Consider the following 56180-nt stretch of genomic DNA (forward strand, 5'->3'; position numbering starts at 1 on the left):
GCACGGCCAGACGCAAGTGATCGACGTGGTCGAACTCACGCGCTAGGTGCTCTGCCGTGCGGCGTCGAAATTTACGATGCCCCCATCAAACCGGTACACACGTGCCACCGTGAACGGCGCTTGCGGCGCAGGCTGCGAGAACAGCGCGATGTGGTCGATGGGCATGGCCGCTGGCAGCACCACACGTGTGGCCTCCAGCGCGCGATAGCACGCAAGCTGCTCGGCACGGCCGAGCCGCCCGGTGAGCGTGATGTGGAACGTGAACGTGCCAAACACGTACGGATAGCCCCAACGCTGCAGATGACGCTCCTGCGCATCCGACAGGCCTGCACGGCGGCGGTGTGCGAGTTCTGCGGGCGGTGGCGGCGCGCGGAAGGCATCGAACTCGCCGACACACGCATCGGCCAACTGGTGGAGCGTGTCGCGGGCCGGATCACCATGACGCAGGCGCCACGCCAGAAAGCCGCGCAGCGTCTGCAAAGCCGGCTCGATCATGAAGGCTTGCTGCTGCGGCGCGAACTGGCGCAGGGCGGCGTCCAGCTCGTCGACGGTGCGATCGCTCGCGAGGCGAAACGGCGGCTTGAACGTCGCGTGCAGGCCGTACTGGCGAGGCGCTTCGGTCCAGCGGTCGAGCGTGGCGAGGTCGATGCGGGCTTCGCGCACGAACGACTCGCGCTGATCAGCAGGGATGGTTGCGTTGTGCCGCGCGCAGCGGCCAAGCCAGCGTGTGCCGAGCCCGTACCACGGCTCGGGCGGCAACAGGTAGAGCGCGTACCGCCACGCTGCGGGCAGGGGTGGGAGCGGGGGCAGAGGCATGTCCATGCTGGCGCTCAGCCGATCAGCGGCAGATGCCCGCTGGCATGGCGCAGTCGGCCGCCCACGACGGCAGCCACCACGCGCGGCAGGCCGGGGCGGCGGTCGTCCACCACGATGGCATCTGCGCGCAGGCCAGGCGCAAGCGCGCCACGATCCGTCAGGCCAGCGGCTTGCGCCGGATTGGCGGCCACCAGCCCCCACGCGTCGGCCAGCGGCACCACTCCGCGCTCGGCCAGCTTGAACGGCGCGGCCAGCAGAGCGGGGTAGTAGTAGTCGGATGCCAGCACGGTGCCCAGCCCCGCCGCCACCATGGCCCCCGCATCGGGCGCGCCGTGGTGGCTGCCGCCGCGTACCACGTTGGGTGCGCCAAAGACGATGTGTCCGCCGTGCGCGCGCGCCGCCTGCGCAACGTCTTCGGTCAACGGAAATTCTGTGACGGTGCAGCCGTGCGCGTGGAAAGTGTTGCGCGTGGCAATGTCGGGCTCGTCGTGCGAAGCCATGCAGATGCCGTGTTGCTGTGCCGCCCGCGCGAGCGTGCCGGTCACCTCGTCAAGCCTCGTGGCGTTGCCTGCGGCGGCGTTCAGACGCGCAAGGAATGTGTTGATGTCGCATTCGGCGCGATCGGCGTATTGTGCGAGCTTGCGCGCGTCGCCCAGCTTGTTGCGCATCATGGGCAGGTGATCGTTGAACGACAGAAAGTGCACGCGGCCGGCGTGTATCCACGCTAGCGCATCGGCAACGCCGTCGGCGTGGTGCAGCTCGAAGCGCAGGTGCATCAGGTGCTGGGCCCCCAAGTGCGGGCGCATGGCGTCGAGTGTGTCGAGCATGTGCAGAGCATAGGCGCGGCCCCGCAAGCCGCCCTCCCAGGAGTACGTCACGCCGTGGAATTCGGTCGTGATGCCGTTGGCGAGCAATTGGCCGTCAACGTCGGCCAGCGCGGTTTCGTAAGGGAAGGCCACGCCGGGGCGTGGCATGACGGCGCGCTCGAACGCATCGCCGTGCAGATCAATAATGCCGGGCAGGACGAGCAGGTCGCCGCAGTCGATCATGCCGCGCGTCGGGTTGGCATCACACGCGGCGATATGCCCATCGCGGAACTGCACGGCAGCTACCGCCAGACCTTCGGCCAACAGAGTACGTCGCGAAATCAGGCCAGCCACGTGGCCGACGGAAGACGAAAACGATTGCATAAGGCCAACTTGCGAACAGTTGCGCTGGGACGTCGTGCGGGCATTGTGCCGCAACTGGTGTGCCGCTTATCCGCACATTGGCCATTTGCCCCACTCTGAAGTGGGGAGAGGCAGCCGAACGCCTTAACTTTCCCGACACGATGGTCGATATCGTTGAAAAGAGCCCTGATATGGACGCCACCTCTGCAGAGCGACCGGACCGTCCCGAACCGGACGTGATTGACCAGGACAGCCCCAGGCCGCTGCCGCTCGCTGACGACCGCTACGAAGCGCTTGTCCGGCAAATGCCGGATACGCTCTACATCGTGGCGGACGACATCATCGTTTTCATCAACGAGGCGGGCGTTCGGCTGTTTGGCGCGCAGTCGGCGCGCGATATCGTCGGCCATGATCTGAACGAGTTTGTGCACGACAACTCGACGCACCTCGCCCGCCAGCGCCGCGAGTGGATGGTCGCGCACGGCGCGGGCCTGCCGCCCGTAGAGCAGACTTTGCTGCGCTGCGATGGCACGCCGGTGGAGGTGGAAGTGCTCTCCGCGCCGGTGCAGCTTGGCTGGCGCACCGCCATCCAGGTTGTGGCGCGCGACATCACCCAGCGCAAGCAGGCCGAGCAGGCCCTGCGCGAATCCGAAGCCAATTACCGGGCACTGGCCGCTGAGACCGCACGCGCCAAGGAATTGCTGCGCTGCGAAAAGACAGTGCTCGAACTGAGCTCGCGCAATGTGCCGATGCTCGATCTGCTGGCCGAGGTGTGCCGCCTGGTTGAGACGTTGCTCGATGACGGCGCGATGTGCTCGGTGCTGCTGTCCGGTGATGGCGAACACATCACGCAGGCTGTGGCGCCGTCGCTGCCGTACATGCTGTCGGAGGTGCTGCTGGGTATGAGGATCGGCCCGGCGCATGGCTCGTGCGGGACGGCCATGTTCCTCAACAAGCGCGTGATCGTCGAAGACATCAGCGCCGACCCGCTGTGGGACGACTACCGCGACATCTTTGCGCCGCTGGGCCTGCGCGCATGCTGGTCCACACCCATTCGCGGCGACAACGCCCAGATGATTGGTGCGATGGGCATCTACTACGACACCCCGCGCGCGCCCACGCCCGACGCCATGGGGCTGCTCGATGGCATTACCGATATCGTGGGTGTGGCGGTGCAGAAGGCGCGCATTGCGCGCGACCTGCAAGAGAGCGAAGAGCGTTACCGCCTGGCCGTCGACAACCTGACCGAAGGCATCGTCGTGCAATCGGCGGACGGCGTTATCCTCGCGTGCAACCCGAGCGCGCGGCGCATTCTGCGGGCGGGCAACCTGTCGCCGGTGGGCACCAGCCATCTGGCGCTGATGCGCCGGTCCTTGCGGGAAGACGGCAGCGAGATCCCGCTCAACGAACGGCCCACACGCGTGGTGCTGGCCACCGGCCGGCCGCTGCTGGGCCTGACCGTTGGGCTGGAACTGGTAGACGGCGACATCGTATGGGTGCACGAAAACGTGCTGCCCATCGTGCGCCCTGGCGACGACGCACCGTCAGCCGTGCTCATCTCGTTCAACGACATCGGCCCGGCGCGCGCGGCACAGCAGCAACTCACCTTCCTCGCGCAGCGCGACGCGCTAACCGGTTTGTATAACCGTGCGTTTTTCTCGCAGCGCATGCAGGCGGTGATGGAGCAGGCCGCCAGCCAGGCGCGCCAGGTTGCCGTGCTGTTCCTGGACCTGGACGGCTTCAAGAAGGTGAACGACACCGCCGGCCACGAAGCGGGCGACCATCTGCTGCGCATCGTCGCGCAGCGCCTGTCTGCCTGCGTGCGACAGAGCGATACGCTGGCGCGTCTGGGCGGTGATGAATTTGTGGTGCTGCTCGACAACGTGCGCTCGTTGAGTGAAGCGGAGCGGTTGGCCAAGCGCATCGTCCATTCGATCGCGCAGCCGTTTTCAACAAGTGGCACGGAGTACTACCTCGGCGCGTCGATCGGCATTGCGCTGTACCCCGAGCACGGCAACGATGCCGCCACGCTGCTGCGCTGCGCCGATGCGGCCATGTACAACGCCAAGCAGAACGGTCGCAACCAGCATCGCGTGTACACCGCGCGCCTGTCGCAGCGTGCGCAGCGCCGCTTCCAGTTGGAATACCACCTGCGCCGCGCGCTGACTGCGGGCGAGCTGTCGCTGCGCTTCCAGCCCATCGTCGATGCCACGTCGATGGACATCGTGGGTGCAGAAGTGCTGCTGCGTTGGCATAGCGCCGAGTTGGGCGATGTGTCCCCCGCCGAGTTCATTCCCGTGGCCGAAGACGCCGGGTTGATCGGCGACATTGGCGAATGGGTGCTGGCGCAGGCGTGCCATCAGGCCGCGCACTGGCGTGCCACCTGCATGCCGGATTTCTTCATCGCCGTGAACCTGTCGCCGCGCCAGTTTGGCGACGGGCTGGTGCCGACCATCTCGCGTTGCCTGACCGAGGCCGGCCTGCCTGCGCGCGCGCTGGAGATGGAGATCACCGAAGGGCTGCTGATGCGCGATACCGCCGCAGTGATGCCGATGCTCGATGCGCTGACGGCATTGGGCATTCGCATCTCGGTCGACGATTTCGGCACGGGGTATTCGTCGCTGTCGTATCTGCAGCGCTTCCCGATCGACAACCTGAAAGTGGACCGCTCGTTCGTCTCCGGAATTCCGCGCCATCGTGATTCGGTGGTGATTTCGCGCGCCATCGTGGCGATGGCCGCGTCGCTGGACATGACCGTGACGGCCGAGGGCGTTGAGACGCTGGAGCAGGCCGAGTTTCTGCAAGCTGCCGGCTGCGACAAGTTGCAAGGCTTCCTGTTTGGCCCACCCATGACGGCCGCTGCCTACGAGGCCAGGCTGCGCCGCGACCAGCCTGCGCAGGCATAGTGCTGCGCAAGGCCCGTGTAATGCCCCCGTAAGTCAGGGCGGGTAGCGTCACTCAAGCCTGCATGCGTTTGCGCCGATACACCCTGTAGAGGGTCGCTCGCGCCTTGCGCGAGCGCGCACAAAACAACAACGACAACTGGAGACCACCGCACGTGAAGCCATTCGCCTGGGGCCGCGGCCCGAAAGCCTCTTCCGAACTCGTCGCCCGCATTGCCGAAGAGGCCGGCCGCGTGGGCATGGGCATTTGTGAGGTATCCGGCAACGTGGAAGACGTGGCCGTGCGCCTGCGCCGCCAGGCCGATGTGTTTGACCAATTGCGCAACGCTGCCGATGTCACCATGCGCGGCAATCACGATATCGCCGTGGCAGCGCGCCATGCGCGTGAAGTGGCATCGCATGCCAGCGGGGAGGTGAGCGATTCACGCGCCACAGTGGACGCATCGCTGCGCGATATTCGCGAGCTGGCCGTTGGCGTGGCCAGCATGGAGCAGCAGATCGCGGCGCTGCGTGAAGCGTTGATCCACGTGGCACAGGCATCCGAGCAGATTTCGCAGATCGCCAGGCAGACCAACCTGCTGGCCATCAACGCTGCCATTGAAGCGGCGCGCGCGGGGGAATCGGGCCGCAGTTTTGCGGTTGTTGCCGGTGCGGTCAAACAGCTTGCCGGCCAGACCGCAGAGGCCACGCAGCGCATTGAAACCACCCTGGCCGACTTGTCTGGCCAGACCGACAAGCTGATCGGCGACAGCAGCGCGAACGTGGCACGCGCCCAGCGTGTGGATGCAGGCACGCAGGCGATTGGCGCGGTGATTGGCGTGGCGGGCGAGGCCATTGCGCGCTTCGACGCCGAGGCCACCAGCATTGCCGAATCCACCGCTGCCATCGAAGGCGAATGCGTGTCGCTTGCGCGTGAGGTGGATGCGATGGCCGAGGGCGTCAGGCAATCGAGCCACAACATCGACAACGCGCAGCAGCAGCTCTCGGGTTTGCTGGGCGCGTCAGAAACGTTGATTCGGTTGACGGCCTCAACGGGTGTGCGCAGTGCGGATACGCCGTTTATCGAAGCGGTGCAGGCTGCGGCGGGCAAGATCAGCGCGCTGTTTGAATCCGCGTTGGCGCGTGGCGATATCAGCGAGGGCGACTTGTTCGACCGCGCGTATGCGCCGGTGCCCAATACCGATCCGCCGCAGCATCTGACGCGGTTTACGACGTTCACGGATCGCGTGCTGCCTGCGGTGCAGGAGCCTTTGTTGACGCTTGATCCCCGCGTGGTGTTTTGTGCGGCGGTGGATACCAATGGCTATCTGCCGACGCATAACTTGAAGTTCTCGCAGCCGCAGGGCAGTGATGCGGCCTGGAATGCGGCCAACAGCCGGAACCGGCGGTTGTTTGCTGACCGCACTGGCCTGGGCGCTGCACGCAATACCGAGGCGTTTTTGTTGCAGACCTATCGCCGCGATATGGGAAATGGCACGTTTGCGATGATGAAGGACGTTTCTGCGCCGATCTATGTGAAGGGACGGCACTGGGGTGGGGTGCGGATGGGCTACAAGGTGGCGGGCTGAGCGCCAGGGTGCATTGAGGGGTTCTGGACATCGCCTTTGATGTTCAGAACGGCAGTGGTTGCGTTCGGAACTCCATCGGTGCGGTTTGGAACCTTGTTGGTGGGGTTCTGGCGTTGGTGGTGTCCTTCTGTCGTGCCAAAGAAAGTCAGCAAAGACAGGCGCGCCCAAAAATCCACGGCGCCATCTGCGGCAGGAACGTCAACGGCCAAACCGCCGTGGCGCTTGGGTTGGCGCCACGGCGGTTTCTTTGAGGGGTGGGTGCGGGTGCTCGGTGCTTAATGCTTGCGCGTGCCGAGGATGACCAGCACCGCTGCACCCAACTCCAGCACGGCGACAAAGTACAGGCCGGCCGACAGGTGGCCGGTGCTCGTCTTCAGCCAGCCGATCATGTACGGCGCGACGAAGCCTGCCAGGTTGCCGATGGAGTTGATGAGTGCGATGCCGCCTGCGGCCGCGGTGCCCGCCAGGAATACGGCCGGGATCGACCAGAACACCGGGAACGCGGCCAGAATGCCGATCGCTGCCACCGTCAATGAGATCAGTGCCAGCAACGGCGAGCCCAGCGTTGCGCCTGTCGCCACCAAGCCGGCGCTGGCGATGAGGGCGGCCATGGCGCAGTGCATGCGGCGTTCGCCGGTGCGGTCAGAATGTGCTCCGTTCCACACCATCGCAATCGTGCCGGCGATGAACGGGATGGCCGAGATCAGGCCGATGTGGAAATTGCCCTGCACGCCCAGTTCCTTGATGATCGACGGCGTCCAGAACGCGATGGTGGCGTTGCCGCTGACCACGCAGAAGTAGATCGCGGCGCAGATCCACACGCGGGCATTGGCCAGTGCGGCGCCAAACGAGGCGTGCTTGGCAGGGTCGCGGTTTTCCGCTTCAACGGTGCGGATGACGGCGTCTTGTTCGGCGGCGGAAAGCCACTTGGCCTGGCGCGGCGTCTCTGGCAGCCAGGCCAGCACGGCAAAGCCTGCCAGCACAGAAGGAATGCCTTCGAGCAGGAAGAGCCATTGCCAGTTGGCCAGGTGCCCCACGCCTTCCATGCGGCTCATGATGAAGCCCGCTACCGGGCCCCCCACCACGCCCGCAATCGCAAACGACGTCATAAACAGGCTGTTGATGCGCGCGCGATGTGCGCTGGGAAACCAGTACGTCAGGTACAGCACCACGCCCGGGAAAAAGCCCGCTTCGAAGATGCCCAGCAGGAAGCGCATCACGTAGAACGACGTTGGTGTCTTCACATAGATCATCGCCATCGAGGCCAGGCCCCACAGTATGGTGATGCGCGCCAGCGTTTTGCGTGCACCGATCTTTTCGAGCAGCAGGTTGCTCGGCACTTCAAACAGGAAGTAGCCGATGAAGAAGATGCCTGCGCCCAGGCCGTACACCGCTTCGCTGAACTGCAGGTCTTGCAGCATCGACAGCTTGGCGAACCCGACGTTGACGCGGTCGATCCACGCGAGGATGAACAGCACCACCAGGAACGGCACCAGCCGATACGCAATGCGGCGATAGGTGACATCCAGCTCGGTGCTGTGGAGCGGTTTGCCTGCGGGTTCTGCCGGATCGGCTTGCAGGGCTTGGGTTTGCGACATGGTTTCCTCCAATGGCGTGAGAGCTTGCCTGCGCTTCGTTGTGCCGCTTGGGTGTGCGAAACGCAGGCACGAGTTGGGCCCGGCGCGTCTGTGCGCGCGCCTTTGATGTGGCTTACGGAAACCGCCTGCGTGGCCCGGACGCCGGCGGGGGTGTTCTGGCTAGCCGGTCAACGCAGGGCAGCCTCCACCGCCCGGCCGACGCGCAGGATGCGCGCGTCGTCGCCCGCCAGACCGCAGATCGACAAGCCGACCGGCAGTTCGCTGGCGGCCTCGTTGGCGATATGCACGGGCAGCGTCAGCGCGCAGCCATCCAGGAAATTGATCACGCTCGGGTTGCGCAGCGTGAGTGCGTTGGTGCGGAAGAACTGCGCGTCATCGGTTTCGAGCGGCGCGACTTCGGGCGGCACGATGGCCACCGTCGGCATCAGCCATGCATCGAAGTTGCTTAGGCGCTTGCGCGCGGCGGCAATCATGCGTACGCGTGCGTCCATCACGTCGATGTAGGCAGCGGCGCCCATCTGTTCGCCGCGGCGGATGCGTGCCGCAACGCGCGGGTCGTATTGCGCTTCGGCGCGCGCCAGCAGCGGGCGGTGCCATGCGTATGCCTCGGCTGCCGTGAGTCCGCCGCCGCTGTTGATCTCGGGCAGTTGCAGCAGCTCGGGGAAACCGAAACGCACGATGTGCGCGCCGGCGCGTTCAAGCCGTTCCAGGGCGCGGTGGAATGCGGTGGCGACCGTGTCGTCGAGGTCCGCGCCCACGTAGTCCTGCGTGACGCCAAGGCGCAGGCCGGCCAGCGGCACGGCGTCGGTATCGAGCGTCTCTGCGCTGAGGATGGCATCGACGATGGCGCAGCAGTCGACCGAGTTGGCCAGCGGCCCACCCGAGTCGAGCGAGGTGGACAGCGGAATGCCGCCCATCATCGGCACGCGGCGCGCGGTGGGTTTGAAACCGGTCAGCGCGCAGAAGGCCGATGGGATGCGGATCGAGCCGCCCGTGTCGGTGCCGAGCGCCGCCACGGCCATGCCGCCCGCAACCGTAACCGCACCGCCCGAGGTGGAGCCGCCGGCGGCGCGCGTGCCGTCGGCCGGCGTGCGCGGCGTACCGTAGTGCGGGTTCAGGCCCAGGCCCGAGAACGCGAACTCGCTCATGTTGGTGCGGCCGAGCAGCACCGCACCGGCCGCGCGCAGGCGCGCGACCGCGGTGGCATCGGCGGTGGCGGGGGGCTGATGCGCCAGTGCGCGCGAGCCGGCCGCCGTCACCTGGCCCGCCACGTCAAACAGATCCTTGATCGACACCGGCAAGCCTGCCAGCAACGACGGCACATTGCCCGCCGCGCGCGCGGCATCGGCGGCACGCGCCATGGCACGCGCCGCTTGCACATCGAGACTCACATAGGCAGCGCCATCGGCAGCCCGATGCGCCTTGGCGCGCTCCAGCGCGGCTTCTGTCAACGCGACACTGGTGATGCGGCCGGCAGCCAGTTCAGCGGCCAGCGCGCGGATCATGTTCGGGCGGGGCGTCATCATGCGGTGGTCTCCGATGTTTCCGATTGGGTGGGGTGCTTCAGCCCTCGACGGGCAGAGAGTCCACAGCATACTGGTGACGCAGTTCGCGCCCCGACACCGGATCGATCAGCGCCATGTTGAAGGCTTCGCCAAAGCCGAGTTCACCGATGATGGGCTGCGTGCCGCCGAACATGGCGGTGCCCACCGGCAGGGTGTCGGCGCCGGTGTAGCGGCGGATCAGGTCACGCGGGTCGAGCATGCGCGTGACGCCGCCCTCCTGGTACAGCGCGGTCTGGCCGTCGCGGGTGCGCCAGGTCTTCATCTGCAGGCTGTCCCAGTGATCAGCCAGCGCGTCGAAGTGCCACACGTCACGGCTCACGGGCTTGGCGCACATCTGCTTGGAGACCGTTACGCCATAGGCTTCGACCTTGCGGTCGGTGTGATCCGAACCGATGCCGACCAGCAGGCCCATCGGCGTGGAATACAGCACGAATTCCGCTTCGCCCGACGAATCGGCGCCGGGAATTTCCACGCGGGCATCGGTGGTCAGCAGCGAGGCCGACACGCGATAGAAGCACGGCACGCGCGCCGGGCGCGCTACGCCAATCGCTTCCAGTTCAGCAATGTGGTGTTCGACGGCTTGGGCATCGCGGCCGGTCCAGCCGGCAATGACGAGGTGGTCCACGGTCACGTCGATGGGGCCGTGGCCGATCAGGTTCAGGTGCAGCGTGGTCATGCGGGAATCCAGTAATGCGTTGAGGCGGAAAACGACGATCAGAGCGTGCGGATGATCGTGCGGCGGAACTCGTCGATGTGCTCTCGGATGGCCTCGCGCGCCGCGGGCACGTCGCGGCGTTCCAGCGCATCGAGCACGGCGAGGTGCTCGTCGTACACGTTCTGCAGGTGTTGCGGCTCCGACAGCGAGAGGAACCAGAACCGCGCCTGCTTTTCGTGCAGCCCGCGCAGCAGTTCGGCCAGCACGCGGTTGCGCGAGGCGGCAGAAATGGCGAGGTGGAACTTGAGGTCCAGCGCCGCGAGCGCGGCAATGTCGCGGTGCTCGATCAGCGCGGGTGATGCATCGACGATGGCCCGCATGGCTTCGAAATCCGCCGGGTGGGCGCGCTCGGCAGCGAGCGTCACGCAAAGAATCTCGTTGGTGGCGCGCACCTCGATCATGTCGAGCACGTCATTGAGCGATAGCGGTGTGACCAGCACGCCCTTGCGCGGCAGGATTTGCACCAGCCCCTCGACCTCCAGACGATGCAGCGCCTGGTGGATCGGTGTGCGGCCCAGGCCGAGCAGCGCGCCGAGCTGTGCTTCGTTGAGCGGCTCGCCGGGGCGGAATTCGCACGCCATGATGCGGCGCTTGATTTCGGCATAGGCGAGTTCGCGCATGGCGGCGCCTTTGGGAGCGTGCGCGGCGGGTTCAACGGCAAACGGTGCAGATGCGGGCGCGGGTTTGGCGGAGCCGGAAACCAGTTTGATCGGACGCGACATTGGGGCGGCCTCGAATCTCGTAAAAGTCGAGTGATGGTATTGTGATATCTCACAGAGCGTCAAGAGACCAACGCACCGCATTCAGCGCCATTCGTCTAGGGATTTGCCCTGAGATACCGCCGGCGGGATACCGTTGAAATTCGTTATAGACTGCAACAAATTTCACGGAGACAGCCATGAAGATCGCCATCATCGGGGCGGGTATCGGCGGCCTTACGCTCGCGTTGATGGCGCAGCGCCAGGGCTTTGAGGTCGAGATATGGGAGGCGGTGCAGACGTTGCGGCCGCTGGGCGTGGGCATCAACCTGCTGCCGCATGCCGCGCGCCAGTTGTGCGAGCTGGGGCTGGAAGACACGCTGGGTGCGCTGGCGATCCGCACCTCGGCGCTGGCCTACTACAACCGTCTGGGCCAGCCGATCTGGCACGAGCCGCGCGGGCTGGCGGCGGGCTACGACTGGCCGCAGTTCTCCATCCACCGTGGTGAATTCCAGATGGCGCTGGCCGATGCCGTGGCGCAGCGGCTTGGGCCGGACTGCATTCGCCTGGGCCATAGCTTTGAAGCCGTTCAATCGACCGGCGAGAAGGGCGGGCCCGTCAGCTTTACGCTCCGTGATCGAGCCAACGACGCCATCGTCGAATCCTCGGCCGACGTGTTGATCGGCGCAGATGGCATCCACTCAGCCGTGCGCAGGCACTTCTACCCGGCGGGCGATGCACCGCGCTTTGCCGGCCGCATGCTGTGGCGCGCCGTCACTGAAGCCGAGCCTTATCTCGACGGCCGCACCATGTTCATGGCGGGCCACCAAGATCAAAAGTTCGTCGCTTATCCAATTTCCGAACCGCTGCGTCAGCAGGGACGCTCACGCATCAACTGGATTGCCGAGCTGCGCGTGCCTGACGAAGCCCCGCCGCGCAGCGACTGGAACCGCGAGGTCGACCGCGCCATCTTCCGCAGTGCCTTTGCCGACTGGAAATGGGATTGGATCGACATCCCGGCGTTGATTGACGGCGCGCAGGCCGTGTACGAATTCCCACTGGTCGACAAAGACCCGCTGCCGCGCTGGACTTTCGGCCGCGTCACGCTGCTGGGCGACGCGGCGCACCCGATGTACCCCATCGGCTCAAACGGCAGTGCGCAGGCCATTCTCGATGCGCGCGCGCTGATCGATTGCCTGCTCGCCACGCGTGACACGGGCGTTGCGTTGCGCGAGTACGAAGCCGACCGCTTGCCGCGCACGGCCGGCATCGTGCTGCGCAACCGCCTGAATGGGCCGGAGCAGGTCATGCAGCTCGCGCATGAACGCGCGCCGCAAGGCTTTGCGCGCATCGACGACGTGATCCCGCGCGCCGAGCTGGAAGGGATCGCAATGCGCTATAAAAAACTGGCCGGCTTCGATCCGCAATCACTGCGCGATCAACCGCCCATGCCCGGCCGCGCCTGAACAACCGCAAGACATCCACACGCCAGAAGAGAAGAGGAGCCTATGACCATCCGCCGCACCCTCTGCGCCGCAGCCGCGCTGTTGCTCGCCACGGCTGCCCATGCCGAAATCGTCGTCGGCGTGAGCTTGTCGACCACGGGGCCATCGGCGTCGCTCGGCATCACACAGAAGAACTCGCTGGCGTTTTATCCGGACGCCATCGGCGGTGAAAAGCTGCGCCTCGTGGTGGTGGACGACGCCTCAGACCCAAGCACCGGCACACGTCTGGCGCGCAAGCTGGTGACGGAGGATCACGTTGACATCATCGTCGGCTCATCGGCTGTGGCGCCGTCGATTGCGATTGCCGAAGTCGCCACAGAATCCCACACGCCACAGTTGGCGCTGGCGCCAGTTGAACTGAAGCCGGGCAAGGGCGATTGGACGTACCGTCTGGCGCAACCCATCTCGTTGATGGCCGAGGCGATTGCCACACACATGGCCGCGTCCGGGATCAAGAACGTCGGCTTCATCGGCTTTGCCGATGCCTATGGCGAGAGCTGGCTGAAGGACTTCACCGCTGCCGCCACGCCGCGCGGCATCAAGATTGCCGATGTGGAGCGCTATGCCCGCGCTGATACCAGCGTGACGGGGCAGGTGGCAAAGCTGGTCAGCGTGAAGCCCGATGCAATTCTGGTGGCTGGCGCGGGTACCGGCGCGGCGCTGCCGCACACGGCGTTGCGCGATCGTGGCTATGCGGGGCCGATCTATCAGACGCACGGCGCGGCCACGAAAGACCTGATCCGCATCGGCGGCAAGTCGGTCGATGGGGCTATCCTGCCGGCGGGGCCGGTCATTGTGGCCGAGCAGTTGCCCGACAGCCATCCGAGCAAGAAGACTGCGCTCGAATATGTCATGCGCTATGAGAAGGCCAACGGCCCCGACACGCGCACGCAGTTCGGCGCCCACACGTGGGACGCGCTGCAGGTGCTCCAGCGCATCGTGCCGGTGGCGCTCAAGAAGGCCAGGCCGGGCACGCCGGAGTTCCGCCAGGCGCTGAAGAACGCGCTGGAATCTGAGCACGACATCGTCGTCTCGCACGGCGTGCTCAATTACACTGCCGCAGACCATTTTGGCTTCGACGCGCGCGGCCGCGTGCTGCTGACCATCGACCATGGCAAATGGAAACTATTGAACTGAAACGCACGTGCGTGCATGGCCGACGGCCGCCTCGCCGACGATAATCGAGGGGTCTTCCACCATCGACACCGCCATGCCGCGCACGCCCAAAGCTGACGACCTGTATCCCGCCGTGGCCCCTTCCGGCCACTTCAACCCGCACCTGGCGGACGTGGAGTATGGCGCGCTCGACGGGCTGGTCGGCTATGCGGTGCGGCGCGCGCAGTTGCACATCTACGAAGATTTCGTGCGCTCGCTGCAAGCGTGGAACATCACGCCGCCGCGCTTCTCGGCCATGACCGTGATTGCGCACAACCCCAACCTCAAGCTGACCGAGCTGGCCAACATCCTGGGCGTGGCGCGCTCCGGCGCGGTGCTACTGGTCGATACGCTGGAAGACATGGGCATGGTCGAGCGCCAGCCTTCGCCCAAGGACAAACGCGCCTTCCGGCTCGTGTTGACAGCCAAGGGTGCGACCACCCTGGACGACATCACCCGGGCCGTGATCGCCCATGATGCCCGCGTGACGGCGCATCTTTCGGCCAATGAACGGCAGACCCTGCTGGCGCTGCTGAACAAGCTGGCATCAGGGCCGGATGGCGCTTCCTGATCGGCCAGCCGGTGCGCCCAAATGGCAAGCGGCCCGAATGTGGGCCGCTTTGCTTTGGTGCCAATGCATTAGCGTTTGTTCGCGTCGATGGCCTTCTGCCAGAGGTCCTTGTCTGGCGGATAGAGCGAATCGAAGTACTCGCGCAGCGTGCAGATCTCCTGGACGATCTCGAACGGAAAGCCCTGGCGGCCGCCGCGGTCGTCCATCTGCAAGCTGTTCAGATAGCGCCGGCAGCCGATGAAATCCGCCCACTTGGCAGCGATCGTGTTGATGATGCGCGGGAACTTGCGACCGAGTTCGATCGGCCGCACCTGGTCGGGCAAGGACGCGAGCCACCGGATGGCGTCGCGGTTGAGCGCGAAGTCATCGGTGTTCTGCTGCTTGCGGTGAGACATGGGATCTTGAGTCATATCGGATGCGCATCCTTAAGATCTAGTGTACCCCTGTCGCGCCGGGCCGCCAGCCCGACAGGCGAGGGTCTTGATGCATCCGCTGTTTGATTCGACCGCAGCCACCGCCAGTGTTCCACCGCTTGCTTGCCATGGCGGCGGTATGCCACGCGCCGCCCAATCCACATTCGCCTCAAGTTTTGTGCAGACTTGCCGATAAGCCAAGCGCGGTTTGGCGCGCTGATGGACCAGAGCATCCACCAGCGTAAAACGCCTAGACTTGCGAAACACGAGCCAGTGTCGGCTGGCACGCCGCTCCCCTAATTCAATCAAAAAACCGGACTTCGAGCCGAGGTAGGCAGGGTATGAAGCGAATCGATGCGAGCCAATTGCGTGTCGGCATGTTTGTAATGAAGCTGGGCGGGTCCTGGCTCAAGCACCCGTTCTGGCGTGCGCAATTTCAGTTGTCGCACCAGGGCCAGATCGATGACATCCGCAAGGCGGGTATCACCGAAGTCTGGATCGACCCCGAGCGCGGCGAAGACGTCGTGTCCGAGACGCTGATGCCCGCTCCGGTGGCGGCACCCGCGCCTGAGCCCGAGCCGCTCACGCGTGAAGCCGTGGCCGCCCGGCCACCGCTCATGCCCACGTCGCTCAAGGAGGAGTGGAAGCACGCCCAGCAGTTGATGCAGAGGGGCAAGGCGACGCTCGGCCACATGTTTGCCGAAGCCCGCATGGGCCGCGCGCTGGAAACCGAAAAGGCGCTGCTGCTGGTGGACGACGTGTCCAACTCGCTGGCGCGCAACTCTTACGCACTGATTGCACTGGCGCGCCTGAAGAACAAGGACGACTACACCTACCTGCATTCGTTTGCCGTCTGCGCGCTGATGGTGGCACTGGCCAAGACGCTGGGCTTGCCTGAAGACGAGATCCGCGAATGCGGCCTGGGCGGGCTGGTGCACGATATCGGCAAATCGGCCATGCCGCGTACGCTGCTCGACAAGAGCACCGCGCTCACCAAGGAAGAGCTGGCGCTGCTGCAGACCCACGCTGTGGGCGGCCACCACTTGCTGCAGGGCAGTGGCCAGTTTAGCGAGATCGCACGCCAGATTTGCCTGCACCACCACGAACGCATTGATGGCAGCGGTTACCCAGACGCTCAGAAGGCCGACGGCATCAGCCTGTGGGCCAAGATGGGGGCCATCTGCGACGTGTATGACACGCTCACCTCGAGCAGCCCGTACCACCATGCGTGGTCGCCAGCGCAGGCGCTGAAATACATGATGGCGCGCACCGATACGCAGTTCGATCGCACCGTGTTCCAGGCCTTCACACGCAGCGTAGGCATCTACCCGGTGGGCACGCTGGTCAAGCTGCGTACCAACCGGCTGGGCGTGGTGGTTCACCAGAACGAGGCCTCGGCGCTCAAGCCAGACGTGGTCGTCTTCTATTCGGGCAACACCAAGACGCGCGTGCGCCCTGAGCGCATCAGCCTGGGCAAGTCAGACGATTCCATCGTTACCGTGGAAGACGCCACGACGTGGGGTTTGTCGGACGAGGAAGTCTCCGACATGTGCCTGGTCTGAGCGGCTGGCTCAGAGATTTTCCACGGGCGGCTCTTTCTGCTCGGGTTTTCCCGGGCGCGTGTCGCGTGGCACCAGCGGATCGCCGGGCCCGCGTTTGTGCGGCCTTGGCTGGGCTTTCGGACGAGCGGGTGGGTGCGTCGTATCGGTTTCGGAACGGCCGGGCTTGGTGGGCATTTCAGTCTCCTGATCGGCGGATGCCCCGTCTTGCAGCATATCGCGCGCCTGACAAGCCCCTACGCGGTATGTGTATTTTTCTTAACACGGACTTCAACAAACTTCATGGCATACCCCTCTAAAGTGGGGTACTTTTGAGTCGTTGGTTTTTACATTGCTGACCAATCGCCACACATTTTGGAGCGACGTCGGCAATCCGCACACAAGCGATTCAGTCTTCCGGGGGGTGACATGAACGTTTCCAATCTGTTGCATGCGGCGTCGAGCTGGGTCGTCCAGTCGCGCGCTTTCAATGTCACACAATCGGTTGCGCACCATCGCACGGAAAGCGATGCGCTGTCGCACTGGAAACTCGATATCTGGCACAAGAGCGTGCCGTTTCTATTCGAAGTTGGCGTGGTGGAGCCCGCACATCAGCTGTTTCCCAAGCATCTGGCGCATGCCGATTGGGTGGACGAGTTGCACCACCACCTGAGCCAGCTTGTGGGCGTGCGCCGCGAGCAGTGCAAGATCGACATCCGCGCGGTGACGGGGCTGGCGCAGTCGCCGTGTTCGGTGCATTCGTTCCCGAGCATGCTGGTGTTTGCGCACCAGCATTGCCGCCGCATTCCGCATAGCACCGATGCGGACTTCGCCGCCAACCAGCGCCACGTGTTCCGCTACGCAGATCAGGCCAATGTGTTCCGCGCCTACGACTTTGCCGGCGGCGAGCTCTTCTACATGAACGAGTGGGGCGCACACCATTTTGCCGCGCTGGCGTTGCAGGCCCGCACGCAAAATCGTGAATTGCTGGTCGACGCCGAGGTGCGTCACGCGCGTTCTGCGCTGGGGTTACGCCGGCTGCTGGATGGCTTCTACGTGATCGGCGCGCGCCGCCAGGGTCAACAGCGTTACGGCACGCGCCTGTCGGAAGCGCTGGCCAACCATCAGGTGCCGCATCGCTGGATGCATGGCCGCCGTGAAAGCGAAGGCTTTGAGCTGTGCTTCTTGCCCAAATCCGATCGCTTTGCCAATTGTGTGGGCGAGCAACTCGTGCGTGACGGCTGGTTTGACTACGGCGCGTGGCTGGCCAGCCTGCACGATGCCACTGAAGTGGGCGCGCCCGCACAACGCACAGAGCCCGCCCGCAAGACACGACCGAACTGGAAGCGCGTACCGGTGCCGAGCCTGGGCGTGCCGACGGGCTTCATGCCGGGCTTCGCGCACACGCGCTTGTAATACAGGGGCGCTACGGTTGCGGGTGATGGCCCTCCACCTGATGGATTGCTGAATCGGGCGGCCGGTGTCAGAATTCGCAACTTAGTTGCATTGAGCGCACAATGTCGGGTGACATTGTGCGCTGGCATCTGCGCCCCGACCTTGCGTTCCTTCCGCTCCTCCTTCCTCCATCTGCGTTGGCTGGCCTGCCTGCTGACGGTGTTCCTGCTGTTTGGTCAGCAGGGCGCGCTGCGGCATGCGCTCTCGCATTGGAGTGAGCTGAGCGAAGGGACCGCGGTTGAGCTGGGCGCTGCTGCCGTCAGTGCCGTCAGTGCCGTCGCGGCCAAGCCCACCGGCGCCGAACGCAGCCAGCCCGTGCAGGAACACGCAGCGTGCTTGCAGTGCGCTGCCTTTGCCGCGCTCGCGGCGGCCTTGCCGATGCTCGTGGTGCTGCGGCTGCGCAGTACGCAGCGCTGGCGCTTTCCGCGCATCGGTTTTCATGCGGGTGCGCCGGTCTTTCCGGTGGCCGTGTGTTCGCGCGATCCTCCGTTCTGCCTTTGATTCCTGCCTTGCCTGTTGGCTCGCTTGCTGTGCTGATGCACGCGCGGGCCGCTGTTTGACGCATCCGCTCGATTCAAAGGTCTTTCATGATTCCGTTCCAGCCCCGCAAGCTGGTGATGGCACTTGCCGCTGTGCTGCCATCCGTCGCTGCTGTCTCCGCCTTCGCCCAAGAGGCGACCGCGCCGGTGGTAGCGTCTTCCGCCCCCGCCACGACCGCCCCTGCCACACCCGGCACACCCGCCGAATCTGCCGCATCTGCCGAATCCACCAAAGCGGCGGCCGCCACCAACGTGCGCAATCTCAGCGAAACCCGGGTGACTGCCAAGCGCCTCGATGCCGCTCGCAACGGGTTGTCACCGGACACCGGCAGCTCCGTCTACAAATTCGACACCGACGACATCGCCCGCTTGCCGATGGGGGATGCCACCCCGCTGAACCAGGTGCTGCTGCAGGCGCCGGGCGTGGTGCAGGATTCGTACGGCCAACTGCATGTGCGCGGCGACCACTCCAACCTGCAGTACCGCATCAATGGCGTGATCGTCCCCGAGCCGATCAGCGGCTTCGGGCAGATGCTCGACACGCGCTTCGCCAATCAGATCAACGTGCTGACCGGCGCGCTGCCGGCGCAGTACGGCTATCGCACCGCAGGCATTGTTGACATCACCACCAAGGGCGCATCCACCGACGAGGATGGCGAGCCCAAGGCCTTTGGCGGCGAGATCGGTACCGTGCTCGGCAGCAACGCCACGCACGAGGTCAACGCGCAGATCCAGGGCACGAAAGACCGCTTCAGCTATTACCTGTCGGGCGTGTTCACCGAGAACAACCTCGGCATTGAAAACCCCACGGGCAATCGCAACGCGACGCACGACCACACCACGCAGAACAAGTCGTTCGGCATGCTGTCGTACCTGCTCGACAACGACAGCCGCGTGAGCTTCATGTTCGGCACGTCCAACAGCCGCTTCCAGATTCCGACGCGCACCGGGCTCGCGCCGAAGTTCACGCTGGGCGGTGTGGTGCCGCCCGCGTCAGAGGCGCTCAACGCCAACCAGCGCGAGAAGACCGACTTCCAGATCCTGACGTATCAGCAGAAGGTGTCGCCCAAGCTGGACTACCAGGTGTCGCTGTTCCGCCGCGCGAGCCGCATCGACTACATGCCTGACCCGATTGGCGACCTGGTCTACAACGGCGTGGCTGCTGACATCACGCGCCGCAACGAGGCCTACGGCGCGCAGGGCGACGCCAGCTATAAGCTCAACGACAAGCACACGCTGCGCGCCGGCGTGTTCGTGCAGCGCGAGCGCTACGTGGCCGACAACACTGCCAGCGTGTTTGCCGCCGACAGCACCGGCGCGCAGACCAGCACCACGCCGTTCACCATCGTCGACAACCACAGCGGCAGCGGCACGACCATGGGCGTGTACCTGCAGGATGAGTGGAAGCCCACCGACAAGCTGACCGTCAACTACGGCGCGCGCTACGACCGCGTCAACACCATCGTCAGCGAGCAGCAGTTGAGCCCGCGCCTGGGCCTGACGTATGACCTGACGCCGCGCACCCGCGTGCACGCCGGCTACGCGCGCTACTTCACGCCGCCGCCCACCGAGAAATTTGACACCACGTCGGTGCAGGCTTTTGCCGGCACGACCAACGCGCTGCCGTCGGACGCCAACACGGCCGTCAAATCCGAACGCTCGAACTACTTTGACGTGGGGGTTTCGCACCAACTCACGCCGCACCTGACGCTGGGTCTGGATGCGTACTACCGCGACGTGCGCCATCTGCAGGACGAAGGGCAGTTCGGCAATGCGCTGCTGTACTCGGCGTTCAACTACGAGCGTGGCCGTATATACGGGCTGGAGGGCAGTGCGAACTATCGCAACGGCAACTTCGGCGCGTACCTGAACCTGGCCGTGTCGCGCGCACAGGGCAAGGGTATTGAGACCGGCCAGTTCAACTTCGACGCCGACAGACTGGCCTACATCAACAACCACTGGGTCAATCTTGACCACGACCAGCGCCTGACTGCGTCGGCCGGCGTGTCGTACCGGTATTCCGGCACGACCTATACGAGCGATGTGCTGTTCGGTACGGGCCTGCGCAACGGCTTTGCCAATACCGACCACCTGCCGGCCTACTGGCAGATGAACGTGGGCGCCGCGCGCGACTTCAACCTGCCGACGCTGGGCAAGTTCAAGACGCGCCTGACTGTGCTGAACATCTTCGACCGTAGCTACCAGTTGCGCGATGGCACGGGCATCGGCGTGGGCGCACCGCAGTTTGCGCCGCGCCGTACGTTCCTGCTCTCAGTCAGCAAGCCGTTCTGAGCGGCTTGGGCGCCGCGGTGCCCGAGGTCTACGGCCCGGCGTTGCGTGTTTGGGGTCTGGCGATGCAGGTCAAACGCCTGACGCCGGGAGTGAGGCGGCGGCCGATGTGCCACCCACCCTCACATCGGTGGGACCATCCCGTCTTTGCCGACCAGCACGCGCTGTGCAACCAGCGTGCCTTGCGCATCGGCGCGCACGAACATGACGACGTGTGCGCCGGCTCTCAGGTCATCGCGGCGGCCGGGCGCGAAGGTGACGATCGGCACTTGCGGCGGCACCACGATGCGCTGCTCCCCATCCTTGTACTTGACCGACAGCGTGCGGCCCTGCGCGCCGGTGACAGCACCTGCCTGTTCGACCGTGCCGTTGGTCATGCTGCTGTTCGGGCCCATGTCGTAGGGGCGGTGACCGTCGCCGGTGCCGCGCATGGCTTCGGGAAACACGTGCACCTCCAGCGCACGCAGCGTGCCGTCAGGCTGTTTGACGGCCGCCGTGCCGATATAGCTGCCAGCCTTGATGGCCGATGGCTCGATGGGCGCGACCTGGGCGACACTGATGTCCACTGGCAGCGTGACCGTGGCCTTGTTGCCAGAGGTGTCGGTCACGTCAATGGTGGTGCTGTGTACGGCGTTGATGGTGGCGCGCACGCGCGTGGGCGCGGCGGCGCTCTGCGCAGAGGCGGCAAGCGGCAAGGCGGCTGCCACCAAGGTGACAAGCGCTGCAGTACAAACAGGAAAATGTAGACGGGTCATGGGGCGGGGTATGAAGTTCGCTCAAACGTGGGCGCGGCGGGCCAGCGTGGGCGCATATGCGCACGTGCTGGTCCGCCGCCAGTCTAGACCCGGCTGCGTTAGCGTGCAGGCCGGGTCCCTATTCATCCGATTCGCCTAGCCGCGATGCTGGCCCGGCACGCGCTTGCCCTTGTACGTGGGGCGGCTGCGGCGCATGTTGTCGGACCAATCCGTGCCGCCGCCCGCCGGCGAATGCACGGGCACATCGCGGGCACCGGGCTTGGGGTTGATCGGCGTTTCGTCCAGGTCAACCGCGTCGGGGGCATCGGCGTCATCGTTTTCGCCCGCCAGGCCTGTGGCGTGCTCAAAGTCTTCGTCGTCGATGGGCGTGTCGACTTCGGGGTGATGCATGTCATGTATGGCATCGGGCATCAGGTCGCCGCCTTCGCGTATGACGGGTTCGTGCCCGGCGGCGCGGCGCTCGCCCGTGCCGGTGGAATCGGTGTCGCTGTCGAGGTTGACGTCACCCAGGTCTGCGCCGGCCGTGCGGTTGGCTGCGTTGCCGTGCGGGTGGACGGCGGGGTCTTCGTCAAAGCGGTCTTCAATGTCGCTGCCCAAGCCTGGGCCGCCGACCACATCGCTGCCCGTGTCCGAACTGTCGGAGGGGCCGAGTGCATCGGTGCCGTGACCCTTGCCGGTCTGTGCAGGCGCTTCGCCTGTGCGATACAGGTTGCTGGTTGCCATCTGGATTCTCCATGCGTACTTGCGCGCCGGGGCGCGACACTGCAGGTGCAGCAAGGCGGATACCTGCGCGGGGCATATGGGCTGTACTGACTGCGCTGTTCCGGCGGCACACTCGTTGCGTCGCAATCGGTTACGGGCGAGTTGTCCGTAACTGACAAGGAGTCGGAAGATGAAGCAACACGCACAGCAACAGCACAAGCCTGCTGCCGGATCGGGAGAACAGAAGGGGAAACAAAAGGGCGAGCAAAAGGGCGAACAAAAGGGCGAACGCAAGCAGGAGCGGACGGTGGGTGGTGCTGCAAACGAGCGCGCTGAGTCCGACCGCGCTGAGCGCACCTCGATGCAGCGTGGCACCGGCCAGTCCGCCAAGCGCCCAATGCAAGTACCGGCAGAGGACGGCCGCGCCGCCGCGCACGAAGGCCAGTTGCCGCAAAACCAGCAGCGCCTGGGGCAGCATCAGAACAGTCGCAAGCAACCATGAACGGCCTGCAGAAGCCTGCCCGCGATGACAAGACCAAGGCGCCTTCGGGTGACGGGACGGCGCGGCCTGTCGTGCCAGCCGTCCCCAGCGAAAGCGGAGTCGGAGAAGAAGACCCTGGCGACTTCGAGAGCGCGTCGATCCACTCGGACGACGGGAAGCGCCCGCACACGCCGCAACCCAAACCGGGCGAGCGGTGCTAACGGGTAGCTGCCATCACTTCAGCCGCGCGATGTCTGGCGCGGCTGAACCCAGTTGGCCAGCCAACCCCACATTGCCGGCCATGTTGGGCGTGCTGCGCCAGAGGCCGGCGCGACAACGCGCAGGTGCGCACCGCTGCGCGTATCGGCATGCAAGCGCCACCAGCCGGAGGCGTCCAGCACATGCGCATGGCCCGCGCCCAGCGTGTAGTGCAGCGCTGTGACCCCGCGCGAGGGCGGTTCGAGGCGCAAGCCGCCTTCCAATGCCACTAGCGTGGTTCCGGCGGGCAGCCAGTGCAGGCCGGTCTGTCCGGCGCCAAGCGCCAGCCATTCGGGTTCGGATGCGGGTGTCGTTGCCGTCATGTCGATCTCCTGAACATGGCTTCAACGTAAGCAGGCGGCGCCCGCACCAACAGACACAGAACCGGTAATGTGCAGCGCAACAGCCGCGCCCGCGTGACGATCTGTTGCGGTACAGTTTTCCGCTGTCTGTATCTGTTGCGGTTGCGGACTTGCCGGCATGATGGGTCGGACAGCGCTCCCCCGCTGCCTGTTGTTGTCTGTCGCTGTCGCCTCCCGCCGCCTCTGTCTGCCATGTCCGTCACCGAGTTGACTTCCCCGCCCGCGCAGCCGCTGTATCGGACGCTTGCCGACCATTACCGCGGCGCGATCCGCAGTGGTGTGCTGGCGCCGGGCGAGCGCATGCCATCGGTGCGCATGCTGATGCGCACGCACGCGGTAAGCCTCTCGACCGCGCTGCAGGTCTGCCGGCATCTGGAGACGGAGGGCTGGCTCGAAGCGCGTGAGCGCTCCGGCTATTTCGTGCGCCAGCCGCGCCGCGCTTTGCTGGCGCCCGTGAAGGAGCCCGAGCTTTCGACACCCGATCCGGCGGCTTACGTGGGCGTGCATGCGCGCGTGTCGGCCATCGTGGCGCGTGGGCAGCAGGCTGCCGTGCACGTTGACCTGTCGGGGGCGAGTGGGGCGGCGACGTTGTATCCGTCGGCGGCACTTAACCGGATTGCGTCGCAACTGCTGCGCCGGTATCCGTTGCTGCTCACGCAGTCGGTCATCCCGACCGGCCATCCCGAGTTGCAGACCGCCGTGGCGCGTCGCGCGCTCGATATGGGCATGCAGATTGCACCCGATGACGTGATCGCTACCCACGGTTGTATCGAGGCGGTCAACCTGGCTTTGCGCGCGGTCGCGCAGCCGGGCGATACGGTGGCGGTGGAGTCCCCCACGTACTACGGGCTGCTTCAGGTGCTGGAAAGCCTGGGGCTGCGCGCCGTGGAAATTCCTACCAGCCCGCGGACCGGCATGTCGCTCGAAGCGCTGGAGATGGCAGTGCAGGCGTACGGCAACATCCGCGCCGTGGTGGTGGTGCCCAACCTGCAGAATCCGCTCGGCAGCATCATGCCTGACGCGGCCAAGCGGCGGATGGCTGCCTTTTGCGATGCCAACCGCATCGCCCTCATTGAAGACGACACGTACAGCCCGCTGGCCGACAGCGCCACGCCGCTCAAGGCGCTCAAGGCGTGGGACCGCACCGGCAACGTCATCTATTGCGCGTCATTGAGCAAGGTGTTGGCACCCGGCTTGCGCTTGGGCTGGATGGCTGCCGGCCGCTGGCAGGAGCGTGTGCAGATGCTGAAGTTTGCGCAGTCGCGGCCGAACGATTCCTGGTCGCAGGTGCTGGCGGGGCGCTTTATCGCGTCGGGGGCGTATGACCGGCACCTGCGCACGTTGCGTCAGACGTTGCGCGAGCAGCGTGAGCGCATGGCCGAATCGATTGCGGGATGCTTTCCCGCGGGCACGCGGTTGTCGGTGCCGGCAGGAGGTTTGGCGATGTGGGTGGAATTGCCGGCCAACGTCTCGTCGGTAGCGTTGTTCGATGCGGCGCTGGCGCGGGGCATTCGCATTGCGCCGGGGACGATGTTCTCGAACCTGAACCGCTTCGACCACTACTTCCGGATCTGTTTCGGGTTGCCGCCTTCGGCCAACCTGGAAGCCGCACTGGCCACGCTCGGCCAGCTCACGCAGCAACTGGCCGAGCGCTGATCGATCGGCTTACCGGCACCACGCCGGCACGGCGGCAGGCGATTCCAGCCCCTGCACGCTCTGCGCAATCTGTTGCGACCACAGTTGCACGAGACGCTGCGTGGACGACACCACCGCACTCACCCCTGTGTTTGCATCCGCACCTGCAGGTTGCGCACTTACCGGGAGCCCGAGCGTCGTCTGGCAGGTGAGGGCCGCAGGCGTTACAGGTGTCACGGGCGTTGCACCTTGCGTGGCCGGATCGCGCGATACGCGCCACGTCACCAGCGCTGTCACGCCCCGGCCGGGCCGCGCATCGTAGCTGCGCATTTCAGCGCCGATGCGGTAGAGCGGCACGCCCCCCGGGGCGGCGGCATTTCCCACGTCTACGGCAGACAGCGTTGTCGCCAGATTTGCGGATAGCGCATCGCGCAGTTCCGCACCGAACGGCGCGGCCCAGCGTTGATGCTCAAGTGCCACCACTTCGCTGTCAGACGTGCGCAGCACGATCTGTGGCTTATCCAGGCGGTCGGGCACACGCACACCCGAGAGGCGGAAGGCACGCTGGAAGCGGCCGGTGTCCGTTGCCTCGGGGCGTACCGACAGCGTATGCAGCGTCGGCTCCGGCGAGGCGCACGCTGCAACCAGAGCAGCCACAGCAGCGGCGCCCGCCAGGCGAAGAGAAGAAGACAGCATCGTCGTTTGCATCGGCATCATTGCGCGTCCTTTGCCTTGCCGCGGATCAGCGCTTCCGGGTGGCGGTCCAGATAGTCGGTCAGCACGCGCACAGATGCGGCGGCCTTGGCCACTTGTTCCAGCGTGTCGCGCGCGTTGCGCTGCAGCGGCGCGTCGTCTGAAAAGGCCTGGCGCGCAGAATCGAGCGTGCGGCGCGCTTCGGCCAGCGTTTCCTTCATCTGCGGCGCGAGATCGGTGTTGACGGTCTTGGCCAGTTGCTCGGTCTGCTTGAGCGTGGCATCGAGCGTGGTCAGCGTGCGGTGGACGTCCTGCCCGATCTGCTCGAACGGCACCTTGTTGAGCTTCTTGGCGATGCCGGCAATCTGCGCTTCGATGTCGTCGGTCGGGTTGTCGGCGGTCGGGAAGACGTATGTGCCGTCGTGATCGCGCAGACCGAAGCGCGGTGGTGTTTTCTCGCGGTCGGCCGGGTCGATGAAGTCGAGCTGCACGAACTGCTGGCCCGTCAGCAGGCTCGCGCTCTTCAACTGCGCGCGCATGCCGTTCTTGACCAGCACATCGAACTGGGCGCGGACGTCTTCCACCGCGTGCTGCGGGTTGTCTTCGCGGATGTCCATGCCGAAGCGCGTCGGGTACAGCGTGGCCGTTACCGGCAGCACGAACTCGTGGCGCTTCTTGCTGTAGTGGATGCTGATGGACTTGATCTCGCCCACGTTGATGCCCTTGAACTCCACCGGCGCGCCGACCGTGAGCCCACGCAGCGAGCGGTGGAAGTACATCACCACCGTTTGCGAGATGTGCTCGGGGTCCTTCAGCGCCATGGCTTCGTTGCGTACCAGCGGGAATTCGGCGTCGGAGGCCGCCGGATCATGATCGGCCTCTTCTGGCGTCTGGAAGGCGATGCCGCCCAGTACAACCGTCAGCAGCGATTGCGTGTCAACCTTCAGCCCGTTGGCATCGAGTTTCAAGTCAATGCCGCTGGCGTTCCAGAAGCGGGTGCCGCGCGCGATGAACTTGTCGAACGGCGCGTTCACGAAGATGTGCAGCGTCACGCCCTTGCCGTCGGCGTCGATGTCGTACGCGGTGACCTGGCCCACGCGCACGCGGCGGAAGTACACCGGCGAGCCGATGTCGAGCGAGCCGATATCGGGCGCGTGCAGCTTGTACTGCTTGCCCGGCGCATCGGAGGAAATGGCTGGCGGCGTATCCAGGCCCTTGAAGGTGGATTTCTTCTCTTGCGAGCGGCCGCCGTCCACGCCAATGTAGGCCCCCGAGAGCAGCGTGCCCAGCCCCGAGATGCTGCCTGCCGCCACGCGGGGGCGCACCACCCAGAAGCGCGTATCGGACGCCGCGAAGGCCTTGCCATCGTGCGTGAGTTCGATCAGCACCACGGCGCCCGAGCGGTCTTCCGTGAGGCCCACGGCCTTGACTACGCCAATATCGACACTCTTGTACTTCACGCGTGTCTTGTCCGCTTCGATCCCCTCGGCCGAGCTGAAGGTGACGCTCACCTGCGCGCCGCGCGCCAGGATCACGCGCGCCATGAGCGTGGCACCCACCGCGAGCGCCACGATCGGCACGAGCCAGATCAGCGAGGGCAGCCAGCGTTTGCGCTTCGTGCGGCGCGGCGCTGGGACGTTTTCTTTATCAACGGGGTCGGTCATGCGTCAGTCTCTTCGGGGTCGGGCTCGTCGATGACGTCCCAGATCAGGCGGGGATCAAAACAGCGGGCGGCGAACATGGTCAGCACCACCACGGCGGCAAACGGGCCGACACCGGGGCCAGGTTTGATGACGGCCAGCGTTGAAAGATGCACAAGACCTGCCAGCAGCGTCACCACAAATACATCGAGCATTGACCATCGGCCGATGATCTCGACCAGCACATACATGCGCGTGCGCAGGCGCGGTTTCCAGCGCCAGCGCTGCTGCACCGACAGGCACAGCACCGCCAGGATGCCGAGCTTGGCCAGTGGCACCAGAAAGCTGGCAATGAACACGATGATGGCCAGGTGCCACGAGCCCGACGTCCACAGGTAGACAATGCCGCTCATGATGGTGTCTTGTTGCGTGCCGAGCAGCGTGTCGGTAATCATCACGGGCAGCAGGTTGGCGGGCAGGTACATGGCCGCCGCCGCAATCAGCAGTGCCCAGCAGCGCGCCAGGCTGTCGGGTTTGCGTACGTGCACGGGCGACATGCAGCGCGGGCAGACCGGCGCAGCGGTGGTGTCGTCGGGCGCATCTTCGTGCGCGAGCACCGCTTGCGTGGCGGCTTTGGCCTGGGGCATGCGCGCCAGCAGGCCGCAGCGCTCGCAGGTCACCAGGCCGCGTGCGGCGGCCCGCAGCGGGCGGGCCTGTTGATCCGGTTCGGCAGGTGCGGAGGTGGCGGCGCTGTTCATGAGCGGTCCTCGCCGGGGCGGGCGGCGGTGTCCATGCCGGTGGGCGCGTCGACTTGTGAGCCCGGCGGCAGCGTCAATCCGATCTCGCGCCAGAACGGGCGCAGGTCGATCGACAGTGCCACCGTCAGGAACACCGTGAGCGCGGCAAATGCCCACAGGCCCGCATCGGCCTCGAGCGATACCATGCGCGCCACCTTGATCAGCGCCACCACCACGCCCAGCATGAAAATTTCGACCATGGCCCACGGGCGGATCAACGCCGCCGCGCGCAGCACGAGTGCAGCGGCCGGATGCTGTCGCCCGCGCAACCGCGCGATCAGCAGCGGCGCCAGCACCGACATGTACATCAGCGGGAAGAGCACCGTGGTGAGCGCCACCAGCACAGCGGCGAAAAGCATGCCGTAGTCGTACAGCGCCACGATGGCGCCCCACAGCGTGGTGGCGTGGCGGTTGCCGCCGCCGTCCATCTCGGCAATCGGAAAGATGTTGGCGACGATGTAGACGATGATGCCCGTCACCACCAGCGGCAGCAGCACCGAGAGCCGCTCGCTCTGGTTGCGGTACAGCTTGACGCCGCAGCGCGTGCAATGCGCCTCTTCATCGAGCGCGATGACCTCGTGCCGATGCAGGGTGTCGCAGTGCTCGCACGCAATCCAGGCATCGGGATCGCCTGGCAGGGGCTGCGCGACCGGGGCGGCCTGGGTGGCCTGGGTGGCGGGGGTGTCGCCCGCTGCGCGCCATGACCGCGGCAGCAGGAAGGGAAATTTCACGTTGAACAGCTCCATCGTCGGGCTGGCGGCATGGTCGCGGTGCAGGATACGCACACGACAGAGCACCGACAACCGGGCTGGCGATTATACATACACAGTTGAATGTATAGCTGAGTGCGGACACCCGCATTTTGACGCACGGGCTCAAGCAAATATCCCGCCATATACCCCCCCATATACCCTTCTTGACGCAGGGAACGAATCACGTGACGTCGGAACGGGCCTTGCTGCCTTGAGAGGGTACGTTTCAACTCTTAAGGAGTCATTGATGAAGTTTTTCCGCGCATCTTCTCTTGTGATCGCGCTGGCGCTGGCAGGCGGCGCTGGTGTGGCGCACGCCCAGTCGGGCGCCGCCAGATCAAATAGCACGGCCGATGGCGGCGCCATGCCGCCAGCCGGTGGAACCGCTGCCGGGGCCGCCGCCACGGGGTCGACTGCCACCGACGCCAGCGCCAACGGCGGCCGCGACGCCTCGCGCAATCGCAACGCTGCCGGCACGCAGCCGCGTTCACGGAGCACGTCGCCTTCGAACAGCGGGTCGGGCGGCAACGCGAATGATTCGACCGGAACGGTCATGCCCTCGTCGCCCAGCGGAAACGCCATGGGGCCGGGATCGGGCAGTCCTGGTGTGGGTGCGCCGGGCACGGGCACGCCGGGCGCACCGGGCGCAGGCGGTATGGTTGGCGCACCGGGTGGCGGCGGTAACGGAGCCGGCGCCGCAGGTGTGGGCGGCGCCGGTAGTGCTGGGGGCGCGGCCGGTGGCAGCGCAGGCGCAGGCAGCCGCTAGCGCAGTTGTGCTGCGTGGTGCAGCAGGTGGTCTTCGATGAAGGCCTGGATAAAGTAGTAGCCGTGGTCGTAGCCCGGGTGGCGGCGCAGTCGCAACGGCTGCCCGGCTGCGGCGCACGCGGCGGCAAAGTCGTCCGGATACAGCTGCTCGGCCAGGAATTTGTCGGCCTCGCCCTGATCGATGAGAATGCCGTCCGGGAACGGGCACTGCGCCTGCCGCATCAGTTGCGTGGCGTCGTGCGCGGCCCACGCGGAGCGATCGTCACCGAGATACCCCGTGAACGCCTTGATGCCCCACGGGCAGACAGACGGATGCGCGATGGGCGCAAACGCTGAGACTGAAGCGAAGCGCTCCCGGTGGCGCAGCGCCAGCGTCAACGCGCCGTGGCCGCCCATCGAGTGCCCGAAGATGCCGATGCGCCCGGCGGCCACTGGAAAGGCCACCCGCGCGATGTGATGCAGCTCATCGGCGATATAGCTCTCCATACGGTAGTGCTCGCGCCATGGCGCCTGCGTGGCGTCCAGGTAGAAACCGGCAGCGATGCCGAAATCCCAGTTGTCGGTTTCGCCGGGGATGTTGGCGTCGCGCGGGCTGGTGTCGGGCGCAATCAGGATCAGGCCCTCGCGCGCTGCCACGCGTTGCGCGCCGGCCTTGATGGCGAAGGTCTCTTCCGTGCAGGTCAATCCGGCCAGATAAAAGAGCGCAGGGCAGCGTGTGCCCGCCAACGCCTGCGGCGGCAGGAAGACCGAGAAGCGCATCGGCAGCCCGATCGCTGTCGAGGCATGCCGATAAAAGCGCTGCACGCCGCCAAAGCAGGCGTGTTCAGAAGTCAGTTCAAGTGCCGGTACCGGGATCGTCATTGCGTGGCTCCATCTTCCAGGATCAGTACAGCACGACCGAGCGGATCGACTCGCCGCGCTTCATCAGGTCGAAGCCCTCGTTGATACGCTCCAGCGGCAGCGTGTGCGTGATGAGGTCGTCGATGTTGAGCTTGCCCTCCATGTACCAGTCGACGATCTTCGGCACATCGGTGCGGCCGCGTGCGCCACCGAAAGCCGAACCCTTCCACTCGCGCCCGGTGACGAGCTGGAACGGGCGCGTGCTGATCTCCGCGCCGGCTTCGGCCACGCCGATGATGATCGACTGGCCCCAGCCCTTGTGGGTGCACTCCAGCGCCTGACGCATGACTTTCGTGTTGCCGATGCATTCGAACGAGTAGTCCGCGCCGCCATCGGTGAGCTGCACGATGTGGTCGACCACATTGTCGACATCGTTCGGGTTGATGAAGTGCGTCATGCCGAATTTGCGCGCCATGGCTTCGCGCGCAGGGTTCAGATCGACGCCGATGATCTTGTCGGCGCCGACCATCTTGGCACCCTGGATCACGTTCAGGCCGATGCCGCCCAAGCCGAACACCACCACGTTGGCGCCGGGTTCCACCTTGGCCGTGTAGACCACCGCGCCCACGCCGGTCGTGACGCCGCAGCCGATGTAGCAGACCTTGTCGAACGGTGCATCCGGGCGGATCTTGGCCAGCGCAATTTCCGGCACCACGATGTGGTTGGCAAACGTGGATGTGCCCATGTAGTGGAACAGCGGTTTGCCGTCGAGCGAGAAGCGCGAGGTGCCGTCCGGCATCAGCCCCTTGCCTTGCGTGGCGCGGATTGCCTGGCACAGGTTGGTCTTGCGCGACAGGCAGAACTTGCACTGGCGGCATTCGGGCGTGTACAGCGGGATCACGTGGTCGCCAGCCTTGAGCGACGTTACACCCGCGCCCACTTCCAGCACCACGCCCGCACCCTCATGGCCGAGGATCGCCGGGAAGATGCCCTCCGGGTCCGCACCCGAGAGCGTGTAGTAATCGGTATGGCAGATGCCGGTGGCTTTGATCTCGACCAGCACCTCGCCGGCGCGCGGGCCTTGCAAGTCGACTTCTTCCACGGTGAGAGGCGCACCGGCTTTCCAGGCGATGGCGGCTTTGGTTTTCATGCGCATTCCTTTTTTTCAAGTGGAGCCTGCCCGACATGAGCAGCGTAGCGACCGGCGATTGTAGAGGTTACCTGCCACGGCAACCCGACATCGCCGTGAAGCGAAAACGATATCAGCCTTAAGAATTTCTTATGACGGCCGTTTCTTGTGCCACGGCAGGCCGACAGGGCCGAGTGCCGCATGCCTTACATGGCGGAACCGCCGCCGTGGGCTTTAGGAAACGATACTGTGCTTGCATCCATCCGTACTCGCATTTTGCTAACCTGCGTTGCCATCGTGGTCGGCGCATTGACCTTCGCTGGTGGCCTGAACTATCTCGTCACCCGTTCGTATAACGAGGAGTCGACCCGCCAGAGCATGCAAGCCATTGTGCGTGGCCGGGTTTCGACCATTGACGAATGGGTGGCCGCCAAGACACAGATGGTCGTGTCGCTGCAGGACGTAGCGCTTTCTGCGGATCCCGTGCCCGTGTTCAAGGCCGTGCATCAGGCCGGCGGTTTCATCAACATCTATGTCGGCTTTCCCGATAAGTCGTACAAATTCTCGAACCCGGACGGCATTCCCAGCACCTATGACCCGACGGCACGCCCCTGGTACAAGCAGGCCGTGGACGCCGGCAAGCCGGTCGTGACGCCGCCGTACGTGAGCGCCAGCACCGGCAAACTGGTGGTGACGTTTGCGGTGCCCATCCTGCAGGATGGCAGCCTCAAGGGCGTGATCGGCGGCGATGTGGCGATGGACAGCGTGATCGCCAACGTCAAGGCCATCCATCCGACGCCGGCCAGCTTCGGTTTCCTCGTTAACGCGGCCGGCAAGATCGTCGCGCATTCAAATGACAAGCTCACGCTCAAGCCTGCAACTGACCTGTCTGCCGGGCTGAATGAAAGCACGCTGGTTGCGGTGGGTCAGGCTGACAAGCTGACGGAAGTGACCATCGACGGCGCCCCCAAGCTGCTCTGGCGTCAGAGCGTGACGGGCACCGACTGGGGCCTTATCGTGGCGCTGGACAAGACTGACGCCACCGCGGGCATGCGTTCACTGGTGATGACCTCTGCCGGTGCGCTGGTGGGCGTGGCCATCGTGGCTGCGCTGATCGTGGGTGCAATGACCTCGCGCGCATTCCGCCGCCTGTCGACGATCCGCGATGCGATGGACGACATCGGTTCGGGCAGCGGTGACCTCACCAAGCGTCTGCCGTCGGACGGCGAAGACGAAGTCGCGCAGATCGCCCGCTCGTTCAACACCTTTGCCGACAAGCTCACAACAGTGATGCAGCAGATCCGACTGGGTAGCGACTCGGTGCGCTCGGCCGCGCAGGAGATTGCTGCAGGCAATGCTGACCTCTCGCAACGCACGGAAGAGCAGGCCAGCTCGCTGGAAGAAACCGCGTCGAGCATGGAAGAACTCACAAGCATCGTGAAGCAGAACGCCGACAACGCGCGTCAGGCCAGCACGCTGGCGGTGACGGCATCGGACGTGGCCACGCGCGGCGGCAACGTGGTCGGCCAGGTCGTACAGACCATGGGCGGCATCAACGAAAGCAGCAAGAAGATTGCAGACATCATCGGCGTGATCGAAAGCATCGCGTTTCAGACCAACATCCTGGCGCTGAACGCTGCGGTGGAAGCCGCACGCGCCGGTGAACAAGGCCGCGGCTTTGCCGTGGTGGCCAGCGAAGTACGCAGCCTGGCGCAGCGCTCAGCCGGTGCCGCGAAGGAAATCAAGGCGCTGATCAGCGACTCGGTGGATCGCGTGAGCAACGGCACGGCGCTGGTTGATCAGGCCGGTGTGACGATGGCCGAAATCGTGGATGCGGTAAAGCGCGTGACCGACATCATGGGCGAGATTTCGTCTGCGTCGGAAGAGCAGAGCAGCGGCATCGAGCAGGTTAACCAGGCCGTCAACCAGATGGATCAGGTCACGCAGCAGAACGCCGCGCTGGTGGAGCAGGCGGCTGCCGCCGCGGAATCGCTTGAGGAACAGGCCCACAACCTCAACGAGGCGGTGGGGCAGTTCCGCCTGTCGCATTAAGCAACAAGCGTTACTGGGCCGGGGCACTTGCTGCCTTGGCCTTGTCCTGTTCTTGCGCAAGCGCGAGGTCGGCCGCTTGGGCGCGTTGCATGGCCGGGCGCGCCGTTACGCGGTCAATGTACCCACGCACCAGCGGCGTTTCAGGGATGAGCTTGAACGTCGTCGTCCAGCCCAGCGCCGCACCCCACAGCACATCGGCCGCTGTAAAGCGTTCGCCCAGCAGGTAAGGGCCTTTCTCCAGTTGCGCCGTCAGCGCGCCCAGCATGGTGTCAAAGTTGCCATACGGCGAGAGCGAATACGCGGCCGGTTCGCGCTTCATTGAGCGATCCACAATGGCTGGCTCGAAGCACGCGCCGTAAAACGCCATCCAGCGTAGATACGCGCCACGCAGCGGATCGCCCACTGCCGGTGACAGCCCGGCTTCCGGATACAGCTCTGCCGCATACAGATACACCGCCACTTGCTCGGTGATGACTTCATCGCCATGGCGCAGTGCCGGTACCTTGCCCAGTGGGTTGATGGCGAGAAACTCTGGCGTCTTGTGCTGCCCCGCGCTCAGGTCAAAGGCGTGCAGCGCATAGTCGGCGCCGAGTTCTTCGAGCAGCATGCGCACCCCCCGCGAGCGGCTGCGTGGCGAGTGGTAGAGGGTCAGGTGGCGGTCTTGCGGCATCGTCGGCTCCCGCGTGTGATGGAGTGGGTGGATGAGAGCTTGCCACGCTAGGCTTGCGAGCAGCCCGTGTCGCAGAAAAAACGCTGCGGCGGTGCAGCATCGCGGCATGGTTGCTGCCCATTTCCCGTGCGGCACGCTTCAGCCGGCCACAGCCGACCGATCCGACGATGCCGACGGCGGATCCGTCATCACGCAGTTGCGCCCCGCGAGCTTGGCGGCATAGAGCAGATGGTCAGCCCGCCGCAATAGCGATTCCAGCTCGGGGCCATCCGCTGCGCGCGCTATCGCCACCCCAAAGCTGGCCGTCATGCGGCAGGACAGGTCGGTGCCGGTTGGTACCGTGACCTCGGCAATGCGATGGCGCAAATGCTCGGCTAGCGCACGCGCCTGCGCCAGGCTGTCTGCCCACACCATCACCGCAAATTCCTCCCCGCCGATGCGCGCCACCATGTCGGCGGATGGGCCTTCAGCGCGGCACAGGCCGGCAACGGTGCGCAGCGCCTCATCCCCCGCGGCATGGCCGTACGTATCGTTGATGCGCTTGAAGTGGTCGATGTCGAACATGACGAGCGCGATGAGCGGCGCCTTGGGCTGCGGCGACTTGCACATCGCCTCGGCGCGGTCTTCAAAGGCACGGCGGTTGAGCAGTTGGGTGAGCGGGTCGGTTTCGGCCATGCGCGCGAGCTCCCGCATCAGGTGCGCGCGCTCAAGCTCCAGCCTGCGGCGCTCGATGCTGTTGATGCGCAGCACGCGGATCGCCTCAAACATCGCGCGGATCTCGCGCCGCGCAAAGCCGGTCGGGATGTGCATGCTCAGGTTGCCACGCGCAATTCCGTCGATCAGCCGCGTGGCTTTGGCGAACGGCCCCACCACGTTGCGGCGGAACGAAATCGTCATCCATGCCAGCGCACCCAGCACCGACAGCACCGCTGCGGCCGAACCGATGAGGACGAGCAGCATGGCGCGCCGGTGCTCGCGGATGTCGTCATCTGCCAGGCGCAGCACGTTGTCACGGAAATCCGTGATGGCGCGCATGGTCGGCACGTAGCGTTCGGCGAATGCGGCGGGGCTGATATCGACGCCGCCGGGCTGGCTGGCGCTGGCGCGCACGGCAGCCACGTAGCGCAGCCCATCGCTGAAATACAACGTGCCGAGCGCGGCCAAGGCCTGCCGGTTCAGGGCCGAATGCGCGCCCACGCGAGCCTCGATCATGCTGCGCAATTGGTCGATGCGACCGTGCGTGCGTTCGATGGTGAGCTGCTCTTCAAACGTGAGCGTGCGGTGCATGGCCAACGCACCGGTAAAGCGAGAGCCGAGCTGGCCGGCGTATTCACGCAGATCGGCTGCCAGCCGCGCCAGCGTGAGGTAATTGAGCACGTCGGAGTCGCCACGCGTGATGTTGGCGGTGCGCGCATTGACGATGGGCAGGAATTCGGGGATGACCGCGATCATGCGGTTCACGCCATCGGCCAGATCGTCGCTGCTGCGTGAGCGCAGGGGCAGGGCGGTCAGCCGGTCAATGTTGGCGCGAGCCGCGGCGAGGTGGGTCTGGGCGCGCCGCGCCGCGTCAAGGTCGGCTTCGCAGCCAGGGCAGGGCTCTGGGCCCAGGGCATTGAGTAACTGGGCGACGTGTTCGTCGCTGGTGGCACGCATGCGCTGGAGGGCGGCGTGGCGTTCGGCCGGCACCGGCAGGTCTTCACCCAGCAGGCCGTTGGTCGGACCGCGTTCGGCCGAGACCTTCTCCATGGCCAGCAGCGTTATGCGCAGCGCCCGCACGCTGCGAGCGGCGTCGTCGGCGCGGCCGTAGGCCAGCCATGCGTAGCCCAGCAGCCAGCACGACAACGACAACACCGGAACGAGGACGATAGCGACGCTGATGCCGAAGCGCCTGTCCATCGACGTTTCAGAAGACATGAACGGAGTGGTGGGGCGTCTGGCGGGCGGTTGGGCTGGAGCCGTGGGGGCGGTTGCGAACGAGTTGCGAACGGATTGCAAAGGCGCCCGCGCCAGTTGCCGCGTGCTGCCGATATTCCCAGCTAACGGCAGCATCGGGGGCATCTTTACCGTGCCATTGGACCCGGCCCTCAAGGGCGGACTGCAAACAAATGCAAAAGAAGTCTGATGGGGTGCTCAGGCCGCAGGGCCGAGCCGGCAGATGAGGCGGCCGCCGTGGCATGGCACGAGATGTGGATACGCCGATCGTGCATTGCAGCGTGCATCTCGTGCCTGTGAGGGCGCGAACGCGTCGGGCGGGCCGATTACTTTACGGCCACCTCCGAGTGCACCACTTCCGGCGCCTTGGCGAAGAACGGCCCCACCAGCTTGCGCCATTCCTGGAAATCGTCGGACTCCCGAAAGCTGACCATATGGTCTTGCACGGTGTTCCAGCGCACGAGCAGCACGTAGCTGGTGTCGCGCTCGACGATGTGATGCAGTTCGGCGCCGTGGCAGCCTTTGGCGCGCGCAAACAGCGGCAGGGCTTGCTGGACAGCGGCTTCAAACTCGCCCTGCTTGCCGGCAAGAATTTCGATGTGGGCCATTTCAAATACCACGTTGTGCTCCGTTTGGTTGGATGGGGTGACAAGACTATAGTCGGCAATCATCGCCGCCATGACCCGGCCGCCATCGGGGTTGTTTGCCAGCGCGGGCGCCAACTTCTGGTTGGCTTGGGAAGCCCTGCCTGCCGCCCCTATGACAACGCCAGCCGCGCGGGCATACTCAGATTCCATTGCCTGGCCCGGATCCTGCTCAGGCTCTTCAGACGTCACCTTCAAGCGAAAGCAACCCATGGATCGCGGAAACGACCACCAGAAATTCTTCTACCTCCTGCTGTTCGTCGTTACGCTCGGGCTCTGCTGGATCCTCTCGCCGTTTTTTGGCGCGGTGTTCTGGGGCGTCATCCTGGCGATCCTGTTTCAGCCCGTGCAGCGCGTGCTGGTCGCCCGAATGGGCAAGCGGCACAATCTTGCCGCGCTCGCCACGCTCGCCTTGATCATTCTGATCGTGATCCTGCCGGTCATCTTTGTAGCGGCGACCATCGTGCAGGAAATCGGTGTTGCCTATCAGGAAATCCAGAACGCGCAGCCGAACTACTCCCGGTACCTTTCAGAAGCCGTTCACGCACTGCCGACGTGGGTGCAGCAACTGCTTGCCAAAGCGGGTCTGACCAACATTGCCGGCATTCAGAAGAGGCTGGCCGATGGCGCGGCACAGATCAGCCAGTTTGCCGCGGCGCAGGCGCTGAGCATCGGGCAGAACACGTTCCAGTTTGTCGTCGGCTTTGGCGTGATGCTTTACATGGTGTTCTTCCTGCTGCGCGATGGCGCCGAGATCGGCCGCCGTGTGCGCCGCGCGCTGCCGATGGACGAAGAGCACAAGCGCTTGCTGCTGAGCAAGTTCACGACAGTCGTGCGCGCCACCGTGAAGGGCAATATTGCGGTGGCGCTCGTGCAGGGTGCGCTCGGCGGGCTGATCTTCTGGTTCCTGGGCATTGACGGCGTGGTGCTGTGGGGCGCGCTCATGGCGTTTCTGTCGCTGTTGCCCGCGATTGGCGCGAGCCTCGTGTGGATTCCGGTCGCGCTCTACTTTCTGATGGTGGGCGCGATCTGGAAATGCGTGATCCTCGTTGCATTCTGCGGCGGCGTAATCGGCCTGGTCGACAACCTGTTGCGCCCGCTGCTCGTCGGTAAGGACACCAAGATGCCCGACTGGGTCGTGCTGATCTCCACGCTCGGCGGCATGGAGCTGTTCGGTATCACCGGCTTTGTGATCGGGCCGCTGGTCGCCGCGCTGTTCATGGCGAGTTGGGACATCTTTGCGCGCGGGCAGGGCGAATGAGGTGCCGCTTATAGCCGCTCGAAGCGCAAGCCAGCGTGGCGGGCGTGCAGCCACCTGGGCGCCCAGTCCGGGCTTCTTCCTTCATGCTGTCCGGCGTGGTCATAGGCAAACGGGCCGTGACATCCGCGGCGCTTCTTAAAACTCCTGCATGAGATCTGCGTGCTGCTGCCGCGCTACGAGCAGGACGACCTGTTTGCCCCTTCCAAAAAAAAGCTCAAGCGTCGGTTTCCCGAATCCGAGGTAACGCCCTATCGGGCAGGACAAGGCGCCTGCACACGCCGCCTCGAACACTGAAAGCGCGTTCCACATTACGAAATTCGTGCCGGATTTCTCTGGCATCGCCTTTCCGTTTCCTGAAAACACGTTCCGCATCGCAAAATTTGTTGGCTATCTCATTGATAAATAACAAAAAACTAACTCTTATGTCTTATATAAGACCTTGCTGCGACGCGTCAAAGGCGCCCTACAATGAATCCATGCTGCTCGCTTCGATATCCGTAGCTGCACACGCAACCGATTCTCCTCAAACGCGCTTTATTTCCAGGAAATTGACATGGCCCAGTATCAAGACGACATCAAGGCAGTTGCCGGTTTGAAAGAAACCCACGGCAGCGCATGGAACGCGATCAACCCCGAGTACGCTGCTCGCATGCGTGCGCAGAACAAGTTCAAGACGGGTCTGGACATCGCCAAGTACACCGCCAAGATCATGCGCGCAGACATGGCCGCCTACGATGCGGATCCGGCCAAGTACACGCAGTCGCTGGGTTGCTGGCACGGCTTCATCGGCCAGCAGAAGATGATCTCCATCAAGAAGCACTTCAACAGCACCGAGCGGCGCTATCTGTACCTGTCGGGCTGGATGGTCGCTGCGCTGCGCTCTGAGTTCGGCCCGCTGCCCGACCAGTCGATGCACGAAAAAACCTCCGTCAGCGCGCTGATCCGCGAGCTGTACACCTTCCTGCGCCAGGCCGATGCCCGTGAACTGGGCGGCCTGTTCCGCGAACTGGACGCTGCCAAAGACGCCGCTGCCAAGGCCGCCATCCAGCAAAAGATCGACAACCACGTCACACACGTTGTGCCCATCATTGCCGACATCGACGCGGGTTTCGGCAACGCTGAAGCCACGTACCTGCTGGCCAAGCAGTTCATCGAAGCCGGCGCGTGCTGCATCCAGATTGAAAACCAGGTGTCGGACGAGAAGCAGTGCGGCCACCAGGACGGCAAGGTCACCGTGCCGCACGAAGACTTCCTGGCGAAGATTCGCGCCATCCGCTACGCGTTTCTGGAACTGGGCGTGGACGACGGCATCATCGTGGCCCGTACCGACTCGCTGGGCGCCGGCCTGACCAAGCAGATCGCCGTGACCAACGCGCCGGGCGACCTGGGCGACCAATACAACGCATTCCTCGATTGCGAAGAACTGTCGGCCGACCAACTGGGCAACGGTGACCTCATCATCAAGCGCGATGGCAAGCTGCTGCGTCCGAAGCGCCTGCCGAGCAACCTGTTCCAGTTCCGCGCCGGCACGGGCGAAGCACGCTGCGTGCTGGATTGCATCACCTCGCTGCAGAACGGCGCCGACCTGCTGTGGATCGAAACCGAAAAGCCGCATATCGCTCAGATTGGCGGCATGGTGAGCGAGATCCGCAAGGTCATTCCGAACGCCAAGCTGGTGTACAACAACAGCCCGTCGTTCAACTGGACGCTGAACTTCCGCCAGCAGGTGTACGACGCGATGAAGGAAGCTGGCAAGGATGTGTCGGCCTATGAGCGCGGCCAACTGATGAGCACGGAGTACGACGACTCCGAACTGGCAAAGCTCGCCGACGAGAAGATTCGCACCTTCCAGGCCGACGCATCGCGCGAAGCCGGTATCTTCCATCACCTGATCACGCTGCCGACGTACCACACCGCCGCACTGTCGACCGACAATCTGGCCAAGGAATACTTCGGTGACCAAGGCATGCTGGGTTACGTGGCTGGCGTGCAGCGCAAGGAAATCCGTCAGGGCATCGCTTGCGTCAAGCACCAGAACATGTCGGGCTCGGACATCGGCGACGACCACAAGGAATACTTCAGCGGCGAGGCAGCGTTGAAGGCAGCGGGTAAGGACAACACCATGAATCAGTTCCACTGATATTGGTCGTATCCAAAGCAAAACGCCAACCCACTGTGTGTGCGGGTTGGCGTTTTTTTTCTGCCGGCGAGCTGGCTAGCGAGGTGTCATGGTCACTCGACCGACCGGCTCCCGGGGCGATTCATAACCGCCCTTTTTTTACAGTGTTTGATAAGTTTTTTGCCTGTCTAAGCTCGAAGCACAGTTACTGACAGAGAGCTTGGCTGCCAAGCCTCTACCCGTTACTGGCGGTGCAATTCCACCACAGTGGGTTGACCATTGACCCTATCAAAGACCGCCATCACCTTGTCTCCCTCCTTGAAGTTTTTGAGCGAAGCCTTGTCCTTGACCGTGAATGTCATCGTCATGGCCCCCATGCCGAGGTTGTCGATGTCGCCGTGCTTGAGCGTGATCTTGCCGGTATCGGGGTAGACCTTGCGGACTTCCGCTGCGACAGGCTTGGGGGCCTGCCTGGACTGTCCGGCTTGAGCAGCCGGCTTCATGTCCATGCCTTCCATGGTGGCCGCGAATGCCGCCGAAGCGCCCGTCAGAGCGAGGGTGAAGATCAGAGCAGATGCGTGCTTCATCGTGAAACCTCGTGTTGGGAGTGAGAGGGAGTCGGGGACGGGGAAGATGTGCCGCGCCTGCGCAACAGCAGGTACACGGCGGGAACAACAAACAGAGAAAGCAGCGGCGCGGTCACCATGCCGCCGACCATGGGTGCGGCGATGCGCTGCATGACTTCGGGGCCGGTGGCGTGCGACCACATAATTGGGAATCAGCTGTCGAAGGCGGCCTTAGGCGCTCTTCCGATCGATGATGGTGAACCCCGTATCGATGCGCAGCAACGTATCGTTTGACCCTGTCCCGAAACGCTCAAGCAACGCCTCTGCAGTCCGCTTTCCGATATTGGCGCCACCCACCTTGACCGTAGACAGTGCGGGGTGCAGTTGTGCCGCCATGCTCAAGTCGCCAAAGCCCATGACGGCAAGGTCGCGCGGCACATGCATGCCTCGGCTGGCGGCTTCCATCAGCACCCCTTCAGCCAGCGTGTCGGAGCTGCAGACGATAATGTCGGGCCTGGCGCTATCGAGCATGCGCGCGAGCCCGCGTCGGCCGCCTTCCAGCGTGGCCGGCGCAGGCAACACCTCGAATGCGCATTCGCCGATGCCCTGCCGCGCGAGTTCTGCCCTGAAGCTCTCGCAACGCCGCAAGCCGCGAGGGTCGTTGACCGAGACCACACCAAAGCGCCGATAGCCCTTCTCTAGCAGATGGCGCGCCACGTCGTGGCCCACCTGCTCGTGTGAGAAACCGATGACCATGTCGATCGGCTTGTCGGTCAAGTCCCAGATTTCGACCACGGGGATGTTCGCCTTGGTCAGGCGCTCGATGGTGGCGTCGGTGTGGTCCGTCCCTGCCAGCACGATGGCGTCGGGGCGCCGCCCCAGTAACGCCTCCACCAGCGCTTCTTCGCGACTGGCCGAGTAGCCCGTCAAGCCGATGAGAGTCTGATAGTTGGCCACCGACAAGCCATCCATCAACGCCTGGACCGTCTCGGCAAAGATCGAACTGGCGATGGTTGGCAGCAGCACTGCCACCAACCGGCTTTTGCTGCTGGCCAGGCTGCCGGCAAGCATGTTCGGCACGTACCCCGTCGTACGCACGGCCGCCAGCACCTTCTTCTGCGTTTCTTCCCGCACCAGCTCGGGTCGATTGAGCGCCCGCGAAACCGTCATGGGCGCGACGCCGGCCACCCGGGCCACGTCGATGAGCGTCACGCTCGCGGCGCCATTTCCGAGCGCATCCGGGGTGCGGCTTTTCAGTTTTCGAACCATGTGTGCTCTCTGCGTTGTCGGTGCAGTTTCAGTGCCAGTGGCGCAAGCGGTTCCAGCGCCACAGCAGGGTAAACGAGAGTGATTGCGCAATCAATTTGGCTTGAATGATTGCGCAATCATCTAATAATAGCCTCCATCGGGGCTGACGGCTTCACTCTCGTCCGCGCCCCATCGCCAGCAAAAGAGCCCGTCCAATCGCAGAAGGGGCCATGGCACAACACCGGAGACCTGCATGCCCACGTCACCTCAGTCCACACACCCAACCCGGGTGCGATGGTTCATCTTGACGATGATCTTCATCGTGACGGTATTCAACTACGTAGACCGCGCCACGCTCTCGATTGCCGCACCGAGAATGCGCCACGACCTCGGCTTCGATGCGTTGACCATGGGCATCGCGTTTTCGGCTTTCGGGTGGGCCTACACGGCCATGCAGATTCCCGGCGGGCTGATCCTCGACCGTTTTGGTGCGCGTGTGGTGCTCGGGGTCAGCCTCATCGGATGGTCTGTACTGACCTTCTTGCAAGGCTACGTGCATCTGTTTGCGGCGTCGGCGTTTGTCGTGCTGTTTGTGCTGCGCTTTCTGATGGGCGTGGCGGAGTCGCCCGCCTTTCCGTGCAACAGCCGGCTGACTGTGATGTGGTTCCCCAGCCAGGAGCGCGGGCTGGCGACATCGGTGTTCCAGTCGGCGCAGTACTTCGCGCTGGCCGTGTTCACACCGGTCATGACGTTCACCGTCAGCCAGTGGGGGTGGCACTACGTGTTCTTCACCACGGGCGCCGTTGGCGTACTGATTGGCCTGGCGTGGCTGCACGCGGTACGTGAGCCGTCCCAGCATCGCCGCGTAAATGCGGCAGAGCTCGAATACATCTCCGCCGGCGGCGGCCTGCCGACCATGGCCGATGGCCCAAGTCCGTTCAGCTGGCGCCAGGTCAAGGCTATCTCGGCAAACCGCATGATGGCCGGCATCTACATCGGCCAGTTCTGCCTGACCTCCATCACGTGGTTCTTCCTGACGTGGTTCCCGACCTATCTGATCGAGGCCAAGGGCATGTCGATTCTGAAGGTGGGCCTGGTGGCGGCTATCCCGGCCGTGGCCGGTTGCGTGGGTGGGCTTATTGGCGGCCTGTGGTCCGACTGGATGCTCAAGCGCGGCCTCAGCCTGACGGCCGCGCGCAAGGTGCCGATCATCACGGGTCTGGCTCTCTCCAGCAGCATCGTCATCGCCAACTATGTGCAGTCAACCGCCGTCGTGGTGCTGGTGATGTCAATCGCGTTCTTTGCCAAGGGCATCGGCAATCTCGGCTGGTGCATCGTGGGCGATGTTTCACCAAGAAAGGCCATGGGCATCAGCGGCGGCATCTTCAACCTGTGCGGCAACCTCGCCAGCATCGTCACACCACTGGCCATCGGCTGGATGATCAAGCAGACCGGCTCGTTCGAGGCGGCGCTCACCTACGTTGCGGGCGTCGCGCTGCTTGGCGCGTGCTCTTACCTGCTGATTGTCGGCAAGCTCGAGCGCTTGCCCTCGGAGCCTGCATCCGATGCTGGTCCGATCTCATCACAAGCACCGGCCGAGTCGTTGTCCTGAAGGCAATGCACGACCACATCGCTCCCTTTCGTTTTTACTAAGCAGCCCACCATGAACAGTCCAGACGCTCTCCTCACCGATCAGCTTGCTCGCGATCGCATTGAACACATCCGCATCCGCTCGGTCTTCCTGCCACTGGCCAACCCGATCAGCGACGCCAAGGTGCTGACCGGCCGGCAGAAGCCGATGACGGAAATCGCCATCCTCTTTGTCGAGATCGGTACCGCAGACGGCCATCGCGGCCTCGGGTTCAGCTACTCCAAGCGCGCGGGTGGCCCCGGCCAGTTTGCGCACGCCAAGGAAATTGCGCCGGTGCTGATCGGCGAAGACCCGAACGACATTGCGCGCCTGTGGGACAAGCTCGCGTGGGCCGGTGCATCGGTCGGACGCAGCGGCCTGGCTGTGCAGGCCATCGGCGCGTTTGATGTGGCGTTGTGGGACATGAAGGCCAAGCGCGCCACTCTGTCGCTCGCCAAACTGCTGGGCGCACAGCGCGATTCAGTGCGCTGCTACAACACGTCGGGCGGCTTCCTCCACACGCCGCTCGATCAGTTGCTGGTCAACACAGACATCTCACGGGCCAAGGGCATCGGCGGCATCAAGCTCAAGGTCGGCCAGCCCGATCGCGCGCTCGACGTGCAGCGTGTGGCAGCGGTGCGCGAGCACCTCGGTGATGACTTTCCGCTCATGGTCGACGCCAACCAGCAATGGGATCGCCCCACCGCCCAGCGCATGTGCCGCACTTTTGAGCCCTTCAACCTGGTCTGGATCGAAGAGCCGCTCGACTGCTACGACGCCGAAGGCCATGCCGCGCTGGCTGCCCAGTTCGATACGCCGATCGCCACTGGCGAGATGCTCACCAGCGTGTCGGAACATTGGGAATTCATCCGGCAGCGCGGAGCGGACTACCTGATGCCGGACGGCCCGCGCGTTGGCGGAATTACGCCATTCACCAAGATTGCTGCGCTGGCCGATCATGCTGGCCTGATGCTGGCGCCGCATTTTGCGATGGAGCTGCACGTGCATTTGGCCGCCGCGTACTCTCGCGAACCGTGGGTCGAGCACTTCGAATGGCTGGAGCCGCTGTTCAACGAGAAGCTGGAAACGCGCGACGGCCGCATGATGGTGCCAACGCGCCCCGGCCTGGGCCTGTCGTTGAGCGAGCGCGTTGCCGAGTGGACGGCTCAAGAGGCGGAGATCACAAAAGCGAGCGTGAATAAGGGACCGGGAGCGCTCCTGCCCTGAACAGGTACGTCGCAAACAAAAGGGGCTCCGGCTCCTCTTTCGTTGTTTCGATCGTCGACACACGAAACTCGCGCATCCCAGCTCACGGACTTACGACACCATACGCAGATGGCGGCCTCGGCTGTAGTCATGATTGGCGGCATGTGGTTTGCCGCATCTCGATGATTTTTTTTAATGATTTGAAATCGGATTTGGTTCTGCTTGATTTCGGAAGAAAGACCGACCCACCGGAGGTGCGGACGAAATCTTGGGCTACGTGGAGCTAGTTGGATGCCGCATGGATTGAACCGCACAACTACTCCCCAGTCCCGCCGATTTCGTCGCTGAACTCAACTGGCCGCCGTTTACTGAGATTCTCGGTTGCCACAAGAGCATTGTTGGCCGTCGTTCTACTGCTGAAGCTTTGCAAACTGCGCGGCGAGGAAGTCAACGAACAGGCGAATTCTGGAAGACAACTGGTGCCGATGAGGGTACACCGCATAGATGCTGGCTTCTGGTGTTGCGTATTGCGGAAGCACCTGAACGAGACGGCCGCTGCGTAGATATCGTTCAACATCCCATTCCGCTCGCATCACGATACCGAGGCCATCGAGTGCCCAGCTCACCGCGATTTCGCCATCATTGGTCGTGAGGTTGCCGCGCACATGGACGGCTTCTGTACGCGCTTTGGCGCCCTTGGCTGGCGTTAGCCGCCACACACCGTAAGCATCGCTCCCTTGCCGAATGCCAATGCAATTGTGGCGTTGCAGGTCTGCGGGCGTCTGCGGCTGCCCATGCTCCCGTAAATACTTGGGCGAGGCGCACAGTAGCCGGCGGTTGGGGGCCAGCAGGCGTGCAATGATGCGCGCATCTGGCGGCTGGCCAAAGCGCACGCACACATCGAAGGCGTCTTCAGATAGTGGAGGTGGATCCGCCGACAACTGTAGCTGTACGTCAACGTCTGGATAAGTCCGACTGTATTCCGCGATCACGGGCGCTACGTGCATACGCCCGAATCCAAGTGTTGCGTTCACCCGCAAGAGACCGCTCGGCTTGCCTTTGGCACTGGTTAGCAACTGCTGCAGGTCATCAATTTCTCCGAGGATGCGCCGTGCACGTTCGAGGAAAACTTCCCCCTCGGGCGTCAGGCTCATGCGTCGTGTGGTTCGGACAATCAACGGAAGACCGATGCGCGTCTCCATCTGAGCGAGGCGTTTGCTGACCGCCGCCGTAGAGATCCCCAGATCACGTGCGGCGGCACTTAGGCTGCCTGCCATTGCAAGTGACACAAAGAAACCGAGTTCGGACGGGTGTATGGCGCCAGCGCCGGTCGATTGCGTAGTCACACCGCTTCCCGCATTGTTAACTTCAGGTTGAGAACGGTTTAACTTTATATTCGATCCAAAACCACGTCTACCAAACAGAATCCTTCTCACGCCAGCAAGCGGTGATTCTGATCAGGAGACGAAGAATGAAGACATACAAGATTGCGACGATCCCAGGGGATGGCATCGGCAAGGAAGTCGTGCCCGCTGGGCGTGAAGTCATGGAGGCACTGGCCGCCGCAGGCGCTGGCTTTCGCTTCGAATTCGAGAACTTCGGCTGGGGCGGCGACTACTACCGTCAGCACGGCGTGATGATGCCGGAGGATGGCTTGAACGCCCTGCGTGGCAAGGACGCCATCCTGTTCGGTTCCGCCGGTGACAATCAAATTCCCGATCACATCACGCTGTGGGGCCTGCGCCTAAAGATCTGCCAGGGCTTCGACCAGTACGCCAACGTGCGCCCAACACGCATCCTCCCGGGCATCGACGCACCGCTCAAGCGCTGCGGCCCGAACGATCTGGACTGGGTGATCGTGCGTGAGAACTCCGAAGGCGAATATTCCGGTGTGGGCGGTCGCGTGCACCAGGGCCATCCGATCGAAGCCGCCACCGATGTGTCGATGATGACCCGCGTCGGTGTCGAACGCATCATGCGCTTCGCTTTCAAGCTGGCGCAGTCGCGTCCGCGCAAGCTGCTGACCGTGATCACCAAGTCCAACGCACAGCGCCACGCCATGGTGATGTGGGACGAGATCGCCGTGCAGATCGCCAAGGAATTCCCCGACGTGAAGTGGGACAAGGAACTGGTGGACGCCGCTACGGCACGCATGGTCAACCGCCCGGCCACGCTCGACACCATCGTCGCCACCAACCTGCATGCCGACATCCTGAGCGACCTGGCCGCCGCATTGGCCGGCAGCCTGGGCATTGCGCCCACGGGCAACATCGATCCGGAGCGCCGTTATCCGTCGATGTTCGAGCCGATCCACGGTTCGGCCTTCGACATCATGGGCAAGGGCTTGGCCAACCCGGTGGGCACGTTCTGGTCGGTCGTGATGCTGCTCGAACACCTCGGTGAGACCGAGGCTGCGCGTCAGGTCATGGCCGCCATTGAAGCGGTGACCGGCAACCCTGCGCTGCACACCGGCGATTTGGGCGGCAAGGCCACCACTGCGCAGGTGACCAAAGCCGTCTGCGACTACCTCGCTACGAACCGAACGGCCAAAGCCGCCTGATAGCAGGGTGGGCCAGGGCGACATCTGGCCCGTTAGGCCCGTTAGCCCCATAAGGCCCATAAGGCCACCAGTCCTCAGGGCACAGCGCGTCGTCACTGAAGCAGACAACAAGAGCTGCCAAGCGTGTGCCATCTACAGAGCAGATAGGAGACAGCAATGACTCGACGCATGTTCGGCGAGCTTTGTACCAGCATGGGCGATTGCATCGCGCCGTGCCGTGCCGTGGCGTGGTCACCGCACATACCGATGTGCCGCCGGCATCGGGCATGCCAAAACGCGCGTCGACTCTGCTCCGCTCTCTGCGCCAGCGCGTGCGCTGCTGACTAACCCATTGGGGAAAGACATGCACGACGACACCGCTCGCAAGCTGCTGCGCGCTATGTTTGACGCTGCGATCGCTGCTGCGCAACCCGCGCTGACGCTGTCCGCGACCTTGCCGGAGCGCCCGAAGGGCCGCACGATCGTGATCGGGGCGGGCAAGGCTTCGGCTGCGATGGCGCACGCGTTTGAACAGGCGTGGGGCAGCACGGTGAGCGGACTCGTCGTGACGCGGTACGGATACGCCGTCCCGTGCAAGCAGATTCGCATTGTTGAGGCGGCGCACCCCGTGCCGGACGCAGCCGGCCATCAGGCTGCACGCGAGATGCTCGAGCTGGTGTCGGGGCTCACGGAGGACGACCTGGTGGTCTGCCTGATCTCGGGCGGCGGTTCGTCGCTCCTGCCGCTACCGCTGCCGGGCATTTCGCTTGCCGACAAGCAGGCCGTGAACCGGGCGCTGTTGGCTTCCGGCGCGACCATTACCGAGATGAACTGCGTGCGCCGTCATCTGTCGGCCATCAAGGGCGGACGCCTGGCTGCTGCCTGTCATCCCGCACGCGTTTGCAATTTGCTGCTTTCCGACGTGCCTGGTGACGATCCCGTCGATATCGCGTCCGGCCCCACCGTGCCCGATGCGACCACGCTGGCCGATGCGCTCGACATCATCCGCCGCTACGACATTGCGATCCCGCTGCACGTGCGCGACGTCCTCGCCTCGAAAAACGCGGAGACCATCAAGGCCGGCGACGCACGTCTGCCGCGCATCGAAACCCGGTTGATTGCCACGCCGCGCATGGCGTTGCAGGCCGCGGCACGCGTGGCTCGCGAAGCAGGCCTTCCCGCCTACGTGCTGGGCGATGCCATCGAGGGCGAAGCGCGCGACGTCGGCAAGGTCTTGGGCGGCATTGCACTGGAGGTGGCCCGCCACGGTGAGCCGTTCCCCGTGCCGTGCGTGCTGCTCTCGGGTGGCGAAACAACGGTCACCGTTCGCGGCAAGGGCAGGGGCGGCCGCAATGTCGAATTCCTCCTGTCACTCGCACTCGCACTGCGCGGACAGCCGGGCGTTTATGCCCTTGCGGGCGACACCGATGGCGTTGATGGGCTGGAAGAAATTGCTGGCGCCATTGTCTCGCCGGACACATTGCAGCGTGCCTGGGGTCTCGGCATCCGTGCGCAAGACGCGCTTGCTTGCAACGATGGACACGGTTTTTTCGAGGCACTGGGCGACGCAGTCGTCACCGGTCCCACGATGACCAACGTGAACGACTTCCGCGCGATTCTGGTCGCGCCCTGATCTGGAGCTACACCCATGAGACGCCTGCGCAACGCGAAGATCGTCGCCACCCTCGGCCCCGCGAGCAACACCCCGGAAGTCATCGACGCCCTGTTCGAAGCAGGTGCCGACGTCTTCCGGCTGAACTTCAGCCACGGCACGCATGACGACCACCGGCAGCGCCTGGAGACGATCCGCGCCGTGGAGCGCGAACGTGGCCGACCCATCGGTGTCCTCCTTGACCTGCAAGGCCCCAAGCTGCGCATTGGCACCTTTGTGGATGGCCCCGTTCAACTGACCTCTGGTGCCGGGTTCCGGCTTGATCTCGAGCGCGATGCCCCCGGCACACGCGAGCGTGTCAGCCTGCCGCATCCGGAAATCTTTGCCGCCCTGCACAAGGGTACGGATCTGCTGCTCGACGACGGCAAGATCCGGCTGCGCGTGGACAACTGCGGCGCGGATTTTGCAGACACCACCGTCGTCAACGGCGGCACGTTGTCGGATCGCAAGGGCGTGAACGTGCCGGGTGTCGTGTTGCCGCTGTCGGCATTGACTGAGAAGGATCGCCGCGATCTCGACTTCGGCCTGACGCTTGGGCTCGACTGGATTGCGCTGTCTTTCGTGCAGCGGCCCGAAGATATCCGAGAGATCAAGGCCATCGTCCAGGGGCGTGCCAGCATTGTTGCCAAGCTCGAGAAGCCGGCCGCCATTCAGAGCCTGGAAGCGATCATTGAAGAAGCGGATGCGGTGATGGTGGCCCGCGGTGATCTCGGTGTGGAGATGCCAGCCGAACAGGTGCCCTCCCTCCAAAAGCAGATCGTGCGCGCGTGCCGCAAGGCCGGCAAACCGGTGATCGTCGCCACGCAGATGCTGGAGTCGATGATCACGGCACCGGTACCCACGCGCGCCGAGGCATCGGACGTTGCCACCGCTGTCTACGACGGCGCCGACGCGGTCATGCTGTCGGCGGAGTCGGCATCGGGGCGCTATCCCATTGAAGCCGTGACGATGATGGACAGCATCATTCGGCGGACCGAATCCGATCCGCATTATCACGACGCCATCCAGGCCTCGCACACGCCTCCGCGTGCAGACACCGCCGATGCCATCGGCTATGCGGTGCGCCATGTGGCGGGGCTGCTCAAGGTGCCGGCCACCGTTGCCTACACCAGCTCCGGATACTCCGCGCTGCGCATGGCGCGCGAGCGCCCCGAGGTGCCGATCCTGGGCATGACGCCACGCGTGGCCACCGCGCGCCGGCTGGCGCTGGCGTGGGGTGTGCACGCGGTTTTGTGCCACGAAGTGATCGACGTGCTGGAGATGACGGACCTGGCCAGCCGCACGGTGCTCAAGGAGCGCTTTGGCGAGAGCGGACAGTCCATCGTGATTTCTGCGGGGCTGCCATTCACGGTGGCCGGCACGACCAATCTGCTGCGCATTGCGCAGGTGCAGTGAAGAAGCACGCAAGACTGTGACCCGCGAAGTGCTACGAGAACTCGATCAAAAACGAGCCCGCACCGAGTTTGGGACTGTATGGAACATCAAGGAGACAACAATGGAACTAGACATCGAAAAGCGCACGTTGCGCAGGATCAGTTGGCGCATCGTGCCGTTCATCATGCTGCTGTACTTCGTAGCCTACATCGACCGGGTCAACATCGGTTTTGCTGCCCTGACAATGAAGGGCGACCTGGGCTTTACGGCATCGATTCTCGGCTTCGGCGCAGGTATTTTCTTCTGGGGCTATTTCCTGTTTGAAGTGCCCTCCAACATCGTGCTGCACAAGGTCGGGGCGCGCCTTTGGATCGCCCGCGTCATGGTCACGTGGGGCATCATCTCGGCGGCCATGGCGTTCGTCCAAGGGACCACCAGTTTCTACGTCATCCGCTTCCTTCTTGGGGCCGCGGAGGCAGGCTTCTTCCCCGGCATCATCCTGTATCTGAGCTATTGGTTTCCGGCCCGGCACCGGGCAGGCGTTACCGCGTTTTTCATGGCCGCCGCGCCGTTGTCCACCGCGCTGGGCTCCCCGATTTCTGCCGCGCTGCTGGAAATGCACGGCGTTATGGGCATGGCCGGCTGGCAGTGGATGTTCATTCTCGAAGCCATTCCGGCATTCATCCTCGGTGTGGTGGTGTTCTTCTACATGACAGATCGCCCCGAACAGGCCTCCTGGCTGAAAGAAGACGAACGCGCTTGGCTGGTCAAGGCCATGCAGGAAGCATCCAGCAACAAGGCAGCCAGCGGCAATCACAGCATCGTGCGCGGCCTGGCTGATCTGCGCGTGATTGCGTTGGCGTTGATCTACTTCGGTACCTCCGCAGGCCTGTACACGCTCGGCATCTGGGCGCCGCAAATCATCAAGCAGTTGGGCATGTCTTCCATGAAGGTTGGTCTGCTCAATGCGATTCCGCCAATCGTCTCGGTGGTTGCGATGGTCTTCTGGTCTCGTCATTCCGATCGGGCCGGTGAGCGCACGTGGCACGTCGTGATTGCGTGCGTGGCTGCGGCCGTGGGTCTGGTGGTGGCGGGCAGCGCCAACGGGGTAGTGGGCCTCATTGCAGCCCTCACGCTGGTGAACGTCGGCATCAGCTGCGCGAAGCCGCCGCTCTGGAGCATGCCCACGATGTTCCTGTCCGGTGCGGCCGCTGCCACCGGCATCGCCACCATCAACTCGATCGGCAATCTCGGCGGCTTCTTTGGTCCCGCGATGATCGGCTGGATCAAGGATCGGACCGGCAGCTTTGCAGGCGGACTCTACTTTGTCGCCGGCCTGCTCGTGCTCTCGGCGGTTCTCACGCTGGTGCTGTCAAGCACGCAGAAATCGAAGGCCGCTGCGGCGCAGGCAACGGCGCACTAAGCAGACCTTCGCCTCTACTCGTCCACCAAATTTGAATGGAGCACCACATGGATAAGGAAGTTGCCGTTCAGTCGTTGACTGACACCATGGCCAAATTCACGGCCTACATCGGAAAGCGGCTGCCCAAGGATGTGAAGACCAAGTTGGCCGAACTCCGCACGATGGAGACGAATCCGCTGGCGAAGTCCATCTACGATTCGATGGCCGGCAACCAGGAAGCGGCAGACAAATTGGATCGCCCCAGCTGCCAGGACACGGGCGTCATCCAGTACTTCGTCGAGGCGGGCGCCAACTTCCCGCTGCTGGGCGAGCTGGAAGCGGTATTGAAGGAAGCCACGGCAGAAGCCACCCGTATCGGGCCACTCCGTCACAACGCGGTCGAGACGTTCGACGAGAAGAACACCGGTACCAATACCGGCACGCAGATTCCCTGGCTGGACTGGCGCATCGTGCCAGGGCTCGACAGCTGCACCATCGACGTCTACATGGCGGGCGGGGGGTGCACCTTGCCGGGTGCCGCCAAGGTGCTGATGCCGGGTCAGGGCTATGAGGGTGTCGCAGAGTTCGTCATGGACGTCATCACCGAGCGCGGTGTGAATGCTTGCCCGCCGCTTCTGGTGGGGGTGGGTGTGTCCACCTCCGTGGAAACCGCGGCACGTCTGTCCAAGCTCGCGATCATGCGCCCGGTGGATTCCAAGAGCGAGAACCCGCGTGCGGCACTCATGGAAGAACTGCTCGAGCAAGGGCTCAATGAAGTCGGCATCGGGCCGCAGGGGCTGACCGGCAACAACAGTGTCATGGGCGTAAACATTGAATCGTCTGCCCGGCACCCATCCACCATCGGCGTTGCGGTCAATACCGGTTGCTGGGCGCATCGCCGGGGCAAGATCCGGATCAACGCGGACATGTCCTACGACATCATTTCCCACGAAGGAGTGACCCTGTGAAAAAGATTCTGACGACGCCGATCAAGGACGAAGATCTGCTGAGCCTCAATGTGGGCGATGTTGTTTACCTGACCGGCCGCCTGGTGACCTGCCGTGACGTGGCGCACCGGCGCTTGATCGAACAGGGGCGCGAGTTGCCAGTCGACCTGGAAGGCGGAGCGATTTTTCATGCGGGCCCGATTGTCCGGAAGAAGGATGATGGCGGATTCGAGATGGTGTCCATCGGCCCGACGACCAGCATGCGCATGGAGAAATTCGAGCGCGAGTTTATCAAGCAGACCGGCGTCAAGCTGATCGTCGGCAAAGGCGGCATGGGGCCCGAGACGGCCGCCGGTTGCCAGGAAGGAACGGCGGTGCACGCCATCTTTCCGGGTGGCTGCGCCGTGCTGGCTGCAACGCAGGTTGAAGAGATCGAAGGTGCCGAGTGGCAGGATCTTGGGATGCCGGAAACCCTGTGGATCAATCGCGTAAAGGAATTCGGCCCGTTGATCATCTCGATCGACACCAAGGGAAATAACCTCATTCAACAGAACAAAGAGCAGTTCAACGCCAAGAAGCGTCCGGTGCTCGACCGAATCAACAAGCAGCTCAGTTTCATCAAGTAATTTTCTGTCTCGCGATGGAACGGCTGCAGTTCGCTAAAGCTGTCTCCATTGACTCGTCTGTGCCGTTCAGCTACACCACGGGTGGTGCACATCAGGCCGGATATGGACAGACATCGGCCGCCTTCACCCATCGATATGGGTGATCTAGACGCGCAAACCAGCCACGATGGCGTGGGCTGGCTTGTGCGTCCGCTGCGGCCCCTATTAGGGAGCTGAGACCCCCTGTGTTTTTGCGGCGTACGGCGTATAGAAGCTGGAGCCAGCCCATGCGGGCGTCTTCGCGCTATACAGTTGCGGGCCCTGCGTATAGTTTGCGCCGTCGTGCCAGTCGCCCGAGCCAGAGTACTTGGCCACTGCTGGGTACGGATACACCGGACGCGAAGCGGTGACGTTGCTTGATGAGTCGGTCTGGTATGTCATGACAGCGCTGGGAGCCACTCCTTGCTCCGCCCAGGCGGTGATCTGTGACACCAGGTCGATGTTGGGCATGCCTTCACCACCACCACAGTGGGCCACGCCCGGCACCAGATACAGGCGCGCGAACTGACCGACGGTCAATTCACCCATCTGGTTCTGCATGGCTTCGTAGTACTGGATGGTGAACAGCGGCGAGATGTGCTGGTCAGCCCAGCCATGCCAAAGAATCAGCTTGCCGCCGGCCTTCTGGAAGGCGGAAAGATCCGGGTTGGTCGCGTCGTTGAGCGAGTGATTGGCTTGCAGGTAGCTGGGATAGAAGCTGGCGTCGTGATAGCCGAATGTGTTGATGTTCGGCATGCTCGGCGAGCCGGTGAAGATCAGGTTGTACGCCCCGCTCACAATCATGTTGCTGAACAGGCTGGTCACGGGCGCTGGGGCACCAGTCGAATTGGAGGTCGGCAACTCGACACCAATCCAGTTGGCCTCTGAACCAAGCTGCGGAGAACCCGCCAACATGCGCTGACCTGTCGTGGTATCCATCGGCCCACCGTAGATCTTGCCGGCGGTTGCCACTTCGGCGGCGGTCAGACAGCTACTGGTGTCAGTCGCACTCGCCGCGCATTCGATTGATGCCGGATCGAAGTTGCAGGTGCGCGGGTCCGCCAGCAGGCCATCAGGTGCGCCACTGCCGCCGCCGCAAGCCGCCACCACTGCTTTGTGCAGCACGCGAGCCTTGTCGGCATACAAGACAGCATTGCCGGTGTTATCGCCAGTGGTGCTATTCGAGATGACGCTCCAGCCGTGAAACAGTGAGTTCTGGATCTGGAAGTGTGCGGCCGGGGCCCCAGCGATGATGCCGTTGTAGTCGTTGGGATAGCGTTGTGCAGCCATCAGAGCTTCACGACCACCGTCAGAGCAGCCGACAAAGTAGGAATACTTTTGTGCCTGCCCGTAGTACGCCTGGATCAGCTTCTTGGCCGCGAGCGTGGTGATGTGCTGACCGCGGTAGGCAAAGTCCGCCTGTTTTTGCGTATCGGTGGTCCAGGTGGCATCCGCATCGGAGTGGCCCATGTCAGTGGCTGCCGTGACGAAGCCACCCTGCTGCACCAGTGGACAGGAGTAGCTGAAGCTGAACGAGCTCTGCTTGGTCGGGTCGCTCAGGTTGCCGCATAGGCCCCCACAACCCAACTCCGCAAAGCGCTGTGTCCAGGAGCTGACCGGCAGTGCTACCTCAAAGGTATTGGAGGGCGCGAGCGTGCCCTTCACCGTGCAGAAGTTGACGGACGCGCCGTTGACCGTGGCCGTCGTGACAGTGGCTGAAGCAATCGAACTGCCCGCCCCGCCGATGTCGGTGATGTCCACCGAAGCGAGCTTGGAACAATCCACCACTGGCGCCACAACCCCCAGCGTCGTGGAAGTGTTGGTGGTGGAACTGGTGGAGGTGCTCGTTCCGTCGCTACCGCAACCGGCGATGATCACTGCGCTCACACAAAGTGCGAAGAACGCCAGCAACCTAGAGGGACGCCATGATTTCATGCTTGTCTCCGTGTTGTTTTTGGGATGGTTGGGGCGAGCGAACCCGCCCCTGGGTGCCTCACGACCAAGTCAGGCGCCCGAGGGAAAAAGAATCGGGGGTTCAGATCAGCGTCCGCTCAGGGCACGCGGGTTGCCTACGGTGGGCCAGCCGTAGCTGTCGCGCGGATGATGCAGTCGGCATAGGCTTGCCAGCCGTCGCGTTCGGTCACGCCGTCAAATACGTGCGCTGCGGCGAGCTGCGCGACCCATTGCTGCTTGTCGGCGATCGCCTGTGACAGGATCGGCGCGATGCCGGTTTCTGCAACGGTGCGCGCGGCCTCACGCATCTCTTCAGCACGTCGCTTGCCGTGCTTGGCAACGCGGCTGAACAGATAGCCACCCAGCGTCGGCCAGTCGATACCAGGAAACGTCTCAGCCAGCGTGGGCAGCATGCGATCTTCCACGCCGTAGCGACGGGCGTTGGTGTAGCTCTCGATCACCAGCGCCTCCAACCCTTTGATGAGGATGCTCCGGCTCATCTTGATGGCCGATGCGACGCCGATGCGTTCGGAGACCGGCTTGGCGTCCATGCCAAGTGCGACCAGAGCGGGGCTGAGCGCCGCTGCATAGGCGCCGCCGATCAGCATCGGCACGCGAATGCCGTAGGGCGGCACCGACGTCATCACGCCCGCCTCCACGTAGTGCGCACCAGCGGCCTCGATGGCGCGTGCGGCCTGCTGCTTCACGCCGGGCGATGCCGAGTTGAGGTCGAGGAAGAACGCACCGGGCCGGATGCTGGCGGCCGCCTGTTCGGCCACCGCCAGCGTGTTGGCTGCCGTGACGGCGGAAATGATCAGCGTGGCCTGCGCGCAAAGTGTCTCGCAACTGGCCGCCGTCTCGATGGGCGCCGGCACCTGCACACGAACCGCTGCGTCGTGTGCGAACAGCACATCCCATGCGCATACGCTGGCCACCTCAGCATGCGCCGCCAATGCACGCCCGAAGATGCCGCCCACCTCGCCAAAACCGATCAAGCCCACGTGCCACGGTGCCA

General features: G+C 64.2%; 50 protein-coding genes and 1 pseudogene (2 of these 51 running past the window's edge). 26 read left to right on the forward strand and 25 right to left on the reverse strand.

Annotation, left to right across the window (positions count from 1 at the left end; all coding sequences use genetic code 11):
- On the forward strand, nt 1-46 hold the final stretch of the coding sequence (locus tag PSUB009319_RS08165; RefSeq protein ID WP_124381933.1) for a hypothetical protein. It extends 770 nt beyond the left edge of the window; the window shows 46 of its 816 coding nt (coding positions 771-816); its start codon lies off the left edge, out of view; the stop codon is at nt 44-46.
- On the opposite strand, the gene PSUB009319_RS08170 is transcribed toward PSUB009319_RS08165, so the two are convergent.
- Both PSUB009319_RS08170 and PSUB009319_RS08175 read right to left on the reverse strand, forming a co-directional pair.
- Nucleotides 43-822, reverse strand: coding sequence for a DUF1045 domain-containing protein (locus PSUB009319_RS08170; protein ID WP_124381738.1), 780 nt, complete (start codon nt 820-822; stop codon nt 43-45). The genes PSUB009319_RS08165 and PSUB009319_RS08170 overlap by 4 nt on opposite strands.
- A gap of 8 nt (nt 823-830) precedes the next feature.
- The gene (locus PSUB009319_RS08175) at nt 831-2006 is read right to left on the reverse strand and encodes an alpha-D-ribose 1-methylphosphonate 5-triphosphate diphosphatase (protein ID WP_124381739.1); all 1176 of its coding nucleotides are present in this window, start codon (nt 2004-2006) and stop codon (nt 831-833) included.
- A gap of 170 nt (nt 2007-2176) precedes the next feature.
- On the opposite strand from PSUB009319_RS08175, the gene PSUB009319_RS08180 reads away from it, so the two are divergent.
- Entirely contained in the window at nt 2177-4891 is a 2715-nt protein-coding gene (locus PSUB009319_RS08180; protein WP_185453430.1) for an EAL domain-containing protein, read from the forward strand.
- Between the two features lie 152 nt (nt 4892-5043).
- Nucleotides 5044-6456 (forward strand): methyl-accepting chemotaxis protein, encoded by a 1413-nt coding sequence (locus PSUB009319_RS08185; RefSeq protein WP_124381741.1) that lies wholly within the window; start codon nt 5044-5046, stop codon nt 6454-6456.
- 275 nt (nt 6457-6731) lie between these two features.
- Here the strand turns inward: PSUB009319_RS08185 and PSUB009319_RS08190 are convergent, their stop codons facing one another.
- From PSUB009319_RS08190 to PSUB009319_RS08205, 4 genes are all read right to left on the reverse strand, one after another.
- A complete protein-coding gene (locus tag PSUB009319_RS08190; RefSeq protein ID WP_124381742.1) occupies nt 6732-8054 on the reverse strand; it encodes an MFS transporter in 1323 nt (440 codons plus the stop codon).
- Nucleotides 8055-8221: 167 nt separating this feature from the next.
- Complete coding sequence (locus PSUB009319_RS08195; RefSeq protein ID WP_124381743.1) at nt 8222-9580, reverse strand: amidase; 1359 nt, start codon at nt 9578-9580, stop codon at nt 8222-8224.
- Nucleotides 9581-9617: 37 nt separating this feature from the next.
- Nucleotides 9618-10295: a DUF2848 domain-containing protein gene (locus PSUB009319_RS08200; RefSeq protein WP_124381744.1), complete on the reverse strand. Its 678-nt coding sequence runs from the start codon at nt 10293-10295 to the stop codon at nt 9618-9620.
- A gap of 38 nt (nt 10296-10333) precedes the next feature.
- Nucleotides 10334-11056, reverse strand: coding sequence for a GntR family transcriptional regulator (locus PSUB009319_RS08205; protein ID WP_124381745.1), 723 nt, complete (start codon nt 11054-11056; stop codon nt 10334-10336).
- Nucleotides 11057-11232: 176 nt separating this feature from the next.
- Between PSUB009319_RS08205 and PSUB009319_RS08210 the strand changes: the two genes are divergently transcribed.
- The 3 genes from PSUB009319_RS08210 to PSUB009319_RS08220 all read left to right on the forward strand — a co-directional run bounded on the left by PSUB009319_RS08210 (nt 11233) and on the right by PSUB009319_RS08220 (nt 14263).
- Nucleotides 11233-12498, forward strand: coding sequence for a flavin-dependent oxidoreductase (locus PSUB009319_RS08210; RefSeq protein ID WP_124381746.1), 1266 nt, complete (start codon nt 11233-11235; stop codon nt 12496-12498).
- Nucleotides 12499-12540: 42 nt separating this feature from the next.
- Nucleotides 12541-13674 carry an ABC transporter substrate-binding protein gene (locus PSUB009319_RS08215; RefSeq protein WP_124381747.1) on the forward strand — a complete coding sequence of 378 codons (1134 nt, stop codon included), beginning with the start codon at nt 12541-12543 and terminating at the stop codon, nt 13672-13674.
- Nucleotides 13675-13747: 73 nt separating this feature from the next.
- Nucleotides 13748-14263 carry a MarR family winged helix-turn-helix transcriptional regulator gene (locus PSUB009319_RS08220; RefSeq protein WP_124381748.1) on the forward strand — a complete coding sequence of 172 codons (516 nt, stop codon included), beginning with the start codon at nt 13748-13750 and terminating at the stop codon, nt 14261-14263.
- 68 nt (nt 14264-14331) lie between these two features.
- On the opposite strand, the gene PSUB009319_RS08225 is transcribed toward PSUB009319_RS08220, so the two are convergent.
- Entirely contained in the window at nt 14332-14673 is a 342-nt protein-coding gene (locus PSUB009319_RS08225; protein ID WP_124381749.1) for a hypothetical protein, read from the reverse strand.
- A gap of 344 nt (nt 14674-15017) precedes the next feature.
- On the opposite strand from PSUB009319_RS08225, the gene PSUB009319_RS08230 reads away from it, so the two are divergent.
- The 4 genes from PSUB009319_RS08230 to PSUB009319_RS08245 all read left to right on the forward strand — a co-directional run bounded on the left by PSUB009319_RS08230 (nt 15018) and on the right by PSUB009319_RS08245 (nt 20500).
- Nucleotides 15018-16238: an HD-GYP domain-containing protein gene (locus PSUB009319_RS08230; RefSeq protein ID WP_124381750.1), complete on the forward strand. Its 1221-nt coding sequence runs from the start codon at nt 15018-15020 to the stop codon at nt 16236-16238.
- A gap of 405 nt (nt 16239-16643) precedes the next feature.
- The gene (locus tag PSUB009319_RS08235) at nt 16644-17630 is read left to right on the forward strand and encodes a DUF6685 family protein (protein WP_124381751.1); all 987 of its coding nucleotides are present in this window, start codon (nt 16644-16646) and stop codon (nt 17628-17630) included.
- Nucleotides 17631-17771: 141 nt separating this feature from the next.
- Nucleotides 17772-18170 carry a hypothetical protein gene (locus PSUB009319_RS08240; RefSeq protein ID WP_124381752.1) on the forward strand — a complete coding sequence of 133 codons (399 nt, stop codon included), beginning with the start codon at nt 17772-17774 and terminating at the stop codon, nt 18168-18170.
- Between the two features lie 86 nt (nt 18171-18256).
- Nucleotides 18257-20500, forward strand: coding sequence for a TonB-dependent receptor (locus tag PSUB009319_RS08245; RefSeq protein WP_124381753.1), 2244 nt, complete (start codon nt 18257-18259; stop codon nt 20498-20500).
- Between the two features lie 119 nt (nt 20501-20619).
- On the opposite strand, the gene PSUB009319_RS08250 is transcribed toward PSUB009319_RS08245, so the two are convergent.
- Together PSUB009319_RS08250 and PSUB009319_RS08255 are read right to left on the reverse strand one after the other, a co-directional pair.
- On the reverse strand, nt 20620-21252 hold the full coding sequence (locus PSUB009319_RS08250) for a hypothetical protein (protein WP_124381754.1): 633 nt from the start codon (nt 21250-21252) through the stop codon (nt 20620-20622).
- Between the two features lie 135 nt (nt 21253-21387).
- On the reverse strand, nt 21388-21975 hold the full coding sequence (locus tag PSUB009319_RS08255) for a hypothetical protein (RefSeq protein WP_124381755.1): 588 nt from the start codon (nt 21973-21975) through the stop codon (nt 21388-21390).
- 169 nt (nt 21976-22144) lie between these two features.
- On the opposite strand from PSUB009319_RS08255, the gene PSUB009319_RS08260 reads away from it, so the two are divergent.
- Nucleotides 22145-22456, forward strand: a complete 312-nt coding sequence (locus tag PSUB009319_RS08260) for a hypothetical protein (protein ID WP_124381756.1) — start codon at nt 22145-22147, stop codon at nt 22454-22456.
- Between the two features lie 218 nt (nt 22457-22674).
- Here the strand turns inward: PSUB009319_RS08260 and PSUB009319_RS08270 are convergent, their stop codons facing one another.
- The gene (locus tag PSUB009319_RS08270; RefSeq protein ID WP_124381758.1) at nt 22675-23016 is read right to left on the reverse strand and encodes a hypothetical protein; all 342 of its coding nucleotides are present in this window, start codon (nt 23014-23016) and stop codon (nt 22675-22677) included.
- Between the two features lie 231 nt (nt 23017-23247).
- Between PSUB009319_RS08270 and PSUB009319_RS08275 the strand changes: the two genes are divergently transcribed.
- Nucleotides 23248-24711 (forward strand): PLP-dependent aminotransferase family protein, encoded by a 1464-nt coding sequence (locus PSUB009319_RS08275; RefSeq protein ID WP_124381759.1) that lies wholly within the window; start codon nt 23248-23250, stop codon nt 24709-24711.
- Between the two features lie 9 nt (nt 24712-24720).
- Here the strand turns inward: PSUB009319_RS08275 and PSUB009319_RS08280 are convergent, their stop codons facing one another.
- Genes PSUB009319_RS08280 through PSUB009319_RS08295 form a run of 4 tightly spaced genes read right to left on the reverse strand, consistent with a single transcriptional unit; the run spans nt 24721 to nt 28566 of the window.
- On the reverse strand, nt 24721-25407 hold the full coding sequence (locus PSUB009319_RS08280; RefSeq protein WP_124381760.1) for a membrane integrity-associated transporter subunit PqiC: 687 nt from the start codon (nt 25405-25407) through the stop codon (nt 24721-24723).
- The gene (locus tag PSUB009319_RS08285; RefSeq protein ID WP_124381761.1) at nt 25404-27047 is read right to left on the reverse strand and encodes an intermembrane transport protein PqiB; all 1644 of its coding nucleotides are present in this window, start codon (nt 27045-27047) and stop codon (nt 25404-25406) included. Before PSUB009319_RS08285 ends, PSUB009319_RS08280 begins: the two co-directional genes overlap by 4 nt.
- Nucleotides 27044-27781, reverse strand: a complete 738-nt coding sequence (locus PSUB009319_RS08290) for a paraquat-inducible protein A (RefSeq protein ID WP_124381762.1) — start codon at nt 27779-27781, stop codon at nt 27044-27046. The genes PSUB009319_RS08285 and PSUB009319_RS08290 overlap by 4 nt, the downstream gene beginning before the upstream one ends.
- Nucleotides 27778-28566, reverse strand: a complete 789-nt coding sequence (locus PSUB009319_RS08295; RefSeq protein ID WP_124381934.1) for a paraquat-inducible protein A — start codon at nt 28564-28566, stop codon at nt 27778-27780. The genes PSUB009319_RS08290 and PSUB009319_RS08295 overlap by 4 nt, the downstream gene beginning before the upstream one ends.
- Nucleotides 28567-28819: 253 nt before the next feature.
- On the opposite strand from PSUB009319_RS08295, the gene PSUB009319_RS08300 reads away from it, so the two are divergent.
- The gene (locus PSUB009319_RS08300) at nt 28820-29338 is read left to right on the forward strand and encodes a hypothetical protein (protein ID WP_124381763.1); all 519 of its coding nucleotides are present in this window, start codon (nt 28820-28822) and stop codon (nt 29336-29338) included.
- Here PSUB009319_RS08300 and fghA read toward each other — a convergent pair.
- Both fghA and PSUB009319_RS08310 read right to left on the reverse strand, forming a co-directional pair.
- Nucleotides 29335-30198, reverse strand: coding sequence for an S-formylglutathione hydrolase (gene fghA / locus PSUB009319_RS08305; protein ID WP_124381764.1), 864 nt, complete (start codon nt 30196-30198; stop codon nt 29335-29337). The two genes, PSUB009319_RS08300 and fghA, sit on opposite strands and share 4 nt — an antisense overlap.
- Nucleotides 30199-30220: 22 nt before the next feature.
- Complete coding sequence (locus PSUB009319_RS08310; protein WP_124381765.1) at nt 30221-31327, reverse strand: S-(hydroxymethyl)glutathione dehydrogenase/class III alcohol dehydrogenase; 1107 nt, start codon at nt 31325-31327, stop codon at nt 30221-30223.
- Nucleotides 31328-31555: 228 nt separating this feature from the next.
- Here PSUB009319_RS08310 and PSUB009319_RS08315 point away from each other — a divergent pair, with 228 nt between their 5' ends.
- Entirely contained in the window at nt 31556-33358 is a 1803-nt protein-coding gene (locus PSUB009319_RS08315; protein WP_124381766.1) for a methyl-accepting chemotaxis protein, read from the forward strand.
- 10 nt (nt 33359-33368) lie between these two features.
- On the opposite strand, the gene PSUB009319_RS08320 is transcribed toward PSUB009319_RS08315, so the two are convergent.
- Both PSUB009319_RS08320 and PSUB009319_RS08325 read right to left on the reverse strand, forming a co-directional pair.
- The gene (locus PSUB009319_RS08320) at nt 33369-34028 is read right to left on the reverse strand and encodes a glutathione S-transferase family protein (RefSeq protein ID WP_124381767.1); all 660 of its coding nucleotides are present in this window, start codon (nt 34026-34028) and stop codon (nt 33369-33371) included.
- Between the two features lie 138 nt (nt 34029-34166).
- On the reverse strand, nt 34167-35924 hold the full coding sequence (locus tag PSUB009319_RS08325; RefSeq protein ID WP_124381768.1) for a GGDEF domain-containing protein: 1758 nt from the start codon (nt 35922-35924) through the stop codon (nt 34167-34169).
- Here PSUB009319_RS08325 and PSUB009319_RS08330 point away from each other — a divergent pair.
- Nucleotides 35905-36150 carry a hypothetical protein gene (locus PSUB009319_RS08330; protein WP_124381769.1) on the forward strand — a complete coding sequence of 82 codons (246 nt, stop codon included), beginning with the start codon at nt 35905-35907 and terminating at the stop codon, nt 36148-36150. The genes PSUB009319_RS08325 and PSUB009319_RS08330 overlap by 20 nt on opposite strands.
- Before the next feature lie 136 nt (nt 36151-36286).
- On the opposite strand, the gene PSUB009319_RS08335 is transcribed toward PSUB009319_RS08330, so the two are convergent.
- Entirely contained in the window at nt 36287-36568 is a 282-nt protein-coding gene (locus PSUB009319_RS08335) for an antibiotic biosynthesis monooxygenase (protein WP_124381935.1), read from the reverse strand.
- A gap of 247 nt (nt 36569-36815) precedes the next feature.
- Here PSUB009319_RS08335 and PSUB009319_RS08340 point away from each other — a divergent pair, with 247 nt between their 5' ends.
- The 3 genes from PSUB009319_RS08340 to PSUB009319_RS08345 all read left to right on the forward strand — a co-directional run bounded on the left by PSUB009319_RS08340 (nt 36816) and on the right by PSUB009319_RS08345 (nt 40005).
- The gene (locus PSUB009319_RS08340; protein WP_124381770.1) at nt 36816-37865 is read left to right on the forward strand and encodes an AI-2E family transporter; all 1050 of its coding nucleotides are present in this window, start codon (nt 36816-36818) and stop codon (nt 37863-37865) included.
- Between the two features lie 159 nt (nt 37866-38024).
- Nucleotides 38025-38159 carry a hypothetical protein gene (locus tag PSUB009319_RS23205; protein ID WP_260392912.1) on the forward strand — a complete coding sequence of 45 codons (135 nt, stop codon included), beginning with the start codon at nt 38025-38027 and terminating at the stop codon, nt 38157-38159.
- A 259-nt stretch (nt 38160-38418) separates the two neighbouring features.
- Nucleotides 38419-40005 (forward strand): isocitrate lyase, encoded by a 1587-nt coding sequence (locus PSUB009319_RS08345; protein ID WP_124381771.1) that lies wholly within the window; start codon nt 38419-38421, stop codon nt 40003-40005.
- Nucleotides 40006-40226: 221 nt separating this feature from the next.
- Here the strand turns inward: PSUB009319_RS08345 and PSUB009319_RS08350 are convergent, their stop codons facing one another.
- The 3 genes and pseudogenes from PSUB009319_RS08350 to PSUB009319_RS08360 form a co-directional block, all read right to left on the reverse strand.
- Entirely contained in the window at nt 40227-40571 is a 345-nt protein-coding gene (locus tag PSUB009319_RS08350) for a copper-binding protein (protein ID WP_124381772.1), read from the reverse strand.
- A pseudogene (locus PSUB009319_RS08355) lies at nt 40568-40759 on the reverse strand (efflux RND transporter permease subunit); the annotation flags it as partial. The pseudogene PSUB009319_RS08355 and the gene PSUB009319_RS08350, both read right to left, overlap by 4 nt.
- A 22-nt stretch (nt 40760-40781) precedes the next feature.
- A complete protein-coding gene (locus PSUB009319_RS08360; RefSeq protein WP_124381773.1) occupies nt 40782-41819 on the reverse strand; it encodes a LacI family DNA-binding transcriptional regulator in 1038 nt (345 codons plus the stop codon).
- Between the two features lie 232 nt (nt 41820-42051).
- Between PSUB009319_RS08360 and PSUB009319_RS08365 the strand changes: the two genes are divergently transcribed.
- Nucleotides 42052-43410 (forward strand): MFS transporter, encoded by a 1359-nt coding sequence (locus PSUB009319_RS08365; RefSeq protein WP_124381774.1) that lies wholly within the window; start codon nt 42052-42054, stop codon nt 43408-43410.
- 51 nt (nt 43411-43461) lie between these two features.
- On the forward strand, nt 43462-44655 hold the full coding sequence (locus PSUB009319_RS08370; protein ID WP_124381775.1) for a mandelate racemase/muconate lactonizing enzyme family protein: 1194 nt from the start codon (nt 43462-43464) through the stop codon (nt 44653-44655).
- 389 nt (nt 44656-45044) lie between these two features.
- On the opposite strand, the gene PSUB009319_RS08375 is transcribed toward PSUB009319_RS08370, so the two are convergent.
- Nucleotides 45045-45980, reverse strand: a complete 936-nt coding sequence (locus PSUB009319_RS08375) for a LysR family transcriptional regulator (protein ID WP_124381776.1) — start codon at nt 45978-45980, stop codon at nt 45045-45047.
- Between the two features lie 125 nt (nt 45981-46105).
- On the opposite strand from PSUB009319_RS08375, the gene PSUB009319_RS08380 reads away from it, so the two are divergent.
- From PSUB009319_RS08380 to ttdB, 6 genes are all read left to right on the forward strand, one after another.
- Nucleotides 46106-47194 carry a tartrate dehydrogenase gene (locus tag PSUB009319_RS08380; RefSeq protein ID WP_124381777.1) on the forward strand — a complete coding sequence of 363 codons (1089 nt, stop codon included), beginning with the start codon at nt 46106-46108 and terminating at the stop codon, nt 47192-47194.
- Nucleotides 47195-47537: 343 nt separating this feature from the next.
- A complete protein-coding gene (locus PSUB009319_RS08385; RefSeq protein ID WP_124381778.1) occupies nt 47538-48806 on the forward strand; it encodes a glycerate kinase in 1269 nt (422 codons plus the stop codon).
- A 15-nt stretch (nt 48807-48821) separates the two neighbouring features.
- Nucleotides 48822-50240 carry a pyruvate kinase gene (gene pyk / locus PSUB009319_RS08390; protein ID WP_124381779.1) on the forward strand — a complete coding sequence of 473 codons (1419 nt, stop codon included), beginning with the start codon at nt 48822-48824 and terminating at the stop codon, nt 50238-50240.
- Between the two features lie 100 nt (nt 50241-50340).
- Entirely contained in the window at nt 50341-51642 is a 1302-nt protein-coding gene (locus PSUB009319_RS08395) for an MFS transporter (protein ID WP_124381780.1), read from the forward strand.
- A 47-nt stretch (nt 51643-51689) separates the two neighbouring features.
- Nucleotides 51690-52589, forward strand: coding sequence for a L(+)-tartrate dehydratase subunit alpha (gene ttdA, locus PSUB009319_RS08400; RefSeq protein WP_124381781.1), 900 nt, complete (start codon nt 51690-51692; stop codon nt 52587-52589).
- Entirely contained in the window at nt 52586-53194 is a 609-nt protein-coding gene (gene ttdB, locus PSUB009319_RS08405; protein WP_124381782.1) for a L(+)-tartrate dehydratase subunit beta, read from the forward strand. The genes ttdA and ttdB overlap by 4 nt, the downstream gene beginning before the upstream one ends.
- Before the next feature lie 204 nt (nt 53195-53398).
- On the opposite strand, the gene PSUB009319_RS08410 is transcribed toward ttdB, so the two are convergent.
- On the reverse strand, nt 53399-55147 hold the full coding sequence (locus PSUB009319_RS08410) for a tannase/feruloyl esterase family alpha/beta hydrolase (RefSeq protein ID WP_124381783.1): 1749 nt from the start codon (nt 55145-55147) through the stop codon (nt 53399-53401).
- 134 nt (nt 55148-55281) lie between these two features.
- Nucleotides 55282-56180: the 3' portion of an NAD(P)-dependent oxidoreductase gene (locus tag PSUB009319_RS08415; RefSeq protein ID WP_124381784.1), read on the reverse strand. It continues 1 nt past the right edge of the window; only the last 899 of its 900 coding nucleotides appear in the window; only part of the start codon is in view: it crosses the right edge, with 2 bases visible at nt 56179-56180; it ends in the stop codon at nt 55282-55284.

Source organism: Ralstonia sp. SET104 (assembly GCF_003851545.1).
GTDB lineage: Bacteria > Pseudomonadota > Gammaproteobacteria > Burkholderiales > Burkholderiaceae > Ralstonia.

Excerpts from the sequence above, each read along its gene's own strand:
- PSUB009319_RS08280 (WP_124381760.1), bottom strand. The coding sequence starts at position 25,407 with ATGATGCCGATGCAAACGACGATGCTGTCTTCTTCTCTTCGCCTGGCG.
- PSUB009319_RS08365 (WP_124381774.1), top strand. The coding sequence starts at position 42,052 with ATGCCCACGTCACCTCAGTCCACACACCCAACCCGGGTGCGATGGTTC.
- pyk (WP_124381779.1), top strand. The coding sequence starts at position 48,822 with ATGAGACGCCTGCGCAACGCGAAGATCGTCGCCACCCTCGGCCCCGCG.
- PSUB009319_RS08190 (WP_124381742.1), bottom strand. The coding sequence starts at position 8,054 with ATGTCGCAAACCCAAGCCCTGCAAGCCGATCCGGCAGAACCCGCAGGC.
- PSUB009319_RS08250 (WP_124381754.1), bottom strand. The coding sequence starts at position 21,252 with ATGACCCGTCTACATTTTCCTGTTTGTACTGCAGCGCTTGTCACCTTG.
- PSUB009319_RS08180 (WP_185453430.1), top strand. The coding sequence starts at position 2,177 with ATGGACGCCACCTCTGCAGAGCGACCGGACCGTCCCGAACCGGACGTG.
- PSUB009319_RS08360 (WP_124381773.1), bottom strand. The coding sequence starts at position 41,819 with ATGGTTCGAAAACTGAAAAGCCGCACCCCGGATGCGCTCGGAAATGGC.
- PSUB009319_RS08335 (WP_124381935.1), bottom strand. The coding sequence starts at position 36,568 with ATGGCCCACATCGAAATTCTTGCCGGCAAGCAGGGCGAGTTTGAAGCC.
- PSUB009319_RS08205 (WP_124381745.1), bottom strand. The coding sequence starts at position 11,056 with ATGTCGCGTCCGATCAAACTGGTTTCCGGCTCCGCCAAACCCGCGCCC.
- PSUB009319_RS08285 (WP_124381761.1), bottom strand. The coding sequence starts at position 27,047 with ATGACCGACCCCGTTGATAAAGAAAACGTCCCAGCGCCGCGCCGCACG.
- PSUB009319_RS08220 (WP_124381748.1), top strand. The coding sequence starts at position 13,748 with ATGCCGCGCACGCCCAAAGCTGACGACCTGTATCCCGCCGTGGCCCCT.
- PSUB009319_RS08380 (WP_124381777.1), top strand. The coding sequence starts at position 46,106 with ATGAAGACATACAAGATTGCGACGATCCCAGGGGATGGCATCGGCAAG.
- PSUB009319_RS08255 (WP_124381755.1), bottom strand. The coding sequence starts at position 21,975 with ATGGCAACCAGCAACCTGTATCGCACAGGCGAAGCGCCTGCACAGACC.
- PSUB009319_RS08245 (WP_124381753.1), top strand. The coding sequence starts at position 18,257 with ATGATTCCGTTCCAGCCCCGCAAGCTGGTGATGGCACTTGCCGCTGTG.
- PSUB009319_RS08395 (WP_124381780.1), top strand. The coding sequence starts at position 50,341 with ATGGAACTAGACATCGAAAAGCGCACGTTGCGCAGGATCAGTTGGCGC.
- PSUB009319_RS08275 (WP_124381759.1), top strand. The coding sequence starts at position 23,248 with ATGTCCGTCACCGAGTTGACTTCCCCGCCCGCGCAGCCGCTGTATCGG.
- PSUB009319_RS08175 (WP_124381739.1), bottom strand. The coding sequence starts at position 2,006 with ATGCAATCGTTTTCGTCTTCCGTCGGCCACGTGGCTGGCCTGATTTCG.
- PSUB009319_RS08295 (WP_124381934.1), bottom strand. The coding sequence starts at position 28,566 with ATGGAGCTGTTCAACGTGAAATTTCCCTTCCTGCTGCCGCGGTCATGG.
- PSUB009319_RS08340 (WP_124381770.1), top strand. The coding sequence starts at position 36,816 with ATGGATCGCGGAAACGACCACCAGAAATTCTTCTACCTCCTGCTGTTC.
- PSUB009319_RS08270 (WP_124381758.1), bottom strand. The coding sequence starts at position 23,016 with ATGACGGCAACGACACCCGCATCCGAACCCGAATGGCTGGCGCTTGGC.
- PSUB009319_RS08330 (WP_124381769.1), top strand. The coding sequence starts at position 35,905 with ATGCCGAAGCGCCTGTCCATCGACGTTTCAGAAGACATGAACGGAGTG.
- PSUB009319_RS08310 (WP_124381765.1), bottom strand. The coding sequence starts at position 31,327 with ATGAAAACCAAAGCCGCCATCGCCTGGAAAGCCGGTGCGCCTCTCACC.
- PSUB009319_RS08345 (WP_124381771.1), top strand. The coding sequence starts at position 38,419 with ATGGCCCAGTATCAAGACGACATCAAGGCAGTTGCCGGTTTGAAAGAA.
- PSUB009319_RS08200 (WP_124381744.1), bottom strand. The coding sequence starts at position 10,295 with ATGACCACGCTGCACCTGAACCTGATCGGCCACGGCCCCATCGACGTG.
- PSUB009319_RS08260 (WP_124381756.1), top strand. The coding sequence starts at position 22,145 with ATGAAGCAACACGCACAGCAACAGCACAAGCCTGCTGCCGGATCGGGA.
- PSUB009319_RS08370 (WP_124381775.1), top strand. The coding sequence starts at position 43,462 with ATGAACAGTCCAGACGCTCTCCTCACCGATCAGCTTGCTCGCGATCGC.
- PSUB009319_RS08320 (WP_124381767.1), bottom strand. The coding sequence starts at position 34,028 with ATGCCGCAAGACCGCCACCTGACCCTCTACCACTCGCCACGCAGCCGC.
- PSUB009319_RS08385 (WP_124381778.1), top strand. The coding sequence starts at position 47,538 with ATGCACGACGACACCGCTCGCAAGCTGCTGCGCGCTATGTTTGACGCT.
- PSUB009319_RS08195 (WP_124381743.1), bottom strand. The coding sequence starts at position 9,580 with ATGATGACGCCCCGCCCGAACATGATCCGCGCGCTGGCCGCTGAACTG.
- PSUB009319_RS08225 (WP_124381749.1), bottom strand. The coding sequence starts at position 14,673 with ATGACTCAAGATCCCATGTCTCACCGCAAGCAGCAGAACACCGATGAC.
- PSUB009319_RS08350 (WP_124381772.1), bottom strand. The coding sequence starts at position 40,571 with ATGAAGCACGCATCTGCTCTGATCTTCACCCTCGCTCTGACGGGCGCT.
- PSUB009319_RS08325 (WP_124381768.1), bottom strand. The coding sequence starts at position 35,924 with ATGGACAGGCGCTTCGGCATCAGCGTCGCTATCGTCCTCGTTCCGGTG.
- PSUB009319_RS08170 (WP_124381738.1), bottom strand. The coding sequence starts at position 822 with ATGGACATGCCTCTGCCCCCGCTCCCACCCCTGCCCGCAGCGTGGCGG.
- PSUB009319_RS08210 (WP_124381746.1), top strand. The coding sequence starts at position 11,233 with ATGAAGATCGCCATCATCGGGGCGGGTATCGGCGGCCTTACGCTCGCG.
- fghA (WP_124381764.1), bottom strand. The coding sequence starts at position 30,198 with ATGACGATCCCGGTACCGGCACTTGAACTGACTTCTGAACACGCCTGC.
- PSUB009319_RS08290 (WP_124381762.1), bottom strand. The coding sequence starts at position 27,781 with ATGAACAGCGCCGCCACCTCCGCACCTGCCGAACCGGATCAACAGGCC.
- PSUB009319_RS08410 (WP_124381783.1), bottom strand. The coding sequence starts at position 55,147 with ATGAAATCATGGCGTCCCTCTAGGTTGCTGGCGTTCTTCGCACTTTGT.
- PSUB009319_RS08235 (WP_124381751.1), top strand. The coding sequence starts at position 16,644 with ATGAACGTTTCCAATCTGTTGCATGCGGCGTCGAGCTGGGTCGTCCAG.
- PSUB009319_RS08300 (WP_124381763.1), top strand. The coding sequence starts at position 28,820 with ATGAAGTTTTTCCGCGCATCTTCTCTTGTGATCGCGCTGGCGCTGGCA.
- ttdA (WP_124381781.1), top strand. The coding sequence starts at position 51,690 with ATGGATAAGGAAGTTGCCGTTCAGTCGTTGACTGACACCATGGCCAAA.
- PSUB009319_RS08230 (WP_124381750.1), top strand. The coding sequence starts at position 15,018 with ATGAAGCGAATCGATGCGAGCCAATTGCGTGTCGGCATGTTTGTAATG.
- PSUB009319_RS08215 (WP_124381747.1), top strand. The coding sequence starts at position 12,541 with ATGACCATCCGCCGCACCCTCTGCGCCGCAGCCGCGCTGTTGCTCGCC.